Source organism: Klebsiella sp. SWET4 (genome assembly GCF_024296565.1).
Taxonomy (GTDB): domain Bacteria; phylum Pseudomonadota; class Gammaproteobacteria; order Enterobacterales; family Enterobacteriaceae; genus Klebsiella; species Klebsiella variicola.
In genome coordinates, this window is the sequence record NZ_JANCOB010000005.1 from 57,672 (window position 1) to 115,342 (window position 57,671).

Below are 57,671 nucleotides of genomic sequence, written 5' to 3' on the forward strand. Positions count from 1 at the left end.
CCAGACTTTACCGTCAATGCGGCTGCGGATTTTCTGATCGAGGTAGACGCCATAGGCGGCAATCAGCACCGCGAAGACAATCCCCAGCTTGACCAGCAGCCACAGCCAGCGGCGCTTACGACGAGGTTTGCCACCGTTGCCTTTTCCTTTTCTCGGCACCGGTTTCTCATCCTCATAATCATCGTCATCATACTCGTCGTCGTAGTCCTCTTCCCGGACCCGGCGACGGGTAACTTTTTGTTTTGTCGGACGTGAGGGTCTCCCCTTACGTCCGATAGGCTCGCGGTCATCTCCCGCCATGCTTTTTCTCCGCAACGTTCAGGCGCAAGGGCCTGATTCTCAATACTTCCCCTGCACAGAGGAAGAAGAAATCTCTCAAATTAACGTCCAGGCTGCTTATCCTTCGGACGACAACCTGCTGGCAGGCAGGACATGCCGCCAGCCTTTCATGAGGTTGGTTTGCTTCGTTTTACATGATATTAACAATAAAAATTCACCATAAAATCATTATGTTAAACGCATCATCAGCAGAAATGGTCAGAACATAGCACGTAATGTTCAGGGCATACAGGATAGCACTAAAATGCGACATTCTTAACCAGCATTTTACCTCCTGCGCACGTAACAAGATGGGAAAGAGTATGTTTTTTAATAACATAAAAAATGACGCTCGCCCTGATGCCAAATGCGGCGGCATCGCCTCACACCGAAAATATATTTCCCGGACGACAACATTTATTATTGAGAGAAGTAAAGGGAATTAATCGAGTTTCTTCCAATAAAAATGAGAGCCTGTTAACATTTATGCAGAATAATATTTTATGATGACACCAGGAAAATCTTTGTTAAACTAGCGGCCAGTGATTCATTATTTTGATTACTTTACTATGCGCATTCCGCTTATATTTTCGCTTTGCGTGGTCGCCGTGCTCTCTGGCTGCCAACAGAAACCCGCCTCAACGCTCAGCCCGGCCATCAGCAGCCAGGCGCAGCTGGAGCAGCTCTCGTCGGTAGCAGCCGGGACGCGCTATCTCAAGAATAAATGTAATCGTAGCGATCTGCCCGCCGATGAAACGATATATCGGGCAGCGGTGAATGTCGGCAAAGCGCGCGGGTGGGGAAATATTGACGTGGCGACGTTAAGCCAAAATAGCGACCGGCTTTATCAACAACTTTTGCAGGACAGCACTCCGGAAGCCACACAGTGTAGTCAATTTAATCGCCAGCTCGCTCCCTTTATTGCCAGCTTGCGCAGCGACTAAACAAAATATTCTCAACGCGCATTTTATTGCGCGTAGCCCTTATTCCCCTTTCGGCTCCTCGTCAATTTTCCCGCCGGGCCAGTCATCCAGCGCCGCCAGGGTAAATGTTGTGCCGTTGAAGCTAAAGATCGTCACATCCTGCTGGATCTGCTCCACCACCAGATTGGGCAGCGGGGAATCACCCTCCGACCACGCTTTGCCGTTTAACACAATGCTGCGCTTTTCCGGTAGCGAGGCGTAGACATGGGCGCTGTAGCGCAGGGGCGGCAGCGTATCGCTGTCCACTACCGGCGCCGCTGGCGCGCTGGGTTTTACCGCCGACGGCGGGTTTTTTGGCGCGGTCTCCCCGGCGGCGGTTAACGGCAAAAGCGCCGCATGAGCCACCGGCAGAGGCAGCGTTTGCGGCGGTGACGGATGGCGCCACTGCTCGCCGCCAAACCAGCCGAGCGCGATAAATAATCCGGCGTACAGCGGGATAATCCAGCCGGGGATCTGCACCATCCGGCCGCGACTTACCGGCGCGTCTGCCTGCGCGGACGGCGGCTGATGCGCCACCAGAGGCGGGATGCCTCTTTCACTATCATCACGAACAATCACAACCGTCTCCTGTTCCCTCACGGTGCAGAGAAGGCGCCCTTACGGGCGCCCCAGACTGCTGACAAAGTGCATTCTTCAGAGATTGCCCGGCGGCGCTACGCTAGTGCGGGCCGACAGATAACCGCATAACTGTTTGATATTGCAGTCTTTCGTAGGCCGGGTAAGGCGTAAGCCGCCACCCGGCAGAAAGGCGAGCACAATAACGAAACAGGTTTGTCATCAGCCAGAGGCGCCCTTACGGGCGCCCCACGTTATGTTATTTACTGCTCACCGGCAGGCCAGCGCCCTGCGATTCCCCCTGTGGCAGCTCGAGAACCGCTACCGACCAGGCCGGCAGCGTGACCGAGCCGTCAGCGGCAACCTGCACGCCGCTCGCCAGCGAACGGTCGCCTGCCGCCTGCTGGATGGCGCTCAGCTGCAGCGATGTGCCGGCGAAGTCCTGCAGCGTCCGGCTTTCCGGTGCGGCGTTGATCGCCACCACGATGCCGTCGACACGGCTGTCCAGACTGGCGCCAGCCTGCATCCCATCATCGATGGTCATCACCAGCAGACCCGTCTGCTGATCGGCGCCGGTGTTGCGGAAGTCCACGCGCTTCATCACCGTCGCGCCGTCACCGAGGGTAAACAGCGGAGACGATTTACGCAGCGCGGTCAGCTCCTGATAAAACGCGGTCATCTGCTTGAGCTCCGTTTCACCCGGAGTAGCCACCGCGTCTTTCACCCGGGCGATGATGTCATAGTTGCTGCCATCATCGCTGCTGCGCGGCATACCCACGTTGTAGTTGTTGTCCTGCAGGGAGTAATCCACGCGGTTAAACCAGTCACCGGAATCATACGAATCGCGGGTAAAAGATTTAGAGCGCAGCAGCTCTGAGCCCTGCTGGTCAAAGGCGATCCCCTGGCCGAGCATCACCGTCGCCAGCGACACCGCCTGCATCCGGACGCGGGTATCGAGATCCGCCTCCTGAGCAGCTTTGTAGCTGATCATGTCCCACAGCGTTTGGTTGTCGTGTTTTGACACATAGTTCACGACTTCCGTCGGGTCAGCCGCATAGCCGCCAGGCGCGCCGTTATAGTCAATCTCGCTGCCTTTCTTCACCGCGCCGTCTTTGTCGATCAGCACAAAGTCCGCAAGGTTACCGGCCATGCCCAGACGGGTCAGATCGGCGAGGTGGCGCGCCTGATCGTCGGTCATGCTGGTCAGCTCATTCGGCAGAACGCCGGCGCCGCTACCCACCCCCTGATTCTGGCGCAATGCATCGCCGGAATCGAACGGCCCGCCGCCGCGCACGGCGTCACGCAGACGATCGGAGAACGTGCCGATCCCGGTGCCTTTCAGATTGATTTGCGAGGCAATTTCAAAGCGATCGCTCTGGTTGGAATCCCAGCCTTCACCAAAGAAATAAATGTCCGGGTTCAGCGCTTTAATGCGCTCCCAGGCCGAGAGGATCTGCGCTTTCGGATGATAGCCCATCAGGTCGAAGCGGAAGCCATCGATCTTATAATCGGTGGTCCATACCGCCAGTGAATCGGCGATAAGCTTGGCGAACATCCGGTGCTCTGGCGCCGAGTCGGAGCAACAGGTGGCCGATTCCACGCTGCCGGTGGTTTCATTCAGGCGCTGATAGTACCAGGGGACGATCTTATCCAGCACCGAGGTGCGGTCGGTCGGGCCGGCGGCGTTGGTGTGGTTGTACACCACGTCCATAATGACGTTCATTCCCAGATCCTGCTTGATCGCCTGAATCATGGTGCGGAACTCTTTAATGCGCGCCGTGCCTTCCGGATCGGTGGCGTAGGATCCTTCCGGCACCGTGTAGTGGAACGGATCGTAGCCCCAGTTATAGGAGTCGGTCTGCGCCACCAGCGTATTCAACGCCTGCACCTGCGGGTTATCCTTGCTGTCGTTCTGCTTCAGCTGGGTCAGCACCTCTTCGACCGTCGAACCGCTGTCGCAATAGCCCGCGAACTCGCTGCTCTTCACCGCGCTGTTGATCTCGCACAGGCGACTGAACGGCTGCTGAATATCGGCGACTTTGTCGCTGAACTCATTGACCGTCGCCAGATCGAAGACCGGCAGCAGCTCAATATGGGTCACTCCCGAGGCCGACAGCTGTTTCAGATGCTGGACCATATTGCTCTCCTGGGCGGTGAGCGCCAGATACTTACCGCGCAGTTCGGCGGGAACGGTTTGATCCCAGGCAGAGAGATCGCGAATATGCGACTCGTGGATCGTCATTTTCGCCAGGTCGGCTTTGGTTTTCTGCGCGTGCGGCATCGTCAGCCCGTCCCAGCCTTCCGGCTTCAGCGCGCTGTCGTTGAGATCGACCACCTGGCTGTACTCCGAGTTGGTCGACAAACTATGGGCGTAGGGATCGGTCACTTCGTACTGCTCGACTTTACGCGACTGCGGGTGGTAGACGGTCATCGCGTAGCGGTAGAACGCGCCCTTCAGGTCGCTCCCGCCCTGCCAGGACCAGGCGCCGGAGGCGCTGTCGCGGGTCATCGGATGGCTGGCCACCACCTTCTTGTCGGCGCTGTAGACCACCAGCTCAACCTGCTGCGCCGTGGGTGCCCAGACGCGGAAGGTCACGCCGCTATCGGTTAGCTGGGCGCCGTAGCTCAGCGCCTCGGCGGCGGCGGCATAGGTATCGTCCAGCACGCCGGCGGTCTGTACCTGGGTGGCGGAGCTCAGGATCCCGTCGCTTTCGGCGGATATCGCCACCGTCTCGCCCTGCAGCAATTCATCGACGTTGACATCATCCGGCAGCTTAAAGGCAGGATAGCTGGCGAGATGCGGGAAGCGCATGCTCACCTGCTGACTGACGGTGGTGGGAGTCAGCTTGACATACTTATCGGTAAATTCGCCGTTACTGTCGGCGGCCACCTTACTGCTGTGGCTGTAATAGAGGCGCACAATGGGTTTATTTTCGCCGCCCGGCCACAGCAGGGTGGTTTTATCGACCCAGTGCGCATCGGCCAGCGCCACGCCAAAGGCGGCGCGGAAGGCGTCGGCGCGGGAGTCATAGACCGCGCTGTTGCCAGCGATGACCGATACCGTGCGATCGGTGAAATCGCCAAAAGAGACGCGCAGGTCGCTGTCGATAAGCTTATTGGTGCCATCGCGGACGATAACGTTGATACATCCGCTCTCTTTAGTCAGCGGGATCACCCAGTAAGGGCCATATTTGTCGCTGCCGGTCGGCGTAGTGCTGACATCATTCCAGTCCGCCACCGGCGCGCTCAGCGCATCACAGGTTTCGTTATTCCATAGATAGAGGTTTTTAGTCGCATAGTCGGCCGGCGTGCTGCTGGTGATGCCGGCGATATCGACAAGGTGAATGACAGCCTGGTTGGCGGAAGCCTGCGCCGCTTCGCCAGGGACGGCAACGTCCGGTAAGCGGACGACCACATCCTGCGGGTCGGGCGTACCGGGCGTGCCTGGGTTGCCAGGATTGCCTGGTGAACCCGGTGAGCCAGAGGGTGAAGAGGAAGAGCTGTTATCACAGCCACTCAATAATACTAACGATCCAAGAAATAGGGCATGACAGGTATATCTGAGCATTCGATAGTCCCTAATATGCTTATTAAATTATAAAAGGTAAGAAAGGATGAATATCTTTACAGCGCGCTAATTAGATATTTTTGCTTTCCGGGGCGCAATCATCCCCCACAAATGAGAGGGGGGCGTAGGAAACCGGGGGAGTAAATCAATAAAGGGAATGACGACCCGAAACCGCAAACTGATTATGATTCGCCAAGCTTATCGCCACTCTCCGGCAATAAATAATTCAAAAGCCAATAATCACCTACCTGTTTCGGTAGGGTATTACGCCAACGTGCAGAAAAATAAATTAGTAAAGGAATTAAAATGCCAGTTTCTGTGATGGGGTTAACAAATATAAATAAAGGGATAATTAAATTATTACCACAAATTGTGACGCTCATCATATTAATAACCGCTATCCCCCAGCTGGCGAAATTAACCTGGCGCGTGGTATTCCCTGTGAGTCCTGAGGATATTTCCGCCCTGCCATTAACCGCTTCTCCAATGGCGGAGTCGGAATTAAAAACCGAACGGCCTGTATTTACCCTGTTTGGTCTGGTGGCAAAAAACAACCCCGCGCCAACGGATGCAACCCACCTCAATCAGGTGCCGGTTTCCAGCCTGAAACTACGCCTTACGGGTCTGCTCGCCAGCAGTAACCCGGCACGATCCATCGCCATTATAGAAAAAGGAAATCAGCAGGTTAGCCTTAGCGCCGGCGATACTATCCCGGGGTATGATGCGCGGATCGTCGCCATTCTTCCCGACCGGATCATCGTTAACTATCAGGGACGCAAAGAGGCCATTTTGTTATTTAACGATACCCGCGCGCCGTCGTCATCGCCCGCTACAGCGGCCACTCCGCCTCTTGTGAAGCAACTCCGCGAACAGCCGCAAAATATCCTCACTTATTTATCTATTTCGCCGGTGCTCAGTGGCGACAAACTGCAGGGCTATCGCCTTAATCCAGGCAAAGACGCCTCGCTATTTCGTCAGTCCGGCCTGCAGGAAAATGATTTAGCCATTGCCCTAAATGGCATTGATTTACGCGATCAGGCGCAAGCACAGCAGGCGCTGCAACACCTGAATGAACAGACCGAAATAACGCTGACCGTTGAGCGAGAAGGTCAACGACACGATATCGCTTTCGCGCTGGGGGATGAATAATTGCCAACCATAAAACGACTGCGGAAAATGCTGACTGTGCTGCTGATATTAACGCCGCTGCTATTTCGTCCGGCCATCGCAGAAGAATTTTCCGCCAGCTTTAAAGGCACCGATATCCAGGAATTTATCAATACCGTCAGCAAAAACCTGAATAAAACGGTGATTATCGATCCCAGCGTGCGCGGCACCATTACCGTACGCAGTTACGATATGCTCAATGAAGAGCAGTATTATCAATTCTTTCTTAGCGTGCTGGATGTGTATGGCTTCGCCGTGATCAATATGAATAACGGCGTACTGAAGGTGGTGCGGGCTAAAGATGCAAAAACCTCGGCCGTCCCGGTCGCCAGCGAGGCTGCACCGGGCGAAGGCGATGAAGTGGTCACCCGGGTGGTGCCCCTGACCAACGTCGCCGCCCGCGATCTCGCCCCGCTGCTTCGCCAGCTGAACGATAACGCCGGCGCCGGCAGCGTGGTCCATTATGAGCCCTCCAACGTATTGCTGATGACCGGCCGCGCAGCGGTCATCAAACGCCTGCTGACCATTGTCGAGCGCGTCGACAACGCCGGGGATCGCAGCGTGGTGACCGTTCCCCTCTCCTGGGCCTCCGCCGCGGAGGTGGTCAAACTGGTTACCGAGCTCAATAAAGACAGCAGCAAGTCGGCGCTGCCGGGCTCGATGGTGGCGAACGTGGTGGCCGATGAGCGCACCAACGCGGTACTGGTCAGCGGCGAGCCGAACTCGCGCCAGCGCATTATCGCCATGATCAAACAGCTCGACCGCCAGCAGGCGGTGCAGGGCAACACCAAAGTGATCTACCTGAAGTACGCCAAAGCCGCCGATCTGGTGGAGGTCCTCACCGGGATCAGCAGCTCACTACAGAACGATAAGCAAAGCGCCAAACCGGTGGCCGCGATCGACAAAAATATCATTATCAAAGCCCACGGCCAGACCAACGCCCTGATCGTCACCGCGGCGCCGGACGTGATGAACGATCTTGAGCGAGTGATCGCCCAGCTCGATATCCGCCGCCCGCAGGTGCTGGTGGAGGCGATTATCGCCGAAGTGCAGGATGCCGACGGCCTCAACCTCGGTATCCAGTGGGCCAATAAAAATGCCGGCATGACCCAGTTCACCAACAGCGGGCTGCCGATCTCCACGGTTATCGCTGGCGCCAACCAATACAACAAAGACGGTACCGTCAGCAGCTCGCTGGCCAGCGCTCTGGGCTCGTTTAACGGTATCGCCGCCGGCTTCTATCAGGGGAACTGGGCGATGCTGCTCACCGCCCTCTCCAGCAGTACCAAGAACGATATTCTGGCCACCCCCAGCATCGTCACCCTCGACAACATGCAAGCCACCTTTAACGTCGGCCAGGAAGTTCCGGTATTAACCGGCTCGCAAACCACCTCCGGCGACAACATCTTTAATACCGTCGAGCGCAAAACCGTCGGCATTAAGCTGAAGGTGAAACCGCAGATTAACGAAGGCGATGCCGTGCTGCTGGAGATTGAGCAGGAGGTATCGAGCGTCGCCGACTCGGCCTCCAGCACCAGTAGCGATCTCGGCGCGACCTTCAATACCAGGACGGTGAATAACGCCGTGCTGGTCGGCAGCGGTGAAACGGTGGTGGTTGGCGGGCTGCTGGATAAAAGCGTCACCGATACCGCCGACAAAGTGCCGCTGCTCGGCGACATCCCGGTGATCGGCGCCCTGTTCCGCTCCGAGAGCAAGAAAGTGTCGAAACGCAACCTGATGCTGTTTATCCGTCCGACCATCATTCGCGATCGTGATGAGTACCGTCAGGCCTCTTCCGGCCAGTACACCGCATTCGACAATGCGCAAACCAAACAGCGGGGCAAAGACAGCAGCGAAGCGACACTCAGTAATGACCTGCTGCACATCTATCCAAAGCAGGAGACCCAGGCCTTCCGCCAGGTCAGCGCCGCCATTGACGCCTTTAACCTCGGAGGCCGCCCATGACGCCAGCCGCCGAACGCCGTCCGCTGCTGCCCTTTGCCTGGGCCCGCGCGCATCATCTTGTGCTGCTCAGCGACGGCGAACGCTGCGAAGCGCTGTGCCGCTCCGATACCGCCGCCCGGGCGCTGCTGGAAGCGCGTCGCCTGGCGGACGGACCGATGAGCGTCAGCCGTCTGGCGCCGGACGCGTTCGAGAAAGTGCTGGTGCTCAGCTATCAGCGCGACTCGGCGGAAGCGCACCGCATGATGGCCGATATCGGCAATGAGCTCGACCTCTATACCCTCGCCGAAGAGCTACCGGACAGCGACGATCTGCTCGACAGCGAGGACGACGCGCCGATCATCCGCCTGATCAACGCCATGCTCACCGAGGCCATCAAAGAGAAAGCCTCGGATATTCATATCGAAACCTATGAGCGCCATCTGCAGATCCGCTTTCGCGTCGACGGCGTGCTGCGCGAAATTCTGCGCCCGCAGCGGCGGCTGGCCGCGCTGTTAATTTCGCGTATCAAGGTGATGGCCAGCCTGGATATTGCTGAAAAACGGATCCCTCAGGATGGGCGGATGGCGCTGCGCATCGGCGGGCGGGCGATCGACGTGCGCGTCTCCACCCTGCCCTCCAGCCACGGCGAACGCGTCGTCCTGCGCCTGCTGGACAAAAACAGCGTCAACCTGGATCTGCTGACGCTGGGCATGCCCCCCGCTCTGCTCGATCGGGTCGACGCGCTGATCGCCCGGCCACACGGCATTATTCTGGTCACCGGGCCGACCGGGTCGGGGAAAAGCACTACCCTGTATGCCGCCCTCAGCCGCCTCGACGCCCACGAACGCAATATCATGACCATTGAAGATCCGGTGGAGTATGAGCTGGAGGGCATCGGCCAGACTCAGGTCAACGCCAAAGTCGATATGACTTTCGCCCGCGGCCTGCGCGCCATACTGCGCCAGGATCCGGATGTGGTACTGGTGGGGGAAATCCGCGATGGCGAAACCGCCCAGATCGCCGTCCAGGCCTCGCTGACCGGACACCTGGTGCTGTCGACCCTGCACACCAACAGCGCGCTGGGCGCCATTTCCCGTCTGCAGGATATGGGCGTGGAGCCTTTTTTACTCTCCACGTCGCTGCTGGCGGTGATGTCGCAGCGGCTGGTGCGCCAACTGTGCCCGCACTGCCGTCAGCCCACGCAGGCGGATGCCGACACCGCCCGGCAGATGGCGGTCCCGGTCGGCGCGCGGCTGTGGCAGCCCAAAGGCTGTCCGGAGTGTAATTTCATCGGCTATCGCGGACGCACCGGTATTCATGAACTGCTGCTGGTTGACGACCGCGTCCGCGCCGCCATCCACCGCGGCGAGAATGAGATCACCCTGATCCAGCAGCTGGGGCCAGCCTGGCAAACCCTGCGTCATGCCGGACGCGACAAAGCGCTGGCGGGGATCACCAGCTGGGAAGAGGTGATGCGGGTCACCGAACAGCAAACGACGGAAAGCGTCTGAGATGGCCCTGTTTCGCTATCAGGCACTGGACCCGCAGGGCAAAACCCGCCGCGGCGTTCAGCAGGCCGACTCCGCCCGCCACGCCCGCCAGCTGCTGCGGGACAACGGCTGGCTGGCGCTGGAAGTGACCGCCGCCGACCCGGCGCGCCGGTTGTGGCGCGGCGGATCCCTCACCCGGCGCACCAGCGCCGGTGATTTAGCCCTGCTCACCCGCCAGCTGGCCACCCTGGTTGCCGCCGGGATCCCGCTGGAAAAAGCGCTCGATGCCGTCGCCCAGCAGTGCGAAAAGGCGCCGCTAAGAACGTTAATGGCCGGGGTGCGCAGCAAAGTACTCGAAGGCCATTCGCTGGCGGAGGCGATGCGCGGCTATCCCGCCTGCTTCGATGGACTGTTCTGCGCCATGGTGGCGGCTGGCGAAACCTCCGGCCATCTCGACGGCGTGCTGAACCGGCTGGCGGACTATACCGAGCAGCGCCAGCAGCTTCGCGCCCGCCTGCAGCAGGCAATGATCTATCCCATCGTGCTAACGCTGGTCGCCATCAGCGTGATCGCCATTCTGCTCTCCACTGTGGTCCCAAAAGTCGTTGAGCAGTTTGTTCATCTGAAACAGGCCCTGCCGTTCTCCACCCGGCTGCTGATGAGCCTGAGCGATATCGTGCGCAGCGCGGGGCCCTGGCTGGTGCTGCTGTCGCTACTGGCGCTGCTGACGCTGCGTTATCTGCTGCGCCAGCCCGGCCGGCGGCTCGCCTGGGACCGGATGCTGCTGCGCCTGCCGGTCATCGGCCGCGTGGCGCGCAGCGTGAACAGCGCACGCTACGCCCGCACCTTAAGCATTCTCAATGCCAGCGCGGTGCCGCTGCTGCTGTCGATGCGCATCAGCGCCGGCGTCCTCAGCAACGCCTGGGCGCGCAGCCAGCTGGCGGCGGCCAGCGAATCGGTACGCGAAGGCGTCAGTCTGCATCGGGCGCTGGAATCCACCGCCCTGTTCCCGCCGATGATGCGCTACATGATCGCCAGCGGCGAGCAGAGCGGCGAGTTGACCGCGATGCTGGAGCGCGCGGCGGAGAACCAGGACCGGGAGCTGAGCGCGCAGATCCAGATGGCCCTCAGTCTGTTTGAACCCCTGCTGGTGGTCACCATGGCCGGCATGGTGCTGTTTATCGTGCTGGCCATCCTGCAGCCGATCCTGCAACTGAACACCCTTATGAGTATGTAACTGTATTAATGGAGAAAACTATGCAACGGCAACGCGGTTTCACGTTACTGGAAATTATGGTGGTGATCGTCATTCTCGGCATTCTCGCCAGCCTGGTGGTGCCCAACCTGATGGGCAACAAGGAGAAAGCGGACCGCCAGAAAGTCGTCAGCGATCTGGTGGCGCTCGAGGGGGCGCTGGATATGTATAAACTGGACAACAGCCGCTACCCCAACACCGAGCAGGGACTGCAGGCGCTGGTGACCGCCCCGGCCGCCGAGCCGCACGCCCGCAACTACCCGGAAGGCGGCTATATCCGCCGCCTGCCGCAGGACCCGTGGGGAAATGAGTATCAGCTGTTAAGCCCGGGTCAGCATGGCGCCATCGACGTCTTCAGCGTCGGCCCGGACGGGATGCCCGACACCAATGACGACATCGGCAACTGGACCCTCGGGAAGAAATAGTGTCTCAGCGCGGTTTCACGCTCCTTGAGATGATGCTGGTCCTGCTGCTGATTGGCGTCAGCGCCAGCATGGTGCTGCTGGCGTTTCCCTCCGCCCGCACCCAGGAGGCCACACAGATCCTGGCGCGCTTTCAGGCGCAGCTGGATTTTGTCCGCGAGCGCGGGCAGCAAACCGGTCAGCTCTTCGGGATCGTCATCCACCCTGACCGCTGGCAGTTTATGCGCCTGCAGCCTGCCGACGAAGACGCTCCGGCGGCGGCTGATGACCGCTGGGGCAACGCGCAGTGGCTGCCGCTGCAGGCCGGACGCGTCACCACGGCGGAAACCCTCCCCCGGACCAGGCTGACGCTGCGCTTTCCCGACGGCCAGGCGTGGACGCCAGGCGAGCAGCCCGACGTGCTGATCTTCCCAGGCGGCGAAGTCACACCGTTTCAGCTGCGGATTGACGCCGCGACGGGCATCACCATCGACGCCCAGGGTGACAGCCAGCCGCTGGCGGCGCGGGAGCAGCCATGAAACGCCAGGCCGGGATGACGCTTATCGAAGTGATGGTCGCGCTGGTGATTTTCGCCCTCGCCGGTCTGGCGGTGATGCAGTCCACCCTGCAGCAGACGCGCCAGCTTGGGCGTATGGAAGAGAAAATCCTCGCCAGCTGGCTGGCGGATAATCAGCTGGTGCAGCTGCGGCTGGAGAAACGCTGGCCCGCCCTCAGCTGGTCCGAAACCACCGTGGAAGCCGCCGGAACGCGCTGGTTTGTCCGCTGGCAGGGAGTGGAAACCGCGCTGCCGCAGCTGCGGGCGCTGGACGTGGAGGTCCGGCGGCAAAAAAGCGATCCCGCGCCGCTGGCGACCCTGCGCACCTGGGTGACGCCGCCATGATAACGAAAATGCGCGGTTTCACCCTGATTGAAACGCTGCTGGCGCTGGCTATCCTCGCCGTCCTTAGCGCCGCCGCCGTGATGGTACTGCAGAACGTCATCCGCGCCGATGGCCTGACCCGCGAGAAGAGCCAGCAGATCGCCGCCCTCCAGCGCGCCTTTCGCCAGATCGCCGACGATGTCACGCACATCATTCCCCGTCGCGCCAGAAACAGCGACACGCTTTTCTTCGCCGGACGTTTCCAGTTGCAGAGCGACGACTGGGGGCTGGCCTTCAGCCGCAGCGGCTGGCCGAACCCGCTGGGGATCCTCCCGCGTTCGGAGATCCAGAACGTCAGCTACCGTCTGCGCCAGCAACAGCTTGAGCGACTGAGCTTCGATCTGCAGGATCCGCTGACCGGCAGCCAGCCGACGGTTCGGGTGGTATTGCGCGAGGTGACGGCGTTTCGCCTGCGGTTCTACGCCGACGGACGCTGGCAGGAGACCTGGGATCGCTCGCAGACGCTGCCGCAGGGGCTGGAGATCACCCTGACGCTGGCGAACAGCGGGGAGATCACCCGCCTGTTTTTACTCACCCCGGGAGGCAGCCAGTGAAAAATCGGCAACGCGGCGTCGCGCTCCTGATGGTGCTGTTCATCCTCGCCCTGATGATGATCCTCGCCAGCGCCATGACCGAACGCACCGCGGTCATGTATCAGCATACCGCCGTGACCCTCGATAATCTGCAGGCCAGATGGTACGCCCTGGCGGCGGAAAACATGGCCGCCGCGCTCCTGCAACGCGACGCGCTGGACTCACCCAGTCAAACGAACCTGGCGCAAAGCTGGGCGCAGGAGGGGCGCCGCTTTACCCTCGACGATGGCGAAATCCTCGCCACGATCCGCGACGGGCACGCCTGCTTTAACCTCAATGCCATCAACCATCGCGCGGATGAAACCAGCGGCGGAACGCCCTACCCGACCGACGTCTTCGTCCGGCTGTTGGCGCTGCTCGGCGAATCGCCGCTGCGCGCCAGCCAGATCGCCGCCGCCCTTGGCGACTGGACGGACAGCGACGGCCAGCCGCGGCTGAACGGAGCAGAGGATGAGGTCTATATGGCGCAAACCCTGGGCTATCTCGCCGCCAACCAGCCGATGCAGGATGTCAGCGAGCTGCGCCTGCTGGCGGGTATGGACGCCGCCCTCTATCAGCGCCTGCTCCCCTTCGTCTGCGCCCAGCCGGATGACGCGCTGCAGGTCAATGTCAACACCCTGCGGCCCTCCCAGGCCCCCCTGCTGGTGGCCCTATTTCCCGGCGAGCTGACGCTGCAGGAGGCGCAACAACTGCTGCACAACCGCCCGCGAACCGGGTGGAGCAGCGTCGCTGCGTTTCTCGCGCAGCCGACGCTGCAGAAAACCGATACCACGCTTGCCCGCCCCTGGCTGACGGTGCACAGCACGCGCTTTATCGCCGCCTTTACCGTGGCGACCGGCAATCTTCGCTTTCAGCTGCACAGCGTCCTGCAACAGGAGGGGCGCACGTTTACCGTCGTCCAGCGGCGATATGGACTTTCTATGGTGGTCGATGAATAAGTTTAACGCTTCTCCCCAGGCCATGCTGATCGTGCGCTTCGCCCCCGGGCTGGCGCCGCTGCACTGGCAACTCTTCGCCCCCGGCGAGCCGCACCACGAGGCCAGCGGCCGGTGGCCGGCTGACGACGCCAGCCCTTTCCCGGCGCTGGCGGCGCACTACCCCGCCTGGGTGCTGATCCCGGCCAGCGACTGCGCGTTTCACTCGCTCACCCTGCCGGCGGGCTTGCGTAAACCGCCGCTGCAGGTCGCCCCATTCCTGCTGGAAGAGCAGCTGGCCGACGATGTCGAAGCCACCCATTTTGCCCTGCTCCACCGCCAGCAGGCGCAGTGCGAGATCGTCGCCGTACAGCGGCAGAAAATGCGCGACTGGCTGGCCCGCTGCGAGTCGCTCTCCCTTCGGCCCCTGGCGTTGACGCCCGACGTGCTGGCCCTGCCCTGGCATCCGCCAGCGTGGAGCGCGGTGCAGGTGGACGAGCAGTGGCTGATCCGCCACCAGCCGTGGGGCGGCATGGCGGCGGAAAACGTCTGGCTGACGGAGCTGCTGCAGAGCGAGGCGGAAGAACCAGTCATCGACAGCTATTCACCGCCGCCCGCGGCGCCGGGCGTCTGGCGGGCGCAACCTGCGCAGACATTGCTGACCCTTGCCGCACGCTATCCGGCAACGCAGCAGCTCAGTCTGCTGCAGGGGGAGTTTGCCGTCCGTCGGCGGCGGCCTGCACAGGCGACCTGGCGTTCGGCGCAATATGCCGCACTGGCTCTGGCGTTACTGGTGGGGACAAACAGCGTGCTGGACCATCTCGATCTGGCGCGTCAGGCCGAGGCGGCGCAGCAGGCCAGCCGGGCTTTCTATCACCGCTGGTTTCCGACGGAGAAAAAGGTGATTAATCCGCGACTGCAGATGCAGCAACACCTGCAAACCCTCGCCCGTCAGGCGCAGCATGCCCCCCTCGTCGATCGCCTCAGCGCGCTGCAAAACATCCTCAGCGACACGCCGGGGATCCGCCTGCGGACGCTGAGCTGGGATGCCGCGGGCAACCGTCTGCAGCTGGATATCGCCGCGGTCTCTTCCCGGGCGCTGGAGCAGTTCACCCAGCGGGCGCAGCCGCGGTTTCGCGTCCGGCCAGGTGACATGACCACGAAACCGGATGGCATTGAGGGACAACTGACGCTGGAGGAAAACAATGGCTAATCTGCTTATCTGGTGGCGGCAGCGCACGCCGTCCGAGCAACGCCTGCTGCTCGGACTCGCGGGGCTGCTGGTGGTATGCGCCCTCTGGTACGGATTGTGGCAGCCCTGGCGAGCCCGTGAGGCGCAGTGGCGACAAACCCTGATGAAAGAGCAGGCCAGCCTGCGCTGGATGACGCAGCAGACTCCGCGCCTGCAGCAGCTCAGCCAGCAGCCCACGCCGACGGCAAAAGAGGCGCTCACCGCCCTGGTGATGCGCGAGGCGGCGAGCCACGGGCTGGCCGTCGCCCGCCTGCAGCCGCAGGGAAAACGTCTGCAGGTCACCCTCCAGCCCTGCACCTTCCAGGCGCTGATGGCGTGGCTCGACGCCCCGGCGATGCGTGGCGTCAACGCGGTCTCCCTGTCCGTGACCGGGCAGCCGTCGCGGCCCGGCTGGGTTATGGTCAACCATCTGCTGCTGGAGCGCGACGATGAAAGCTAAAGGGATCGCGGGCGGACTGCTGCTGGTCCTCTATCTGTTGTGGCTCACCGCTACCGCCCCGGCGCGCCTGCTGGTCCCGATGCTGCCGCCCGGCGTACAGGTGGGCAGCCTCAGCGGCAGCGTCTGGCGCGGCGCGGCGCAACCGGTCTACTGGCATGGCGAACGGCTTGAACGACTGGCGTGGTCGCTGACCCTGGCTGGCTGGCAGGTCTCTCTCAGCGATCCCCGCGGTGTGGAGGGTCAGGCCCGGCTGTGGGGCCTGCGCGATCTGCGCCTGCAGGAGGGGCGGCTCACCGCCCCCGCCAGCCTGCTCAGCCGCTGGCTGATGTCGACCATGCCCGTCAGCGCCGAGGGAGAGGTCACTTTCAGCCTGGCCGAAGCACACTTCAGCGAGGGGCGCTGCCGACAAATCACCGCCGGAGGCGCGCAGTGGCGTCAGGCCCGACTGCACTCCCCGGTCGGCAGCCTGGAGCTGGCCCAGGTTAATGGCACCTTCCGCTGTACGGCGGACGGCGCCGTGGCGCTGACCCTCCGCCAGGATTCTCATCAGCTGAGCCTCAGCGGCCAGGGGACCCTGTCGCCCGATGGCCGCTATCTGTTTCGCGGTACGCTACAGCCCCGGCAGGGAATGCCGCCGCTGTTGGCGCTGCTGGTGACGCGCCCCGCCGCTAAAAACGAGCCGGGTCGCACACCGTGGCAGATTCAGGGAAAATGGTTACCCCAGGAGCAAAAATGACGACATTAACGGCATTATCGCTGCACTTTCCCCTTGTCTGGTATGGCTTCCTGCTGCTGTTCGGCCTGGCGCTGGGCAGCTTTTACAACGTGGTGATCTATCGTCTGCCGCGCATGTTGACCCAGACCGCGGACGACGAGCGGATAACCCTCAGCACCCCGGGCTCCTCCTGCCCGCAGTGCCGCCAGCCGATCGCCTGGCGGGACAATATCCCGCTGCTCAGTTTCCTCTGGCTGGGCCGTCGCGCCCGCTGCTGTCAGGCGCCCATCGAGTGGAGCTATCCGCTGACCGAGCTGGCCACCGGCCTGCTGTTTATCCTCGCCGGGGCGCTGCTCGCGCCGGGCCTGCCGCTGGCGGGCGGCCTGCTGCTGCTCTCGTTCCTGCTGATGCTGGCGCGGATTGACGCCCGGACCCAGCTGTTGCCCGACCGTCTGACGCTGCCCCTGCTGTGGGCCGGGCTGCTGTTCAATCTTAACGAGGTGTACATTGCCCTGCCGGACGCGGTCGCCGGGGCGATGGCCGGTTATCTGGCGCTGTGGTCGGTCTACTGGCTGTTCCGCCTGCTGACCGGGAAAGAGGCGCTGGGCTATGGCGATTTTAAGCTGCTGGCGGCGCTGGGCGCCTGGTGCGGCTGGCAGGTTCTGCCGCAGGTGCTGTTGCTCGCCTCGGCCTGCGGGCTGGTGTGGACCCTGCTGCAGCGCCTGTGGACCCGGCAGTCGCTGCAGCAGCCGCTGGCCTTCGGCCCCTGGCTGGCGCTGGCCGGAGGGGGCATTTTTCTCTGGCAGCAGATGGTCTAGCGGTTACTGCCCGGCCAGACGACTACGAATATTTTTTGCTGCGCCGGGTCGGGGCGGTGTTGGCCGGATCGTCCGGCCAGACGTGTTTCGGGTAGCGTCCCTTCATCTCTTTTTGCACCTCGCGGTAGCTTCCCTGCCAGAAGGCGCTCAGATCGCGGGTGATCTGCAGCGGACGCTGGGCGGGCGACAGCAGCTCCAGCACCAGCGGCACCCGCCCCTCGGCGATAACCGGCGTCGTGGCCTCGCCGAACATCTCCTGCATACGTACCGCCAGCGCTGGCGGGTTCTCCGCATGGTAACGGATCGCCAGACGGCTGCCGGTCGGCACGGTATAGTGCGTCGGCAGCTCGCGATCCAGCTTCTGGCGCAGCGGCCACGGCAGCCAATCCTGTAGCGCCTGACGCAGATCCAGTGCCTTCAGCGCCCGCAGCGAGTGAACGCCGTTCATCTGCGGCAGCAGCCATGCCTCCAGCGAGGCCAATAGCGAAGCGTCATCCACCGCGGGCCACGCCTCTTCCGGCAACCACTGCGCCGCACACTGCAGCCGCAGTCGCAGCTGCTCAGCCTCTGGCGTCCAGTTGAGCACACCGAGGCCTTTCTCACGAATACCGTTGAGCATCGCCTGATGCAGCTCCGCCTCAGAGGGCTTCGCCAGCGGCTGGGTCTTGATCACCAACTGGCCTATCACCGTCCGCCGCCAGGCTTTCAGCGTCCCCTGCGCTTCATCCCACTCCACCGTGTCGGAACGCTGCGCCAGCTCGGGACGGGCGGCGATCAGCTCGCCGATATCCACTGGCAGAGCCAACAGCATGCGGGCATCCGGCGAGGCGCTGCCCTGCAGCAGCAGCGGAGCGATCAGCCACTCATGGCGGCCCAGCGCGTCGTCGGCGTCCAGCATCGCGCCCATGCCGTTCGCCAGCTGGTAGCGCCCCTCCTGACCGCGGCGGCGGACGATGCGATCGGCGAAGGCCGACGCCAGCAACCCCGCCATTCCTTCGGCATCGGGCTGGCCGCCGCGGCGGGCCAGACGCTTCATCAGCTGCTGCGCCCGCTGCTGCCAGTTGGTCTGCTGACGGGAAAAGACGGCGCCCAAATCCACCAGCCCGCCGCGCGGAGGCTCCTCAAGGATCGCCGCCAGCCTGGCCGCCGTCGCCGCCTCGTCATCGGTCTGCGCGGCGGCCAGCATCGCCGCCAGCCGGGGCTCGTTGCCGAGGGTCGCCATTTTGCGGCCAAACGCCGACAGCCGCTCGCCGTCCAGCGCCGAGAGCGCCTCCAGCAGGCGGCGCGCGGCGGCCAGGTTCACCGCGGGCGGCTGATCCAGCCAGGCCAGCGCGGCCGGATCGTGGCAGCCCCACTGCAGCAGCTCCAGCAGCAGCGCCGACAGATCGCTGTGCAGGATCTCCGGTTCGCTCTGCGCCGCCGCCCGTTCCGCCTGTTCTTTGCCGAGCAAATGCAGGCAGATCCCCGGAGAGAGACGGCCGGCGCGTCCGGCACGCTGCGTCATCGATGCCTGGCTGACGCGCTGCGTCACCAGCCGGGTCAGGCCGGTGCGCGGGTCAAAGCGGGCGACCCGCTCCTGGGCACTGTCGACCACCAGGCGGATCCCCTCGATGGTCAGACTGGTCTCGGCAATATTGGTGGCCAGCACCACTTTGCGCTTCCCGGCCGGCGCCGGGAGGATCGCTTTGCGCTGCTCGCTTAGGGGCAGCGCGCCGTACAGCGGGCAGAGGATGACATCCTCCGCCACGCGCTCCGTCAGTTGTTCCTGAACGCGCTGGATCTCACCGACGCCGGGCAGAAACAGCAGCATCGATCCCTGTTCATGTCGCAACAGCTCCGCTGCCGCCACCGCCACCGCCTCATCAAAGCGCTGGTGCGTGGGAAGCGGGTTGAAACGGCGCTCCACCGGATAAGCGCGCCCCTCCGAGACCACCACTGGCGCCTCAGGCAGCAGACGCTGCAGGCGATCGTTATCGAGGGTCGCCGACATGATCAGCAGCTTGAGATCGTCACGCAATCCCTGCTGGACGTCGAGCAGCAAGGCCAGCGCCAGATCCGCCTGCAGGCTACGCTCGTGAAACTCATCGAGGATCACCAGCCCCACGCCCGCCAGCTCCGGATCGCGCTGGATCATGCGCGTCAGGATCCCCTCCGTGACCACCTCCAGGCGGGTCTGCGGCCCGACGCAGGTTTCGGCGCGCATGCGGTAACCCACGGTCTCCCCCGGCTTTTCGCCAAGCAGTTCAGCCAGCCGCTGCGCGACATTACGCGCCGCCAGGCGCCTCGGCTCCAGCAGGATAATGCGTCCCGCGATGTTGCCCTCGGCGAGGATCTGCAGCGGCAGCCAGGTCGATTTCCCGGCGCCGGTCGGCGCGTTGAGCAAAACCTGCGGCGCGTGCTGCAGGGCGGATAACAGTTCTGGGAGGACGGCGGCAACCGGCAATGAGGACACAAAAGGCTCCGGGGGTTAACATTCAGGGGCTCGCATTGTAGCATCCCCCTAATTCATTACCGAGTCTCTATCATGTCTGAGCCGAAAAGGCTGTTTTTTGCGCTTGAACTGCCGTCTGCCGTCCAGAAACAGATCGTCCAGTGGCGGGCAAGCCACTTCCCCGAGGATGCCGGCAGGCCCGTCGCGGCGGATAACCTCCATCTGACGCTGGCGTTTCTCGGCGAGGTGAGCGCGGAAAAACAGCGGGCGCTGGCCGCCCTCGCTGGCCGGCTGCGCCAGCCGGGCTTTACCCTGACACTGGACGATGCCGGACAGTGGCTGCGCTCGCGGGTGGTCTGGCTCGGGACCCGTCAGCCGCCGCGCGGCCTGCTGCAGCTCGCCAGTATGCTGCGCGCTCAGGCGGCGCGCAGCGGCTGCTATCAGAGCCCGCAGCCGTTTCATCCGCATATTACCCTGTGGCGCGATGCCCGCCAGGCGGTGCCGATCCCGGCTCCCGGCTTTCACTGGTCGTTTCCGGTGAACGAGTTCGTGCTTTATGAGTCCAGCTTCGGCCGGGGGCGCACGCGCTACACGGCGCTGGAACGTTATCCGTTTCATAAGGAAAGTTGATGCAGTTTGATCCGCCGTTACAGCCCGCTATTTTGCTTAAACGTTACAAACGATTTCTTGCTGACGTGGTTACCCCCGATGGCCGTGAGCTGACGCTTCACTGCCCCAATACCGGCGCAATGACCGGTTGCGCCGCCCCGGGCGACACCGTCTGGTATTCCACTTCTGACAATGCGAAGCGCAAATATGCCCACACCTGGGAATTAACTGAAACGCAACAGGGCGCGGTTATTTGCGTCAATACGCTGCGCGCGAATTCGCTGGCAAAAGAGGCGATTTCCGCCGGAATAATCCCTGAGCTTTCCGGCTATAACCAGCTGAAAAGCGAAGTGAAATATGGCGAAGAGAATAGCCGTATCGATATTATGTTACAGGCAGATGACCGACAAAACTGCTATATTGAAGTGAAATCGGTTACGTTGGCGGAGAAAGAATACGGTTATTTTCCCGATGCGGTGACCACGCGCGGTCAGAAGCACCTGCGGGAGCTGATGGCCGTCGCGGCAAATGGCGACCGTGCGGTGATTTTATTTGCCGTTTTGCATTCGGCAATTGACCGTTTCTCTCCCGCGCATCATATTGATGCCAGATACGCACAGCTGTTAACAGAAGCCCGCGACAAGGGGGTGGAAATTCTCGCCTGGAAGGCGGAACTTTCTACGACGAAGATGACTCTGAATAAGCCGATTGCCGTGGTGTTAAACCCCGGGAAATAAGTGGCTAAATAGTGTTCGGGTCGCAAGCGCGAATACGCTTTTCTTCACAGGGTTGTCAAGTGTAACGTTTAGATAATTGCTATCCGGAAAAGCATCTGCTATTTATAGCGGCCTGATTTTCCCCCACATGGGGATCGATAGTGCGTGTTAAGGAGAAGCAACATGCAAGAAGGGCAAAACCGTAAAACATCGTCCCTGAGTATTCTCGCCATCGCTGGGGTGGAGCCGTACCAAGAGAAACCGGGCGAAGAGTATATGAACGAAGCCCAGCTGGCGCACTTCAAGCGTATTCTTGAAGCATGGCGTAATCAACTCAGGGATGAAGTGGATCGCACCGTAACGCACATGCAGGATGAAGCTGCCAACTTCCCGGATCCGGTAGACCGTGCCGCCCAGGAAGAAGAGTTCAGCCTGGAACTGCGTAACCGCGACCGCGAACGTAAACTGATCAAAAAGATCGAGAAAACGCTGAAAAAAGTTGAAGATGAAGACTTCGGCTACTGCGAATCCTGCGGCGTGGAGATCGGCATTCGCCGTCTGGAAGCGCGTCCGACTGCGGATCTGTGCATTGACTGCAAAACCCTGGCGGAAATTCGCGAAAAACAGATGGCGGGCTAATCCCCTGCTGCCTCACTCTCTGGCGGGAGTCTCTCCCGCCTGGTTCTGTTGTCCGTAACATGACTGACTCACGCTATATTGGGCGCTTTGCTCCCTCCCCCTCCGGTGAACTCCACTTCGGCTCTTTGATTGCCGCGCTCGGCAGCTACCTGCAAGCCCGCGCGAACCAGGGTATCTGGCGCGTTCGTATTGAAGATATCGACCCGCCGCGCGAAGTCCCCGGGGCCGCCGACACCATTCTGCGCCAGCTTGACCACTACGGTCTGCACTGGGACGGCGACGTGCTCTGGCAGTCGCAACGACATGAAGCTTACCGCGAGGCGCTGGCCTGGCTGGGTGAACAAGGGCTGAGCTATTACTGCACCTGCACCCGCGCGCGGATCCATGCCGTAGGCGGGATCTACGATGGTCACTGCCGCGACCTCGGGCTGGGGGCGGAAAACGCCGCGCTGCGCCTGCGCCAGACCCGTCCGGTGCTGCAGTTCACCGATCGCCTGCGCGGCACGCTGGTCGCCAACGAGCCGCTGGCGCGCGAGGATTTTATTATCCACCGTCGCGACGGCCTGTTTGCCTACAATCTGGCGGTGGTGGTTGATGACCACTTTCAGGGGATCACCGAGATCGTCCGCGGCGCTGACCTGATTGAGCCGACGGTCCGGCAGATTTCACTGTATCAGCATTTTGGCTGGCAGGCGCCGGACTACCTCCATCTGCCGCTGGCCCTCAATGCTGACGGGAATAAACTCTCTAAACAAAACCACGCACCGGCGCTGCCGGAAGGCGATCCGCGCCCCGAAATTGTCCGGGCGCTCCGGTTTCTTAATCAGGACATCGCCCAGGACTGGCAAGCCCTGAGCATGGACGATTTACTCAGTCAGGCCGTCGCCAACTGGCAGCCCGCAAAAATCGAGCATTCTCAAATGGCTCCCGCTGAGCTATGATTAGCCGCTATTTTTATACTGTACAGTTGATCTGAAGTCCGTCTGACACTACGAGGTGCACCATTTTTACCCGAGTCGCTAATTTTTGCCGTAAGGTGCTAAGCCGTGAGGAGCGCGAGGCAGAAGCCGCCGTCGAACCCATGCCTATGACGGTGATCCCGCGTGAGCAGCATGCTATTTCCCGCAAAGATATCAGTGAAAACGCCCTCAAGGTCATGTACCGCCTCAACAAGGCAGGCTACGAATCCTGGCTGGTCGGCGGCGGTGTCCGCGACCTGCTGCTTGGCAAAAAGCCGAAAGATTTTGACGTCACCACCAACGCCACGCCGGATCAGGTGCGCAAGCTGTTCCGCAACTGCCGTCTGGTCGGGCGACGTTTCCGCCTGGCGCACGTCATGTTCGGGCCGGAAATCATTGAAGTGGCCACCTTCCGCGGCCACCACGAAGGGCACACCACCGATCGCGTGACCTCCCAGCAGGGCCAGAATGGCATGCTGCTGCGGGATAACATCTTCGGTTCGATCGAAGAGGATGCCCAGCGTCGCGACTTCACCATCAATAGCCTTTATTACAGCGTGGCTGACTTTACCGTTCGCGACTACGTCGGCGGCATGAAGGATCTGCAGGACGGCGTGATCCGCCTGATCGGCAATCCGGAAACCCGCTATCGCGAAGATCCGGTACGCATGCTGCGCGCGGTGCGCTTTGCCGCCAAGCTGGATATGCGTATCAGCCCGGAAACGGCTGAACCACTGCCGCGCCTGGCCACCCTGCTCCACGACGTGCCGCCGGCACGCCTGTTCGAAGAGGTGCTTAAGCTGCTGCAGGCCGGGTATGGCTACCAGACCTACATGCTGCTGCGCGAATACAACCTGTTCCAGCCGCTGTTCCCGACCATCACCCGCTACTTTACCGAGCGCGGCGACAGCCCGATGGAGCGGATCATCAGCCAGGTGCTGAAGAACACCGATAACCGCATTCATAACGACATGCGCGTCAATCCGGCCTTCCTCTTCGCGGTGATGTTCTGGTATCCGCTGCTGGAGACGGCGCAAAAAATCGCCCAGGAGAGCGGCCTGGCGTACTACGACGCCTTCGCTCTGGCGATGAACGATGTCCTGGACGAAGCCTGCCGTACGCTGGCGATCCCTAAACGCATCACTACCCTTATTCGTGATATCTGGCAGCTGCAGCTGCGCATGTCCCGTCGCCAGGGCAAACGCGCCTGGAAACTGATGGAGCATCCGAAATTCCGTGCCGCCTACGATCTGCTGGAGCTGCGCGCCGGGGCGGAAAACAACAGCGAACTGCAGCGTCTGACCAAATGGTGGGGCGAATTCCAGGTCGCCGCGCCGCCGGAACAAAAAGACATGCTCAACGACCTCGGGGACGATCCGGCGCCACGCCGTCGCCACCGTCGTCCGCGCAAACGCGCGCCGCGTCAGGGTAACGCATGACCCTGGTCTATATCGCGCTTGGCAGTAACCTTGCTTCTCCGCTGGAGCAGGTGCAGGCAGCCATCCGCGCGCTGGGCGATATTCCGCACAGCCGCGTGGTGAACGTCTCTTCGTTCTACCGCACGCCGCCGCTGGGCCCGCAGGATCAGCCGGACTATCTCAACGCCGCCGTCGCGCTGGAAACCACCCTGGCGCCCGATGCGCTGCTCGATCACACTCAGCGCATCGAGCTGCAGCAGGGTCGGGTGCGCAAAGCTGAACGCTGGGGACCGCGCACGCTCGACCTCGACATCATGCTGTTTGGCGATGAGGTCATCAATAGCCCGCGCCTGACCGTTCCGCACTATGATATGAAAAACCGCGGCTTTATGCTCTGGCCGCTGTTCGAGATCGCTCCGGATCTCCATTTTCCTGACGGCCCTGCGCTGCGCGCCGTGCTGGATGATCTGGGCGCGGAAAAACCCGCGAGCTGGTAATCCCCTCTCCTTTTTTAGCATTTGCGGCGATCGTCGTAATCGGTTGCCCAAAATCATTGCCCCTCTGAATGCTGCTGTTAGAATGCCGGTTAATATGACTTTCATCATCAGGAAATGTTATGAAACCGACCACCATTGCCCTGCTGCAGAAATGCAAACAGGAAAAGAAGCGCTTTGCCACCATTACCGCCTACGACCATAGCTTCGCGAAGCTGTTCGCCGATGAAGGCATTAATGTGCTGCTGGTGGGCGATTCCCTGGGAATGACGGTACAGGGTCACGACTCCACCCTGCCGGTCACCGTGGAAGATATCGCCTATCACACCCGCGCCGTCCGCCGCGGTGCGCCGAACAGCCTGCTGCTTGCCGACCTGCCGTTCATGGCCTACGCCACCCCCGAACAGACCTTCGAAAATGCGGCCATCGTGATGCGCGCTGGCGCCAATATGGTCAAACTCGAAGGCGGCGCCTGGCTGGCCGATACCGTGAAGATGCTGGCGGAACGCGCGGTGCCGGTTTGCGGCCACCTCGGCCTCACGCCGCAGTCGGTAAACGTATTCGGCGGGTATAAAGTGCAGGGGCGCGGCGATGCAGCGCAGACCCTGTTTGACGACGCATTAGCGCTGGAAGCGGCTGGCGCGCAGCTGCTGGTGCTGGAGTGCGTCCCGGTAGAACTGGCGAAACGCATTACCGACGCCCTGACCATTCCAGTGATCGGCATCGGCGCGGGCAACGTCACCGACGGGCAGATCCTGGTGATGCATGACGCATTCGGGATCACCGGCGGCCACATCCCTAAATTCGCCAAGAATTTCCTTGCCGAAGCGGGCGACATCCGCGCCGCGGTACGGCAGTATATTGCCGAAGTTGAATCCGGGGTCTATCCGGGCGAAGAACACAGTTTCCATTAAGGAGTCTTGTTGTGCTGATTATTGAATCCGTGCTGCTGCTGCGTCAGCATATCCGCCGTCTGCGTCAGGAAGGTAAGCGTATCGCGCTGGTTCCGACGATGGGCAACCTGCATGATGGTCATATGAAGCTGGTTGATGAGGCTAAAGCCAGCGCGGACGTGGTGGTGGTCAGTATTTTCGTCAATCCGATGCAGTTTGACCGCGCCGACGACCTGGCGCGCTATCCACGCACCCTGCAGGATGATTGCGAAAAGCTGAACAAGCGCCATGTCGACTTTGTCTTCGCGCCGACGCCGGCGGAAGTTTATCCCCAGGGCACCGAAGGCCAGACCTACGTCGACGTCCCCGGCCTGTCCACTATGCTGGAAGGCGCCAGCCGCCCGGGCCACTTCCGCGGCGTGTCGACCATCGTCAGTAAGCTGTTCAATCTGGTTCAGCCGGACGTCGCCTGCTTCGGCGAGAAAGACTTTCAGCAGCTGGCGCTGATCCGCAAGATGGTCGCCGACATGGGCTACGATATCGAGATTATCGGCGTGCCGATCGTCCGCGCGAAAGATGGCCTGGCGCTGAGCTCGCGTAATGGCTACCTGACCGCCGACCAGCGCAAAATCGCTCCCGGCCTCTACAAGGTGCTGAGCGCGGTGGCGGAAAAACTGGCCGCCGGCGATCGCCAGCTCGATGAGATCATCGCTATCGCTGAACAGGAGCTGAATGAAAAAGGCTTCCGCGCCGACGACATTCAGATCCGCGATGCCGACACCCTGCTTGAGCTGACGGATGCCAGCCAGCGCGCGGTGATCCTGATGGCCGCCTGGCTGGGTCAGGCCCGCCTGATCGACAACCAGATCGTCACGCTCGGTCAGTAGACAGCGGGTAAAAATCGGGCAATACTTGCCCGGGCTTTTCTCAGGGCGGACGACCTGTCCGCTCTGCTACATTAAGGTTGAAGGGTAGAAGTTATGATGCGTAATATGCTGCAGGGCAAGCTCCACCGCGTAAAAGTCACGCAGGCTGACCTGCACTATGAAGGTTCATGCGCCATTGACCAGGATTTCCTGGATGCGGCCGGTATTCTGGAGAATGAAACCATTCACCTCTGGAACGTCACCAACGGCAACCGTTTCTCCACCTACGCCATTGCCGCCGAGCGGGGCTCCAGAATCATCTCCGTCAACGGCGCCGCCGCGCACTGCGCCAGCGTCGGCGATATCCTGATCATCGCCAGCTTCGTCACCATGTCTGACGAAGAGGCGCGCCGCTGGCAGCCCAACATTGCCTACTTCGAAGGCGACAATGAAATGAAGCGCCAGGCGAAAGCCATTCCGGTGCAGGTCGCCTGATGACCGCGGCGCCGCGCTCAGGCGCAGCGCCGAAGTTTACCCCTGCGGCTGGTTACTGATCAGCCGCGACATCGTCTCCAGCGAATCCGTGCGTAAGATATATAACCGCTTTAGCAGAAACGGATTGTCCCCCGGCTTCACCTTCCCACGCACCGTCGTCACCGCCATATGAAACCCGGCGTCATTCGCCGCCTGCACCGCCGTGGCGTTATAGCCGCCGAAGGGATAGGAAAGGTAGAGAACATGCGGATTAAACTGGCTGAGCGCCCGGCGCGAGCGGGCGAAATCAAACAGAATATTATGGTAATTGCGGCTGAATAAAATCGGCCGGCGGCCGGCGTCAACCCGATGCAGGAAGTGGGTATGCGACTGAATATCAAAAACATCCTGGATCTGCCGGAGCTCAGAAATACTCATGAACTGCAGCGATTTCGGATCCCATTTCTGCGGATGGCGCTTAATACGCGAGGAGATAATAAACGCGGTGGCATGAAAACCGTACTGCTTTAGTACCGGATAGGCGTAACGGTTTACCGATTTCAGGCCGTCATCGAATGTGATGACCACTGCCCGCGCCGGAAGGTTGATTTTATTACGCACATAGCCTTCCAGCTGATACAGGGTCAGCGTGGTATAGCCCTGATCGCGCAGCCAGGTCATCTGGTTGTTGAAGGCGCGTACCGAGGTGGTGGTCGAGGTATGGCGGAAACGGGTGTTCTCTTCGTCGCGCAGAATGTGATGATAGGTCAGCACGGGAATACCATTATCTTCCTGCGCATCCAGACTGCTGACCCACGCCAGCCGGTCGCCAATGCGGATCTGAAACCAGGTCTGATTGAGCCGGTCTTTTAGCTTGCTGAGGATCGGATAGCGCAGGTTAGTGGCCAGCGTACCAAACGGCACGCTGCTCACGGCGGGTGTGTTGTAGAGCGGCGTATCTTTCCAGGTGAGCAAATTCTGGTTACTCAACGGTTTATTGAGATCCCCCAGTCGGTCCTCCACGCGCTGCTTACCCTGTACCGGCTCGAGGTGGCCTTTATCAATAAACCCGGTGCCGAAGCCGAAGCGAAATTCATAATAGTCAGCCGCCGTCGGGACGACCGCGAGGATCTGCCCGGCACGCACATTGCCGACGCTGACCACATGATTCCCCACCTGCGCCCAGATGACCGCGTCTTCGGTGGTCTGCATATAGCGCACAGGCTTGCCCTGCTGGCTAAGCAGACTGGCGGAAGCGCTGAGCGAGGTCAGTAAAAGAAGCAGCGTAAAAAATCGGGCAAGCATGCGCATCGAACCGGTAAACCATCAACGGCAGCTATTGTAACAAAAGCGGCATCTGTCACGCTGCTTAATTTCCGAAGGTATCATGACGCAAGCGGAACGGGGGGTTCTTCTGCTGCTGATGCCACAAGCTGCTCACCATTGGCCCGCCCGCGCTGACGATAGCCTGGCGAAACGCCTCGCTGCTTAACGTGTTCCGCAGCAGATACATTCGCTCAAGTAATGAATAGCTGACGCCGGAGATCACTTCGCAGTGGGTATGTTTGTGGCTCATCAGCGCCGCGGCCCGATAAGGCGCCGCGCCGGTTCTGTCGGTCAGGAAAATGACTCCGTCCCCGGAGTCGGTGGCATGCAGCGCATCGCACATCATCCGGCTCAACATATTACTGCTGAGATTGCGCCAGTAATTGACCGCCCGGCACTGGGCCAGCGGACCAAATTTTCGTTCAAGACGATCCAGCATCTCCTGCGCCAGCTCATCGTGGCAGGTAATGACCCAACCAAGCATGCTTCCCTCCTTAGCCAGCCAACAATGTAGCAAGGGGAGGATGGCGTATCGGTGATGGCGGTCAAAGATAAGCGGTTAGCGCTTCGCGTATTGGCATCAGGAAGCGCTAACCGTGATGAACATCAGCTGCGCAGGCCGCGGCCGCGCTGGATTAACGACCAGCAAAGCAGATAGAAGGCGACGATGAAGACCACCAGCACCGCAAAGGTGGTCACCAGCGGCACATCGTTGATACCCAGGAAGCCGAAGCGGAAACCGCTGATCATGTAGACGATGGGATTCAGATGCGACAGCCCCTGCCAGAACGGCGGCAGCAGGGTCAGCGAGTAGAACACCCCGCCGAGGTAGGTCAGCGGCGTCAGCACAAAGGTCGGGATCAGGCTAATGTCGTCAAAGGTCTTGGCAAACACCGCGTTCAACAGGCCCGCCAGCGAGAACAGCACCGCGGTGAGGATCAGCGTCAGGGCGACAAACAGCCAGGAGTGAACCTGGAACGGCACAAAGAACAGTGATACCGCCGTCACCAGGATCCCCACGCACAGTCCGCGCGCCACGCCGCCGCCAACGTAGCCAGCGATGATCACATGCGTCGGCACCGGCGCCACCAGCAGCTCTTCAATATTGCGCTGAAACTTGGCGCTGAAGAACGACGAGGCGACATTGGCATAAGCGTTGGTGATCACCGCCATCATGATCAGGCCCGGCACGATAAACTGCATATAGGTAAAGCCGTGCATCTCGCCGATGCGCGACCCGATCAGGTTGCCGAAAATCACGAAGTACAGGGTCATGGTGATCACCGGCGGCACCAGCGTCTGGATCCAGATGCGCATAAAACGGTGGATCTCTTTGGTCCAGATGCTTTTCAGCGCGACCCAATAAAGCTGCATCATGCTGACTCTCCTTTTCGCTCATGCACCAGCGTGACAAACAGCTCTTCCAGACGGTTAGCTTTGTTACGCATACTCAGTACCTGCACCCCCTGGGCGCTCAGTTGGGCAAAGACGCTGTTAATCCCCTGCTCGCGCAGAACCTCGACTTCCAGCGTCGAGGTATCGACCAGTTGATACTGGTAGCCTTCGAGCTTCGGTACCGGGCTTTTTGGCGCGAGGTCGAGAATAAAGGTCTCTGACTTCAGCTTCGACAGCAGCGCTTTCATCGAGGTGTTTTCCACCAGCGCGCCGTGCTGGATGATGCCGATGTTGCGGCATAGCATTTCGGCCTCTTCGAGATAGTGGGTGGTCAGGATAATGGTGGTTCCGCGATCGTTCAGATCCTTAAGAAAGCCCCACATTGAGCGACGCAGTTCAATATCGACGCCAGCGGTCGGTTCGTCGAGGATCAGCAGCTTCGGCTCATGCATTAGCGCGCGGGCGATCATCAGGCGACGCTTCATCCCGCCGGAGAGCATCCGCGCGCGTTCGTTGCGTTTTTCCCACAGATCGAGCTGTTTTAGGTATTTTTCGCTGCGGGCGACAGCTTCTTTGCGTTCCACGCCGTAGTAGCCCGCCTGGTTAACGACAATCTGCTGCACGGTCTCGAACGGATTGAAGTTAAACTCCTGCGGCACCAGGCCAAGCTGGCGCTTGGCGTTGACGACGTCTTTTTCCAGATCGTAGCCAAAGACATTGACCTGACCGGAGGTTTTATTCACCAGCGAACTGATGATGCCGATAGTCGTGGATTTTCCGGCCCCGTTCGGCCCCAGCAGGGCATAGAAATCGCCTGCTTCAACCTGCAGGTCGATTCCCCGCAGCGCCTGAACCCCGCCGGGGTAGGTTTTTTTGAGCTGTTTTAATTCCAGAGCAATGGTCATTAAATATCTCTTCTCGTGTCGTGACACGTCATTAACCCGCCTGACTCACGTTTGCGTTCTACTGGCGCTGGCGCCGCCAACGCATCGGTAGCCTGACGTATCACGGGTTAAGATGGTTTTAAAAAAGGTGAGCTTACCCTATATTAGCGCAACGCACTTACTTGGTTACAGGCCGATAACGTCCATGAATGATATAGATACACTCATCAGCAATAATGCACTATGGTCAAAAATGCTGGTGGAAGAGGACCCCGGCTTTTTTGAGAAACTGTCGCAGACGCAGAAACCGCGCTTCCTTTGGATTGGCTGCTCTGACAGCCGCGTTCCCGCTGAGCGACTTACCGGCCTGGAACCTGGCGAACTGTTTGTCCATCGTAACGTCGCTAACCTGGTGATCCACACCGACCTGAACTGCCTGTCGGTGGTGCAGTATGCCGTCGATGTCCTCGAAGTCGAGCACATTATTATTTGCGGCCACTACGGCTGCGGCGGCGTGCAGGCGGCGGTGGAAAACCCGGAGCTGGGGCTTATCGACAACTGGCTCCTGCATATCCGCGATATCTGGTTCAAGCACAGCTCACTGCTGGGTGAAATGCCGGAGGAGCGCCGTCTGGATACCCTTTGCGAACTCAACGTGATGGAGCAGGTGTACAACCTGGGACATTCGACGATTATGCAATCGGCGTGGAAGCGCGGACAGAAGGTCACCATCCACGGCTGGGCATATGGCATTCACGACGGGCTGCTGCGCGATCTGGATGTCACCGCCGTGAGCCGGGAAACCCTCGAACAGCGCTATCGCCACGGGATCTCCAACCTCAAGATCAAGCATATCAACCACAAATAGCCTTCAGGCTTAGCCACCCTGGAGAGCGCGGCGCGCGCTGTCCAGAGTGGGATATCTCTTACTCGTCCAGCAGGGTGACTTTGCCAATATACGGCAGATGACGGTAGCGCTGGGCGTAGTCAATACCGTAGCCCACCACGAACTCGTCCGGAATGGCGAAACCGACAAACTCAACCGGGACGTTGACTTCACGACGGCTTGGTTTATCCAGCAGCGTACAAATGGCCAGCGATTTCGGCTCGCGCAGGCTGAGGATCTCACGCACTTTAGACAGGGTATTGCCGGAGTCGATGATGTCTTCCACGATCAGTACGTCTTTACCACGGATGTCTTCATCCAGATCTTTGAGGATTTTCACATCACGGGTGGTGGACATGCCGCTGCCGTAGCTGGAGGCGGTCATAAAATCGACTTCATGCGGCACCTGCACTTCACGGCACAGGTCGGCCATGAACATAAATGAGCCACGAAGCAGCCCCACCAGCACCATTTCGCTGCCGCTGTCCTGGTAGTGTTCGTTGATTTGACGACCCAGTTCCGCGATGCGCGCTTTGATCTCGGTTTCCGGGATCATCACTTCTACAGTATGTTTCATAAGACTAACCATTTGATTCTAAATATAAATCATCAAAGCCGCTGCTTTCGCCCCGACGATGACCGGCAAGCCATCCAGTATACCAGCAAAAAGAAATCTTCGGTGCAGGGATTAATAAAGCCATATTTGTGATTCCGATCACACTTGTTAAAACCTATAATTAATTGCAGTTAAAAAATTAACAAACACATGAGTAACTTTCTATGGCTGAAACAAAGTCTCAACAATCAAGGCTCCTGGTGACGCTGACTGCGCTATTTGCAGCGTTCTGCGGCCTCTATCTTTTAATCGGCGGAGCATGGCTGGTCGTGCTTGGCGGCTCCTGGTACTACCCTATCGCCGGTCTGGTGATGCTGGGCGTGACCGTGATGCTGCTGCGCGGCAAACGCGCTGCGCTGTGGCTGTACGCTGCGCTGCTGCTGGCGACCATGATCTGGGGCGTCTGGGAAGTCGGCTTCGACTTCTGGGCGCTGACGCCGCGTAGCGATATCCTCGTCTTCTTTGGCATCTGGCTGATCCTGCCCTTTGTCTGGCGTCGTCTGCCGGTGCCTTCCGCTGGCGCCGTTGGCGCGCTGGTCGTCGCCCTACTGATCAGCGGCGGCATGCTGACCTGGGCTGGTTTTAACGACCCGCAGGAAGTCAACGGCACCCTGAGCGCCGACGCCACCCCGGCCGCGCCGATCTCCAACGTTGCCGACGGCGACTGGCCGGCCTATGGCCGCAACCAGGAAGGCCAGCGCTTCTCTCCGCTGAAGCAGATTAACGCCGACAACGTGAAGAACCTGAAGGAAGCCTGGGTATTCCGCACCGGCGACCTGAAGCAACCGAACGACCCGGGTGAAATCACCAACGAAGTGACGCCGATTAAAGTCGGCGACACGCTCTTCCTGTGTACCGCCCACCAGCGTCTGTTCGCGCTGGACGCGGCCACCGGTAAAGAGAAGTGGCATTTTGACCCGCAGCTGAACGCCGATCCGTCGTTCCAGCACGTCACCTGCCGCGGCGTCTCTTATCACGAAGCCAAAGCGGATAACGCGCCTGCCGACGTCGTCGCCGACTGTCCGCGCCGTATTATCCTGCCGGTGAACGATGGCCGCCTGTTCGCGGTGAACGCCGACAACGGTAAGCTGTGCGAAACCTTTGCCAATAAAGGTATTCTCAACCTGCAGACCAACATGCCGGTCACCACGCCGGGTATGTATGAACCCACTTCTCCGCCGATTATCACCGATAAAACCATCGTGATTGCCGGCGCGGTCACCGATAACTTCTCAACCCGCGAGCCGTCTGGCGTCATCCGCGGCTTTGATGTGAATACCGGTAAACTCTTGTGGGCCTTCGATCCGGGTGCGAAAGATCCGAACGCCATCCCGAGCGATGAACATCACTTCACGCTCAACTCACCGAACTCCTGGGCGCCTGCCGCCTACGACGCTAAGCTGGATCTGGTCTATCTGCCGATGGGCGTGACCACCCCGGATATCTGGGGCGGCAACCGCACGCCGGAGCAAGAGCGTTACGCCAGCTCGATTGTGGCGCTGAACGCCACCACCGGTAAGCTGGCCTGGAGCTACCAGACTGTCCACCACGATCTGTGGGATATGGATATGCCCTCCCAGCCGACGCTGGCTGACATTGAGGTTAATGGTAAAACCGTACCGGTCGTCTATGCCCCGGCGAAAACCGGCAACATCTTCGTACTGGATCGCCGTAATGGCGAGCTGGTGGTCCCGGCCCCGGAAAAACCGGTTCCGCAGGGCGCTGCCAAAGGGGATTACGTCGCCAAAACCCAGCCGTTCTCCGATCTGAGCTTCCGTCCGAAGAAAGATCTGACCGGGGCGGACATGTGGGGCGCGACTATGTTCGACCAGCTGGTGTGTCGCGTGATCTTCCACCAGATGCGCTATGAAGGTATCTTCACCCCGCCATCTGAGCAGGGCACTCTCGTCTTCCCGGGTAACCTGGGGATGTTTGAATGGGGCGGTATCTCCGTCGATCCGAACCGTCAGGTGGCTATTGCCAACCCGATGGCGCTGCCGTTCGTCTCTAAACTGATCCCACGCGGCCCGGGCAACCCGATGGAGCCGCCGAAAGATGCGAAAGGCTCTGGCACCGAGTCCGGCGTGCAGCCACAGTACGGTGTCCCGTACGGCGTCACCCTGAATCCGTTCCTGTCGCCGTTCGGTCTGCCGTGCAAACAACCGGCCTGGGGCTATATCTCCGCGCTGGATCTGAAAACCAACGAAGTGGTATGGAAAAAACGTATCGGTACGCCGCAGGACAGCCTGCCGTTCCCGATGCCGGTTAAGCTGCCGTTCACCATGGGGATGCCGATGCTTGGCGGTCCGATCTCCACGGCCGGTAACGTCCTGTTCATCGGCGCGACCGCAGATAACTACCTGCGCGCGTACAATATGAGCAACGGCGAGAAGCTGTGGGAAGCCCGTCTGCCAGCCGGCGGTCAGGCCACCCCAATGACCTACGAAGTGAATGGCAAACAGTATGTTGTCATCTCTGCCGGCGGTCACGGCTCGTTCGGTACCAAAATGGGCGATTACATCGTCGCCTATGCGCTCCCGGATGACGCCAAATAAAACGCAAAACGGCAACGAAAGTTGCCGTTTTTTTTGTGTTTATCCCTTCTCCCCATGGAAGATGGCAGCAGGCCGCCGAGCCCTAAACCGTGAATCCCAACATCATCCCGGTGTCTTCATGCTCCAGCAGGTGGCAGTGGGCCATATAGGCAAACTCCTTCGGCGCCGGATGATCAAACTTCACCAACACTTCACTGACGTCACCTTCCACGCGGACGGTATCTTTCCAGCCGCTGCGGTGCGCGGCTGGCGGCTTGCCGTTCTCGCTGAGGATACGGAACTGGGTGCCGTGGATATGGAACGGATGCAGCATCATGTCGCCCTTACCCGATATCACCCAGCGCTCATACTGGCCTCTGGCCGCGGCAAACATCGGCACATTCATGTCGAAGGCTTTGCCGTTGATGCGGTTGGCGTTATGGAAATCAAACCCCTTGCCTGACGACATGCCATGATCCCGACCAGCCTCGTGGTTCATATTGCTCATATTGCTCATATTGCTCATATTGCTCATGTCGCCATGGTGCATATTGCTCATGTCGCCCATGCCGCCATGCCCCATCATGCCGTGGTCCATTCCCGCCATCGCCTGGTCGCCATACTTCTCCATCAGCGCCTGCATGCCCATCCTGTCGAGCATCGGATCCATCGACAGCTGGAGCTGACGCTGCGTCAGCCCCGTCAGGGACGGTAGCGCCGGCAGCGTGGCCAGCGTATCCAGCAGTTTGCCGGAGGCGGGAATGACCAGCGGCTGAACGCGCAGCACCGGCTGTGGTTTATCAAAAGGCGCAATGGCCATGCCCATCTGGCTCACCGGCAGGGTCACCAGATCGAAAGGTTTACCGTCGCTGGTGTCCACCAGCACCTCAAAGCGTTCCCCCATCAACACCGGCAATTCATCGACCTTCACCGGCTCGGCCAACAGACCGCCGTCACTGGCCACCACGTACAGCGGACGCTTATCGCTGGTGGCAAAATTGAGGGAACGGGCATTACAGCCGTTTAGCAAGCGCAGACGGAGCCAGCCGCGCGGGGCGGCATGTTCGGGATAGAGAGCGCCATTGGTCAGCAGCGTATCGCCAAACCAGCCGACAGCGGCGCTCATCACATCCAGCTGGTAGTCGATCTCGCCGGCGGCGGTGAACTTCTTGTCCTGGACAATCACCGGCACATCATCGATTCCCCATTGCTTAGGCAGCAGCAGGCGTCCGCTCTCTTCATCCTCGATCAGCACCAGGCCGGCCAGCCCCATCGCCACCTGCCGGCCGGTGGTCCCATGTTGATGCGGATGAAACCAGCAGGTGGCCGCCCGCTGCGTCGGCGTGAAGCTCACCGTACGGGTGGCGCCCGGGGCGATAACCCCCTGCGGTCCGCCGTCGACCTCGCCCGGGACCTCCAGGCCATGCCAGTGCAGCGTGGTCTCTTCCGCCAGCTGGTTGGTAATGTCAACCGTAATGGTCTTCCCCTGCGTCAACTGTAGCGCAGGACCCAGCAGTGAACCGTTATAGCCCCAGGTGGTGGCGTGCAGAGCGCCAAACTGTGTTTTGCCCGCCTGGATCGTCAGGGCGATACGGTTGCGCGCATCGGCCGTTAACAGCGTCGGTATCGGCAGAGCCGGGCGACTGGCCGCAAAAACCGCACGGCTCCACAGCGGTAATGCGCTGGCCACGCTAACCGCGGCGGTCAGTTTGAGGAAGTCTCGACGTTGCATATTCACATCCTTTTTATTCTGCGGGCGAATATTTGAGCTTAAACCCTACCGTAACGGGAAGGTCAAGCAGAAGAGTAAGAATAAAGATCGGCGCTGTGTAAAGAAGTATGCTAATTTGAAGCGTCGGTGATCTAATGGTAGAAAAAATGAAGACGCTTTTCAGAACAATGGTACTCGGCAGCCTGCTTGCTCTCTCCGCCAACAGCTACGCGCTCAGCGAATCAGAAGCAGAAGATATGGCTGATTTAACCGCGGTTTTTGTGTTTCTGAAAAACGACTGTGGCTACCAGAACCTGCCCAATACACAGATCCGACGCGCGCTGGTTTTCTTTGCCCAACAGAACCAGTGGGACCTGAGCAACTACGACAGCTACAACATGAAAGCGCTTGGCGAGGATAGCTACCGCGATCTCAGCGGTATTAACATCCCGACGGCGAAAAAATGCAAAGCGCTGGCCCGCGATTCGCTCAGCCTGTTGGCTTACGTCAAATAATGACCGGCGCGGACGGTCACGCTCCGCGCCTTTGCCGTTTCATTTGTCACATTTAAATATTTATATCTATATTTATTATTGTATATAAACAAACATTATTTAATTGCAAACCTATCAATTCGCCAAATAAATTAAACCCCTAATAATGATGAATGACTAAAAAACTAATAAAATATCATTAGTCATATATTGCAAAATAAAAAGCACCCTTCTAGAATCCGGTGAAAATATCCCTACTTCATGGACTGAAATTGTGAATATCTCGCCGACTCTCCGTATTATCCCGCTCGCCGCACTTTTATTAGTGGGCTGTAGCAATACCTCTTCTCGCCAGCAGGTAAAACCGATCACCACGCCGCTCACATCACAGCAGCAGGCTGAGCAGGAGCGAGCGGCCAGCGAACAGGAGCGTATTGAGTCCTGCCGAAAGGCGCTGGATTCACTTAAAGAGGTGAACCCACAGCAGGCAACTAAACTCAGCAATGAGTTCAATGCCCTGGTGCGTTCGGCATCGCAATACAACAATGTGCGCGATAAAGTGGCCGATCCCACCCGACTGGGCATTGACTCCATGTATCAGTTTAAATCCATCAAACTGTGTTCCGATATCCAGAAAACGCTGATCGATACCCTGGTACAGCGTGGTGAAAACAAACTGCCATGAACAAACCCGCCACGCTGACCCCTAAAGCACCACTGCTGATGCTCGTCGCGGCGCTGGCGCTTTCAACCTCATTCTACGCCGGTGCTACGCCGGCTTTTCTCGATTACGCCCAGCAGCAAACTCAGCAAGCTCAGGCGCAAGAAGAGAAAAGCTCTGCGGCCACAGCAAAGCAAGCGTCAGACGCTCGCCAGAACGCGGACAATAAAAAAACGACGGCCAATAACGCACAGTTGCAAAAAAGAATCGCCAGCCAACAGGCAACGATTGCGCAAAAAGATAAAATTATCCAACAATTAAAAAAACAGCTTACCGCCACACCAGCCACGGATACATCCATTGCGAATGAGCAAGCGGCGTTAAATAATAAAATAAAGCAATTACAGCTCGCCTTAACCGCCGCCACGGCGGAAAATGAGACGTTAATTAAAAAGGAAGTCGTTGCCCGGAATAATACTCTGCAACAGAGCCAGGCTGCCGCACTTAAGCAGATCCAACAATTAACGTCGCAGCTTCAGAGCGTCGAAGCGGAAAATAAACGGCTCAGCACCAGCCTCACCACGCTGAATACAGATAAACAAACGCTGACCTCCCGGCTGGCCGCCGCGGAAAAAGCACAGCAGACCGCACTCGGCCAGCTCACCGCCCTCGACACAGACAAGCAGACACTCACCGCCCGGCTGATGGCTGCGGAAAAAGAGAAACAGGCCGCCCTCGACCAGGCCAAAGCCCTTAACGCCGACAAACAGCCGCTGGCCACCCGACTGGCCGTGGTGGAAAAAGAGAAGCTGGCTGCCCTCGAGCAGGTTAAAGCGCTGACCACCGATAAGCAGTCGCTGACTATCCGGCTCGCCGCTGCGGAGAAGGCGCAGCAGGCCGCCCTCGACCAGGCCAAAACACTGAACGCTGATAAACAGCCGCTGGCCAGCCGACTGGCCGCGGCGGAAAAAGAGAAGCTGTCCGCCCTCGACCAGGTCAAAGCGCTGACCACCGATAAGCAGTCGCTGACTATCCGGCTCGACGCCGCGGAGAAAACGCAGCAGGCCGCTCTCGACCAGGTCAAGGCGCTAAACGCCGACAAGCAGTCGTTAACCTCCCGGCTGGCCGCCGCGGAAAAAGCGCCAACAACCCGCCCTGACACCGCTGCAGCGCCAAAAAATGAGCCGCCGGAAATGGCGGCGGTTGTTGCAGCCTACCGCCTGCAGGCGGATAAAGACAACGCCCAGCTACGGATGAAAGAAGATGAAATCCAACTGCTGAGAACACAGCTTTCTGTACAGTCTAAAACGCGCAGCGGCGAGAGCGCCAACATCAAACTCAGCGCATCCGGAGAACAGCAGGCTTATGCGATCGGCGCCTCGATGGGAACAGAAGCCCTTAACGTTCTCACCACCCGTCGCACTCAGGGAATTACCGTCGACGCCGGGCTGGTGCTGCGGGGTATCGAAGATGCTTTTAGCGGCCAGCTTCGTCTCGGAGAACAGGAGCGTAACAAGGCGCTGTTTGACGTCTCGCAGCAGGTTTTCCAGAACCTGAATAAAATCGAGCAGAAAAACATCAGTGCCGGTAAGAAATATCAGCAGGCGTTTGCGCGCAAAAAAGATGTGGTCTTCAAAGATGGCGTCTACAGTCGCGTCGATTATCCGGGCAAAGGAAAAATAAGCGGTAACGATCTGGTCACCGTAGTAATCAAAGAGATGCTGACGGACGGGACAGTGATCAACGATATGGAAGCGAAAGATCAGGCGCTCACCCAGAAGCTGGATGCCTATCCCCCGGTGTTTCGCGGCCCGCTGCAACGCCTGCAGAACCATGGCTCCTTGACGCTGGTCGTCCCGCCCGAAAAAGCCTATGGCAGTAAAGGATTACCGCCGAAAATCCCGCCAGGCGCCACCATGGTTTATTCCGTGCGGATAGTAGATAGCCAACCCGCACCGGCGAAATAACCCTCCCCCCACCGCTCTCCCCGGGCGGTGGCGGTTATTCCTGCCGCATTGCTGCAATAACCGCCGTGCATCCTCATCTATAGTTGTCTATGATGTTGCACTCGTTTTACGGGTGTAACAGATGTTAACGAAGGAGGAGCCTCACCGTGGCCGATAATCCACTGTGGCATGAAACGCTGCATGACCATTTTGGTCAGTACTTTAGCGTTGATAACGTGCTGTACCACGAAAAAACCGATCATCAGGATTTGATCATCTTCGACAACCGCGCCTTTGGCCGGGTGATGGCGCTGGATGGCGTCGTGCAAACCACCGAACGCGATGAGTTTATCTATCACGAAATGATGACCCACGTGCCGCTGCTGGCCCACGGCAACGCGAAGCATGTCCTGATCATCGGCGGCGGCGACGGCGCGATGCTGCGCGAAGTCTCTCGTCACCGTAGCATCGAAACCATCACCATGGTGGAAATCGATGCCGGGGTGGTCTCATTCTGCCGTCAGTACCTGCCCAACCATAGCGCCGGGGCCTACGACGATCCGCGCTTCACGCTGGTGATTGATGATGGCGTCAATTTTGTTAACCAGACGACGCAAACGTTTGACGTGATCATTTCGGACTGTACCGACCCTATCGGTCCGGGCGAAAGCCTGTTCACCTCGGCTTTTTATGAAGGCTGCAAACGCTGCCTGAACCCGGGGGGCGTGTTCGTTGCCCAAAACGGCGTTTGTTTCCTGCAGCAGGACGAAGCGGTCGGTAGCCATCGCAAACTGAGCCACTATTTTCGCGACGTCAGCTTCTACCAGGCGGCCATCCCAACCTATTACGGCGGGATCATGACTTTTGCCTGGGCGAGCGACAACGAGGCGTTGCGCCATCTCTCCAGCGAAATCATTCAGGCGCGCTTTCACAAAGCCAACCTGACCTGCCGTTACTACAATCCGGCAATCCATACGGCGGCCTTCGCCTTACCACAATATCTGCATGATGCTCTGTCCGCACCGTGACGCGAAGTAAGGGGGTGAACTAAATTGAAAAAATTGAAGCTGCATGGCTTTAACAACCTGACCAAAAGCCTGAGTTTTTGTATCTACGATATCTGTTACGCCAAAACGGCAGAGGAGCGTGATGGCTACATCGCTTATATCGACGAACTCTATAATGCCAATCGCCTGACGGAGATCCTGACAGAAACCTGTTCTATTATTGGCGCCAATATCCTGAATATCGCCCGCCAGGATTATGAACCCCAGGGCGCCAGCGTGACCATTCTGGTCAGCGAAGAGCCTGTCGATCCCAAGCTTATCGACCAGACCGAACATCCAGGTCCGTTACCGGAAACCGTGGTCGCTCATCTCGATAAGAGCCATATCTGCGTGCATACCTACCCGGAGAGCCATCCGGAAGGTGGACTGTGCACCTTCCGCGCCGATATCGAAGTCTCTACCTGCGGGGTCATTTCTCCGCTTAAAGCGCTGAACTATCTGATCCACCAGCTGGAATCGGACATTGTGACCATTGACTACCGCGTGCGCGGCTTTACCCGCGATATCAATGGGATGAAGCATTTTATCGATCATGAAATCAATTCGATTCAGAACTTTATGTCCGATGACATTAAGTCGTTGTATGACATGGTCGATGTGAACGTCTATCAGGAAAATATCTTCCATACCAAAATGTTGCTCAAGGAGTTCGACCTTAAGCACTACATGTTCCATACCCGACCGGAAGAATTGACCGCCGAAGAGCGCAAGGTCATTACCGACCTGCTGTGGAAAGAGATGCGCGAGATTTACTACGGCCGCAATATTCCTGCCGTGTAATATTGGAAATGCCCGGCGGCGCTTGCGCTTGCCGGGCCTGGGATTCTGCGCCGCCTGGTCGCCCGGGTAAGGCACCAGCCGCTACCCGGGGATTTCCCCTGCTCACGCTACGCTTAGCAGGGCTACGCTCTTGCGCCACCCGACATAAAAGGCGTCATTAACGCTGCTGCATAAATTCACGATAAGCGGCAACAACCTGCAGGAAATCCTCCACGCCGCAGAGAGAGAGACTTTCTTCGTCGTAGTAGCTCATCCCCTCCTCGATTTCGTCGCCGGAAAACTCCAGCTGATTGGCACGGATCATCACCTCTTCGCCATCCAGCCACAACGTATATTCATGGCCAGCCCGCTGCCAGGAACGTTCACTGCCCTTCACGGTGCGTGCAGCCTGCTCTACTTCATCAAGCAGGGCAAGATTGTCTTTCACCTCTTCGTTGAACCAGTGGCCAATCGCCTCGTGATCCATCGACATTCGCACCTTTACCACTCCGGTAATATCGCGCAGAAATTCGTAGTCCATAGTCTTTTCCTCTGCAAGGGCAATGCGTCACCGCTGCACTGTACCCATGCAGTAATTATCGCAGCAGACAGAAAGAAAAAAAGCGTAACGGGCAGGAGGTTTGGAAATAAAAATGCCCGGTGATGCAATGTTCACCGGGCATTGGGGAGTTTATCGCCAAACGGTCAGCCGGGCTGACCGAATGGTTTTACACCGCGGTCTGGAAGATCACGCCGTCAGCTTTTTCAGTGTACTGATCCAGCTGGTTAAAGTTCAGATAACGGTAGGTATCTTCCGCTGTCTTATCCACCTGCGCCACGAAGGTCTGGTACTCTTCCGGCGTCGGCAATTTGCCGAGCAGAGAAGCCACCGCTGCCAGCTCGGCAGAGGCCAGATAGACGTTAGCGCCGGTACCTAAACGGTTCGGGAAGTTACGGGTGGAGGTGGAGACCACCGTCGCACCGTCGGCCACGCGAGCCTGGTTACCCATACACAGGGAACAGCCAGGGATTTCGATACGCGCCCCGCTCTTACCAAACACGCTGTAGTAGCCTTCTTCGGTCAGCTGCGCGGCGTCCATACGGGTTGGCGGCGCCACCCACAGGCGAGTCGGCAGCTGGCCTTTGTGGCTGTCCAGCAGCTTACCGGCGGCACGGAAGTGGCCGATGTTGGTCATGCAGGAACCGATGAACACTTCGTCGATCTTCTCGCCCTGCACGTCAGACAGCAGACGGGCATCGTCCGGATCGTTCGGCGCGCACAGGATTGGCTCTTTGATATCCGCCAGATCGATGTCGATCACTGCCGCGTATTCCGCGTCAGCGTCGGCTTCCAGCAGCTGCGGATCCGCCAGCCATTTTTCCATGCCCTGGATACGGCGTTCCAGCGTACGGCGGTCGCCGTAGCCTTCGGCGATCATCCACTTCAGCAGGACGATGTTGGAGTTCAGGTACTCAACGATCGGCTCTTTGTTCAGCTTGATGGTACAGCCGGCAGCAGAACGCTCAGCGGACGCATCGGTCAGTTCAAATGCCTGCTCGACTTTCAGATCCGGCAGACCTTCGATCTCGAGGATGCGACCAGAGAAGATGTTTTTCTTACCTTTCTTCTCAACGGTCAGCAGGCCCTGCTTGATGGCATACAGTGGGATGGCATGAACCAGGTCGCGCAGGGTGATACCCGGCTGCATTTTCCCTTTGAAGCGCACCAGCACCGATTCCGGCATATCCAACGGCATCACGCCGGTCGCAGCGGCGAAGGCCACCAGACCAGAGCCCGCCGGGAAGGAGATACCGATTGGGAAACGGGTATGGGAGTCGCCGCCGGTACCCACGGTATCCGGCAGCAGCATGCGGTTCAGCCAGGAGTGGATAACGCCATCGCCCGGACGTAGAGAAACACCACCGCGGTTCATGATGAAGTCCGGCAGGGTATGGTGCGTGGTCACGTCAACCGGCTTCGGATAGGCCGCGGTGTGGCAGAAGGACTGCATCACCAGGTCCGCGGAGAAGCCCAGGCACGCCAGGTCTTTCAGTTCATCACGGGTCATTGGACCGGTGGTGTCCTGAGAACCGACGGAGGTCATTTTCGGCTCGCAGTAGGCGCCCGGACGGATACCGGCAACGCCGCAGGCGCGGCCAACCATTTTCTGCGCCAGAGAGAAGCCGCGGGTGCTTTCCGCCACGTCTTTCGCCTGACGGAAGACGTCGCTGTGCGGCAGCCCCAGCGCTTCGCGCGCTTTGGTGGTCAAGCCGCGGCCGATGATCAGCGGAATACGGCCACCGGCGCGCACTTCGTCGATCAGCACATCGGTCTTCAGCTCGAAGCTGGCCAGCAGTTCGTTGGTTTCGTGGTTACGCACTTCGCCTTTGAACGGGTAAACGTCAATCACGTCGCCCATGTTCAGGTTGCTTACATCCACTTCGATAGGCAGCGCCCCCGCATCTTCCATGGTGTTGAAGAAGATTGGCGCGATTTTGCCGCCCAGGCACAGACCGCCGCCGCGCTTGTTCGGCACATTCGGGATATCGTCGCCCATAAACCACAGCACCGAGTTGGTCGCGGATTTACGCGAGGAACCCGTCCCGACCACGTCGCCGACGTAGGCCAGCGGATAGCCTTTCTGCTGCAGGGCTTCGATTTGTTTAATCGGGCCGACGACGCCCGGCTGGTCCGGATCAATACCTTCGCGGGCGTTTTTCAGCATCGCCAGCGCATGCAGTGGGATATCCGGGCGAGACCAAGCATCCGGCGCCGGAGACAGGTCATCGGTATTGGTTTCGCCGGTGACCTTGAAGACGGTAACGGTGATTTTCTCTGCCAGCTGCGGGCGGTTCAGGAACCACTCAGCATCAGCCCAGGATTGCATGACCTGTTTTGCGTGCTCGTTACCCGCTTTCGCTTTCTCTTCTACGTCGTAGAAGTTATCGAACATCAGCAGAGTATGAGACAGCGCTTTCGCGGCAATCGGCGCCAGTTTCGCGTCGTCCAGCGCATCAATCAGCGGGTGAATGTTGTAACCGCCCTGCATGGTGCCCAGCAGTTCAACGGCTTTTTCAGGGGTTACCAGAGGGGAGGTCGCTTCGCCTTTGGCGATCGCGGCAAGGAATCCAGCTTTAACATAGGCGGCTTCGTCGACGCCCGGCGGTACACGGTTAATCAGCAGGTCTAACAGGAATTCTTCTTCGCCCGCAGGCGGGTTTTTCAGCAGTTCTACCAGCGCGGCCATTTGGGTTGCATCTAAGGGTTTGGCAACAATCCCCATGGCGGCACGCTCAGCTACGTGCTTACGGTATTCTTCTAGCACGACGGTTCTCCTCGCTTCTCATTGTCATAATGCGGCCTACACGTCTTCAATCAATCTGCTTCGGGATTGGCAGTTTGCCGCCTTGACGCATCTTGAAGGATTTAGTGGCTGGGCGATTTTCTTCACGCTCCTGTGAGACAGCAGTTTGTAGGGTAAATGCCCGATACCGCGTCGGCAGCATAGCAGGATTTTTGAAAGGTGTTAATCTGTTTACAAAAAAGCAACATTAAAATTTAGCTGAATCGTTAAGGGCAGGATATTGCAGGCTTTCTGTTCAAATCCCGCGACAAAAATTCCTTTCCGCGTACAACTCCCCAGGCCGATCCCAACAATAATCAATAAAAAGCCATACCGCTTACTTATACTCAGCAAACGCGCCGTTTTCGCCGATACTTTAGCGAGATGGGTTACTTTTTGGGTCAGGAGCTTCTATGTCACTGCCGTTCAAACCCCATATCATCGCCCTGCTCTGTAGCGCTGGCTTACTCGCGGCGGCGGGAACACTCTATGTACAAAGCCGAACCCCGACGACGATCGCTGAACCGCCAGCCCAGCCAGCGCCCGCAGCGTCTACGACACAGCCGGTGACCACCACCTACACCCAGGCGCAAATTGATCAGTGGGTCGCGCCCATCGCGCTCTACCCGGACAGTCTGCTGTCGCAGGTGTTGATGGCCTCCACTTATCCCGACAACGTCATGCAGGCGGTACAGTGGTCCCAGGATAACCCCGCGATGAAAGGGGATGCGGCGGTTCAGGCGGTTGCCAGTCAGCCGTGGGATCCCAGCGTCAAATCCCTTGTCGCTTTCCCTGCCCTGCTGGCGATGATGGGCGAAAATCCGCCCTGGGTGGAGAACCTCGGCAATGCGTTTTTGGCCCAGCCGCATGATGTGATGGATTCAGTGCAGCGCCTGCGCACTATTGCCCAGCAGACCGGGACCCTGAAATCCACGCCACAGCAGAAAGTGATTGTCACCCCTGCCGCACCGGTTTCCGCCAGCAGCACGGCAGCAACGTCCACCACCCACTCGGCGGCGCCTGCACCCACGCAGGTCATTAAAATAGAACCGACCAATCCGCAGGTGGTCTATGTTCCCAGCTATAACCCCTCTACCGTCTATGGTACCTGGCCAAACAGCGCCTATCCGCCGGTCTACCTGCCGCCGCCTCCCGGGGAGCAGTTTACCGATAGCTTCGTCAAAGGCTTCGGTTACAGCCTGGGCGTGGCCACTACCTGGGCGCTGTTTAGCAGTATCGACTGGGATGATGATGATGACCACCACCATCACGATGACGACTATCACCACGGCGATTACTCGCATAATGGCGATAACATCAATATTAATATAAATAATTTCAATCATATAACGGGAGAAAACCTGCCGGGCAACCACGTTAACTGGCAGCATAATCCTGCCTATCGCGGTCACACACCGTATCCCGATAATACGGTTGCTCAACGCTTCCATCAGACCAACGTTGCTGGCGGGCTGAGCGCTACCCAACATGCGCCAGTCGATCGCGAAGCGCAGCGCCAGGCAGCGATGACCCAGCTGCAGCATAACGTACCGGCGGCGACAGCGGGCAACCTGGCGGCAAACAACGCCTCACGCGATGCCCAGCGTCAGGCAGCTTCGGCGCAATTGAAACAAGCCACCCAGCGCAGCAACTATCGCGGTTACGACAGCACACCAACCTCGACCCAGCAGCAGCGTCGCGAGGCGGCGAAAACGCAGTTGAAAAATCCCACGCCGCAACAACAGCAGCGTCGGGAAACCGTTAAGAGCCGCGAGCAGAACCTGACACCTCAGCAGCAACAGCATCGGCAGCAGATCCAGTCCGCCACGCCCGCGCAGCGTCAGCAGCAGGTTAGTCATTTACGCGCCAGCGCTCTTAGCGGCAACGAAAGCCGCGCCCCCTCCTGGCAAGCGCAGCAGGAACGGGGACTGCAAAGTCGGCAGTTTTCCGCTGTAAACCGCGAGGAGCGTGGCGGCGCCAGAGAACGTCTTTCCGAACACCATGAACTGCGCCGCCGCTGAGGATGAGCAGAATGAGAAACCTATTACCTATTGCCCTGTTCACATTGATACTGTCACCGTTAGCCGCCTTCGCCCAGCAGCAGTTTTCTACCCCGGAACAGGCCGCGAGCGCGCTGGCTGAGGCGCTCAGCCAGCAAAATGAAGCGGCGCTGAGCAAGGTGCTCGGCGATAACTGGCAGCAATTTTTACCTACCGATGGGATCGACCCCAGCGCCGTCGACCGTTTTCAGCGCGACTGGCAGGTAAAACATGTCATCGTGCAGCAGGGTGATAACGCCTGGCTCGACGTCGGCAGCGAAGCATGGCGGTTGCCGGTGCCTATCGTAAAAACGTCTCAGGGCTGGCGCTTTGATATGGCCGCAGGCGAAGAGGAGATCCTCACCCGCGCCATCGGTCGCAATGAACTGTCAGCGATAGCCGCCATGCACGCTTACGTTGACGCCCAGCAGGATTACTACCAGCTTAATCACCGCTGGGCGCAGAAAATCATCAGCAGTGAAGGCAAAAAAGATGGGTTGTACTGGCCGACGTCGCCGGGTGAGACGCCCAGCCCGCTGGGGCCGGCATTCAGCCCGACGGAGCCCGGCGCCGGTTATCATGGCTATCGTTTCCGCATTATCGCAGGCCGCGATGACCAGGATGCGGCCTTGCTTGCCTGGCCTGTGGAATGGGGTGAAACCGGAGTGATGAGCTTTATGATCGATCTGCACGATACCGTTTATCAGGCTAATCTCGGCGAAGAGAGCGCCGCAAAAGCGCAGGCCATCACGCGCTTTGCCCCCGATGCTGACGCCGGCTGGCAGGTTGTCAAACCATAAAAAAACGCCAGGTTGCCCTCAAGCAACCTGGCGTTTCTATTCGCTTAGCCCTGATGGGGCATCAGAGACGGATCGCCAGCAAAAGTCGGCTTTGTGCTGGATAATGCCGCTTCATCAGCGCTGATGCTTCCGGAGTTCGCCGCCCATACCCCCTCATTCGTCTTCGTCACCTGCTGATGCTGGGCATTCAGATCCTGCCCCATCGCCGCGATATGGGTCGTTTCCGTGCCACCGCTGTTGTCCGCCCAGGGGATGGTGGCGTCAGCCGCGCAGGCCACACCGGATAGGCACGTTGCAGCGACCAGCGCTGCGGTTAAAAAGCGTTTCATCTCACACCTCAACTATATCGTTAACTGCCTATAAGTTTATGGCGTGATTATTTTCAAAGTATGTATGAGGTGTAGCGGTTTATGAACGGAGACATAGTTCTAAACATCAGGCATAAAAAAAGCGGCTCCGGGAGCCGCTTATGCTTTTAGCCTGAAAGAAAAAGTTACTTTTTCTTCGCTTTGGCGTTTGGCAGATCGGTGATGCTGCCTTCGAAAACTTCTGCCGCCAGGCCAACAGACTCGTGCAGAGTCGGGTGAGCATGGATGGTCAGCGCGATGTCTTCAGCGTCGCAGCCCATTTCGATAGCCAGGCCGATCTCACCCAGCAGCTCGCCGCCGTTGGTGCCGACAATCGCGCCGCCGATAACACGGTGGGTCTCTTTGTCGAAGATCAGTTTGGTCATACCGTCTGCGCAGTCGGAAGCGATAGCACGGCCGGAAGCCGCCCACGGGAAGGTGGCGGTTTCGTAGCTGATGCCTTTCTCTTTCGCTTCTTTCTCAGTCAGACCAACCCATGCCACTTCTGGCTCAGTGTAGGCGATGGACGGGATCACTTTCGGATCGAAGTAGTGTTTCAGGCCGGAGATAACTTCTGCGGCAACGTGACCTTCGTGTACGCCTTTGTGCGCCAGCATCGGCTGACCGACGATATCGCCGATAGCAAAGATGTGCGGCACGTTGGTGCGCATTTGTTTGTCAACGCGGATAAAGCCGCGATCGTCCACTTCCACGCCGGCTTTGCCTGCATCGAGGTTTTTGCCGTTCGGCACGCGGCCGATAGCGACCAGCACGGCGTCGTAACGCTGCGCTTCAGCCGGCGCTTTTTTGCCTTCCATGGAAACGTAAATACCGTCTTCTTTCGCTTCAACGGCAGTCACTTTGGTTTCCAGCATCAGGTTGAATTTCTTGCTGATGCGTTTAGTGAAGACTTTCACCACGTCTTTATCGGCAGCCGGGATAACCTGGTCGAACATTTCAACCACGTCAATCTCTGAACCCAGCGCATGGTATACGGTACCCATTTCCAGACCGATGATACCGCCACCCATGACCAGCATGCGTTTCGGTACAGATTTCAGCTCCAGGGCGTCGGTGGAGTCCCATACGCGCGGATCTTCATGCGGGATAAACGGCAGCTGAATCGGACGGGAGCCCGCCGCGATGATGGCGTTGTCGAAGTTGATCACGGTTTTACCGTTTTCGCCTTCCACTTCCAGGGTGTTGGCGCCGGTAAATTTACCCAGACCGTTAACCACTTTCACTTTACGGCCTTTAGCCATGCCAGCCAGGCCGCCGGTCAGCTGAGTGATAACTTTTTCTTTCCAGGTGCGGATCTTGTCAATGTCGGTTTTCGGTTCGCCGAAAACGATGCCGTGTTCGGCCAGCGCTTTCGCTTCTTCGATAACTTTTGCCACGTGCAGCAGCGCTTTAGACGGGATACAACCCACGTTCAGGCAAACGCCACCGAGGGTGCTGTAACGTTCTACGATGACGGTTTCCAGACCTAAATCAGCGCAACGGAAGGCTGCAGAGTAACCTGCGGGGCCTGCCCCAAGTACCACGACCTGAGTTTTGATTTCAGTACTCATCATGACCTCTGTAATTTATATCCGGCGGGTCTGACGCTATTATTCTTACGCCCAAGTCCACCGGGACGTTCTATCCGCGTGTATTTTACAAAATTGTTAACAATTTTTAAACAACAAACGGCAAACGATTTTGTCCTTTGTTGCTGATAATCCCCAACAGCCTGAGGTTATCAGAAAAAAGCCGGCCGTCAGGCCGGCTTTTTCGATTACATCACCAGACGGCGAATGTCGCTCAAGGTGTTGTTAATGATGGTAATGAAGCGGGCACCATCAGCACCGTCGATGACGCGGTGGTCGAAGGACAGAGAGATCGGCATCATCAGACGCGGAACGAACTCTTTACCATTCCATACCGGCTCCATCGCGGACTTAGACACGCCCAGGATGGCCACTTCCGGCGCGTTAACAATCGGCGCGAAGTGGGTAGTGCCCAGGCCGCCGATGCTGGAGATGGTGAAGCAACCGCCCTGCATTTCGCCAGCCGTCAGCTTGCCATCGCGCGCTTTCTTCGAGATGGTGGTCAGTTCACGAGACAGCTCGGTGATGCTCTTCTTATTCACGTCTTTGAAGACCGGAACCACCAGACCGTTCGGGGTATCAACCGCCACACCGATGTTGATGTATTTCTTCAGCGTCAGGCGCTGACCATCTTCGGACAGCGAGCTGTTGAAGCGCGGCATCTGCTCAAGCGCAGCGGCAACGGCTTTCATGATGAAGACCACTGGGGTGAATTTCACGTCCAGTTTACGCTTCTCAGCTTCGGCGTTCTGCTGCTTACGGAACGCTTCCAGATCGGTGATATCGGTTTTGTCGAAGTGGGTAACGTGCGGGATCATCACCCAGTTACGGCTCAGGTTAGCCCCAGAGATTTTCTGGATACGACCCAGTTCCACTTCTTCGATTTCACCAAACTTGCTGAAGTCAACCTTCGGCCATGGCAGCATGCCCGGGATACCGCCGCCAGCGGCAGCCGCCGGTGCGGATTCAGCGCGTTTAACCGCGTCTTTCACATAAGCCTGAACGTCTTCGCGCAGGATACGACCTTTACGGCCGGTGCCTTTCACTTTTGCCAGGTTAACGCCGAACTCGCGCGCCAGGCGGCGAATCAGCGGCGTCGCGTGAACGTAAGCATCGTTTTCAGCGAATTCAGTTTTGCCTTCTGCTTTCGCAGCCGGTGCAGCGGCAGGCTTAGCGGCCTGAGCCGGTGCAGCAGCCGGTGCCGGAGCAGCAGCCTGAGCCGGCGCGGCGGCAGGCGCAGCGCCTTCCACTTCGAAGACCATGATCAGGGAACCAGTTTTGACTTTATCGCCGGTGCTGATTTTGATCTCTTTGACGGTACCTGCGAATGGCGCCGGCACTTCCATAGACGCTTTGTCGCCTTCGACGGTGATCAGGGACTGCTCAGCAGCCACTTTATCGCCGACTTTGACCATCACTTCGGTGACTTCAACTTCGTCGCCGCCGATGTCCGGTACGTTAACGTCTTTCGCACCGCCAGCCGCAGCTGGAGCAGCCGCAGCCGGAGCAGCAGCCTGAGCAGGTGCGGCGGCAGGCGCAGCGCCCGCCACTTCGAAGATCATGATCAGGGAGCCGGTGGACACTTTGTCACCGGTGTTGATTTTGATCTCTTTCACGGTACCCGCGAACGGCGCCGGCACTTCCATAGAGGCTTTATCGCCTTCTACGGTGATCAGGGATTGCTCAGCGGCGATGGTGTCGCCCACTTTAACCATGATCTCGGTGACTTCAACTTCATCGCCGCCGATATCCGGGACGTGAACTTCTTTCGCTGCCGCGGCAGCTGCTGGCGCAGCCGCAGCCGGCGCGGCTTCTTTCTTCTCTTCCTGCGCAGGTGCAGCGGCTGCTGCACCCTCGGCGGAATCGAAAATCATAATCAGTTTGCCAGTCTCGGTTTTGTCGCCGACGGAGACTTTAATCTCTTTCACGACGCCAGCCTGCGGAGACGGGACTTCCATAGAGGCTTTATCGCCTTCTACGGTGATCAGCGACTGTTCAGCTTCTACTTTGTCGCCCACTTTGACCAGGATCTCGGTGATTTCAACTTCATCAGCCCCGATGTCCGGTACTTTGATTTCGATAGCCATTATTCTTTTACCTCTTACGCCAGACGCGGGTTAACTTTTTCTGCATCGATGTCGAATTTCGCGATAGCGTCAGCCACCACTTTCTTATCGATTTCACCACGTTTAGCCAGTTCGCCCAGCGCTGCAACGACCACATAGGAAGCATCGACTTCGAAGTGGTGACGCAGGTTTTCACGGCTGTCGGAACGACCGAAGCCATCGGTACCCAGTACGCGGTAATCATCAGCCGGTACGTAAGTACGAACCTGCTCAGCGAACAGTTTCATATAGTCAGTGGATGCCACGGCCGGAGCGTCGTTCATTACCTGAGCGATATACGGCACGCGCGGGGTTTCCAGCGGGTGCAGCATGTTCCAGCGTTCGCAATCCTGGCCATCACGCGCCAGTTCGGTGAAGGAGGTGACGCTATACACGTCAGAGCCCACGCCGTAGTCTTTCGCCAGGATCTGCGCTGCTTCACGAACGTGACGCAGGATAGAACCGGAGCCCAGCAGCTGAACTTTACCTTTGCTACCTTCGATGGTTTCGAGTTTGTAGATACCTTTACGGATACCTTCCTCGGCGCCTTCCGGCATGGCCGGCATGTGGTAGTTTTCGTTCAGCGTAGTGATGTAGTAGTAAACGTTCTCCTGTTTCTCACCGTACATACGCTCCAGGCCATCATGCATGATGACAGCCACTTCGTATGCATAGGACGGATCGTAAGAGATACAGTTCGGGATAGTCAGCGACTGAATATGGCTGTGGCCATCTTCGTGCTGCAGACCTTCGCCGTTCAGCGTTGTACGACCGGAAGTACCACCGATCAGGAAGCCGCGAGCCTGCTGGTCGCCTGCCTGCCAGCACAGGTCGCCGATACGCTGGAACCCGAACATCGAGTAGTAGATGTAGAACGGGATCATCGGCAGGTTGTTGGTGCTGTAAGAAGTCGCCGCAGCCAGCCAGGATGCGCCTGCGCCCAGCTCGTTGATCCCTTCCTGCAGGATCTGGCCTTTCTCGTCTTCTTTGTAGTAAGCAACCTGCTCACGGTCCTGCGGGGTGTACTGCTGGCCGTTCGGGCTGTAAATACCGATCTGACGGAACAGACCTTCCATACCGAAAGTACGCGCTTCGTCGGCGATAATCGGCACGAGGCGGTCTTTGATGGATTTGTTCTTCAGCATCACGTTCAGGGCACGAACAAATGCGATAGTGGTAGAGATCTCTTTATTCTGCTCTTCCAGCAGCGGAGCGAAATCTTCCAGCGTCGGCAGCTCCAGCTTCTCAGAGAAGTTCGGCTGACGGCTCGGCAGATAGCCGTGCAGTTTCTGGCGCTGAGCGTGCAGATAGGTGTGCTCTTCGGAACCTTCCGGGAAGGTGACGTACGGCAGTTTTTCGAGATCGGCATCGGCAACCGGCACGTTGAAACGATCGCGGACGTAACGAACGCCGTCCATGTTCATTTTCTTAACCTGGTGGGCGATGTTCTTACCTTCAGCGGTGTCACCCATGCCGTAACCTTTAATGGTATGGGCGAGGATTACGGTCGCTTTGCCTTTGGTTTCCTGCGCTTTTTTCAGTGCAGCGTAAACTTTCTTCGGATCGTGGCCGCCGCGGTTCAGGGCCCAAATCTGCTCGTCAGTCCAGTCGGCAACCAGCGCCGCGGTCTCCGGATATTTACCGAAGAAGTGCTCGCGCACATATGCGCCGTCTTTGGATTTGAAGGTCTGGTAATCGCCGTCAACGGTTTCTTCCATCAGCTGGATCAGCTTACCGCTGGTGTCTTTACGCAGCAGCTCATCCCAACGACCGCCCCAGATAACCTTGATAACGTTCCAGCCAGCGCCCGCGAAGATGCCTTCCAGTTCGTTGATGATTTTGCCGTTACCCGTTACCGGGCCATCAAGACGCTGCAGGTTACAGTTGATAACGAAGACCAGGTTGTCCAGCTTCTCGCGGGTGGCGATGGTGATCGCACCTTTAGATTCCGGCTCGTCCATCTCACCGTCGCCCAGGAAAGCATAAACGGTTTGTTTGGAGGTGTCTTTCAGACCACGGTGTTCCAGATATTTCAGGAATTTAGCCTGATAAATTGCCCCGATTGGGCCCAGCCCCATAGAAACGGTCGGGAACTGCCAGAATTCCGGCATCAGTTTCGGGTGCGGATAAGAGGACAGACCTTTACCGTGAACTTCCTGACGGAAATTGTTCATCTGCTCTTCAGTCAGACGACCTTCCAGGAAAGCACGCGCATACACGCCCGGAGAGATGTGGCCCTGGAAGTACACCAGATCGCCGCCATCCTGCTCGTTGCGTGCGCGGAAGAAGTGGTTGAAGCACACTTCGTAGAAGGTTGCGGAAGACTGGAAGGAAGCCATGTGGCCGCCCAGTTCGAGATCTTTTTTCGATGCGCGCAGAACGGTCATGATCGCGTTCCAGCGGATCGCAGAACGGATACGACGTTCCAGATCCAGATTACCCGGGTATTCCGGTTCATCTTCAACGGCAATAGTGTTGACGTAACCGCCGGTCGATGCGCCAGCAGCCACTTTCACCCCGCCTTTGCGGGCTTCAGAAAGGAGTTGGTCAATAAGATACTGAGCACGCTCAACACCTTCTTCACGGATGACCGATTCGATCGCCTGTAGCCAGTCGCGAGTTTCGATCGGATCCACGTCATTTGGTAAACGTTCTGACATGGGGGGTATTCCTTATCTATCTAATCGTTGATTAATCTGGAACCTGTCCCATTGAACTCTTCGTTCTTCACCTTTGAACAACCAAAAATTCAATAAGACAGGTTCTGCGTTTAGTTGCCGCGCTCTAAAAATGGCGCTTAAGAACCGGAGTTCTCGTCCTTTCGTTGCTGTAAACGACGCAGTGAGCGCTCTCTACGACTCTGCTCACGGCTACGGTCCAGCAAAATTTCCTCAATGAACGCCAGGTGACGGTGCGACGCCTCACGCGCCTGCTCCGGCTCCCCGGCCATTATCGCCTCGAAAATGCGAGTACGATGGTTGCTGACCAACGGGAGCATTTCCCGGCGGGCATACAGCAATTCAAAGTTCTGACGAACGTTTTGTGCCAGCATCGGCTCCATACACCTTAGCAGATGGAGCAAAACCACATTGTGTGCCGCCTCGGTGACGGCGATTTGATACTGGACGACGGCGCCGGACTCAGCGTCCAGATCGCCCGACTGCTGCGCCCGTTCAATGGCCTGATGCAGCTCGCGGATACGATCGCGATCTTCATCATTGCTGCGCAGCGCCGCGTAATAAGCCGCGATGCCTTCCAGCGCGTGACGGGTCTCAAGCAGATCGAATTGGGATTCAGGGTGATCGGACAGCAGCTCGACCAGCGGATCGCTGAAGCTCTGCCACAGGCGGCTCTGAACAAACGTTCCACCTCCCTGACGACGAAGCAACAAGCCCTTAGCTTCGAGGCGTTGAATCGCCTCACGCAGCGAGGGGCGGGAAACGTCGAACTGCTTAGCCAGTTCGCGTTCGGGCGGAAGTTTTTCACCGGGGCGCAAGGTCCCCTCAAGGATCAGAAACTCCAGCTGCTGCTCTATCACATCGGATAATTTTGGTTGGCGGATTTTGCTGTAGGCCATATTCCCTGTCTCTGCCATTAGCCCGGAGTCAATTGGTCTTACCAATTTAAAGTTCGTAGCGCTAAAGTAACAAAGTATTCACCTTCTGTCCATACAGGTTTTGATTGAAATCAGTAAACCGCGGACATTTTAACAACCTTACAGAAATAACATTTCAGAAATGTAACCTTGCACAAATGTTACGTTTACTCACAAAGGGGTAGCGTTAACTTTATGGAAACGAAAAATTACGCTATCTGAACCGATTCAACTGCGCCATAGATGAATAAAAAATCAAATTAACAGAATAAATAACCACTCATGGGTAATGCGATGGAATAATACTGAATGTGTCTATTGATGTCTTTTTAGACACATCGTCATCATCCCTTCATAAAGCAGGTGCATTCGGTCGCGCTTAACACTATTCTCCCTCAGACGAAAGGCCTTTTTTTGAATTACCACACCGCCTTCCGTAAACAAAACAATACAGAAACGGAAGTCGCTAAATACACAAACACAACAATATGTGCGCGGCATCACTCAGGTAAAAAGTGGGCCACTTCGCCCAAATTTTCGCTGGCTATGCTTTCTGGCAGGGACAGCAGAGCAGCAGCAACCTGACGGATGACGTACACAAAAAATAACCACACACGAGGTTTCATATGGAAGGTCAACAGCACGGCGATCGGCTGAAGCGCGGCCTGAAAAACCGCCACATTCAGCTTATCGCGCTGGGCGGGGCTATCGGCACCGGCCTGTTTCTGGGAAGCGCGTCCGTCATTCAGTCCGCCGGCCCGGGTATCATTCTTGGTTACGCTATCGCCGGCTTTATCGCCTTTCTGATCATGCGTCAGTTGGGTGAGATGGTGGTGGAAGAGCCGGTAGCAGGTTCGTTTAGCCACTTCGCATATAAATACTGGGGCGGCTTTGCCGGCTTCGCTTCCGGCTGGAACTACTGGGTGCTGTATGTCCTGGTGGCCATGGCGGAACTCACCGCCGTCGGCAAATATATCCAGTTCTGGTGGCCGGAAATCCCGACCTGGGCCTCTGCGGCGGTCTTCTTCATCGCTATCAACGCCATTAACCTGACCAACGTGAAAGTGTTCGGGGAAATGGAGTTCTGGTTCGCGATTATCAAAGTGGTCGCCGTGGTGGCGATGATTCTGTTCGGCGGCTGGCTGCTGTTCAGCGGCAACGGCGGCCCGCAGGCGACGGTACGTAACCTGTGGGATCAGGGTGGCTTCCTGCCGCACGGCTTTACCGGACTGGTAATGATGATGGCGATCATCATGTTCTCCTTCGGCGGTCTGGAGCTGGTGGGGATCACCGCGGCGGAAGCGGATAATCCGGAGCAAAGCATTCCGAAAGCCACCAACCAGGTTATCTACCGTATCCTGATCTTCTATGTTGGCTCGCTGGCGGTGCTGCTCTCCCTGCTGCCGTGGACCCGCGTGACCGCGGACACCAGCCCATTCGTCCTGATTTTCCATGAGCTTGGCGATACGCTGGTGGCAAATGCCCTTAACGTCGTGGTGCTGACGGCGGCTCTGTCGGTTTATAACAGCTGCGTCTACTGCAACAGCCGTATGCTGTTCGGCCTTGCCCAGCAGGGTAACGCGCCGAAAGCGCTGCTCAGCGTCGACAAACGCGGCGTGCCGGTGAATACCATCCTCGTCTCGGCCCTGGTGACCGCGCTGTGCGTACTGATAAACTACCTGGCGCCGGAATCCGCCTTCGGCCTGTTGATGGCGCTGGTGGTCTCGGCCCTGGTTATCAACTGGGCGATGATCAGCCTGGCGCATATGAAATTCCGTCGCGCCAAACAGCAGCAGGGGGTCACCACTCGCTTCCCTGCCCTCTTCTACCCGCTGGGTAACTGGGTGTGCCTGCTGTTTATGGCGGCAGTGCTGGTGATTATGCTGATGACCCCGGGGATGGCGATTTCCGTTTGGCTGATCCCGGTATGGATTGCGGTGCTGGGCGTGGGCTATCTGTTTAAACAGAAAGCCGCCGCCACCATAAAAGCACAATAATACATCTCATAAATATTTCTCTTTGCTCTGCGCCCCTCCCTGAATAACGGGCGCAGAGCATTGTTATCTGCTTCACACTTTCCCCTCCATAGCTGATATATCCATATCGTTAACGAGTTCCTGCAACGTATTTCCCTCGATAGCAGCCAATAATTCTCTCCATACTGCAACGGAGAGACCGCACATGGCAGACAATAGACTATCAATAAAGGAAAAGATTGGTTACGGGATGGGTGATGCCGGATGCAATATCATATTTGGCGCCATCATGCTGTTTGTTAACTATTTTTATACCGATATCTTCGGCCTGGCGCCGGCGCTGGTCGGCGTACTGCTGTTGTCGGTGCGCGTCATCGATGCGGTGACCGATCCGATTATGGGCGCCCTTGCCGACCGTACCCGCAGTAAATATGGCCGCTTTCGTCCATGGCTACTGTGGATTGCCTTCCCCTACGCCCTGTTCAGCGTGCTGATGTTCACTACTCCTGAGTGGACCTATAACAGCAAAGTTATCTATGCGTTCGTGACCTACTTTCTGCTGTCGGTGACCTATACCGCGATTAACATCCCCTACTGCTCGCTGGGAACGGTGATGACCGCTGATCCGAAAGAACGCGTTGCCTGCCAGTCCTATCGTTTTGTGATGGTGGGTATCGCCACGCTGCTGCTGTCATTGACGCTGCTGCCAATGGCCGACTGGTTCGGCGGCGCCGATAAAGCGAAGG

Annotated in this window: 53 protein-coding genes (2 of these 53 cut by a window edge); 35 read left to right on the forward strand and 18 right to left on the reverse strand. The window is 58.5% G+C overall.

The features are described 5' to 3' along the window. Positions 1–300: the start of a bifunctional glycosyl transferase/transpeptidase gene (gene mrcB / locus NKJ21_RS13475; protein ID WP_254732941.1), read on the reverse strand. 2,250 nt of this gene lie to the left of the window's left edge; 300 of the gene's 2,550 nt are visible here — the first part of the coding sequence; its start codon is at positions 298–300; the stop codon falls past the left edge of the window. A 587-nt stretch (positions 301–887) separates the two neighbouring features. On the opposite strand from mrcB, the gene gspS reads away from it, so the two are divergent. Beyond that, a complete protein-coding gene (gene gspS / locus NKJ21_RS13480) occupies positions 888–1,262 on the forward strand; it encodes a type II secretion system pilot lipoprotein GspS (RefSeq protein WP_012968915.1) in 375 nt (124 codons plus the stop codon). 39 nt (positions 1,263–1,301) lie between these two features. On the opposite strand, the gene gspB is transcribed toward gspS, so the two are convergent. Together gspB and pulA are read right to left on the reverse strand one after the other, a co-directional pair. After that, a complete protein-coding gene (gspB, locus tag NKJ21_RS13485; RefSeq protein WP_012968916.1) occupies positions 1,302–1,859 on the reverse strand; it encodes a type II secretion system assembly factor GspB in 558 nt (185 codons plus the stop codon). A gap of 256 nt (positions 1,860–2,115) precedes the next feature. Then, a complete protein-coding gene (gene pulA / locus NKJ21_RS13490; protein WP_032731631.1) occupies positions 2,116–5,424 on the reverse strand; it encodes a pullulanase-type alpha-1,6-glucosidase in 3,309 nt (1,102 codons plus the stop codon). 184 nt (positions 5,425–5,608) lie between these two features. Here pulA and NKJ21_RS13495 point away from each other — a divergent pair, with 184 nt between their 5' ends. The 14 genes from NKJ21_RS13495 to NKJ21_RS13560 are packed head-to-tail and all read left to right on the forward strand — an operon-like array spanning position 5,609 to position 17,352. Next, a complete protein-coding gene (locus NKJ21_RS13495; RefSeq protein ID WP_162542770.1) occupies positions 5,609–5,746 on the forward strand; it encodes a hypothetical protein in 138 nt (45 codons plus the stop codon). Then, on the forward strand, positions 5,731–6,573 hold the full coding sequence (gene gspC / locus NKJ21_RS13500; RefSeq protein WP_022065530.1) for a type II secretion system protein GspC: 843 nt from the start codon (positions 5,731–5,733) through the stop codon (positions 6,571–6,573). The genes NKJ21_RS13495 and gspC overlap by 16 nt, the downstream gene beginning before the upstream one ends. Positions 6,574–6,582: 9 nt before the next feature. Then, positions 6,583–8,556, forward strand: a complete 1,974-nt coding sequence (pulD, locus tag NKJ21_RS13505; protein WP_162493344.1) for a GspD family T2SS secretin variant PulD — start codon at positions 6,583–6,585, stop codon at positions 8,554–8,556. Next, positions 8,553–10,046, forward strand: coding sequence for a type II secretion system ATPase GspE (gene gspE, locus NKJ21_RS13510; protein WP_012542822.1), 1,494 nt, complete (start codon positions 8,553–8,555; stop codon positions 10,044–10,046). The genes pulD and gspE overlap by 4 nt, the downstream gene beginning before the upstream one ends. Before the next feature lies 1 nt (position 10,047). Then, positions 10,048–11,262: a type II secretion system inner membrane protein GspF gene (gene gspF, locus NKJ21_RS13515; RefSeq protein WP_012542823.1), complete on the forward strand. Its 1,215-nt coding sequence runs from the start codon at positions 10,048–10,050 to the stop codon at positions 11,260–11,262. Positions 11,263–11,282: 20 nt separating this feature from the next. Next, positions 11,283–11,705 carry a type II secretion system major pseudopilin GspG gene (gene gspG / locus NKJ21_RS13520; protein WP_002889054.1) on the forward strand — a complete coding sequence of 141 codons (423 nt, stop codon included), beginning with the start codon at positions 11,283–11,285 and terminating at the stop codon, positions 11,703–11,705. After that, positions 11,705–12,220: a type II secretion system minor pseudopilin GspH gene (gene gspH, locus NKJ21_RS13525; protein WP_008807378.1), complete on the forward strand. Its 516-nt coding sequence runs from the start codon at positions 11,705–11,707 to the stop codon at positions 12,218–12,220. Before gspG ends, gspH begins: the two co-directional genes overlap by 1 nt. Next, a complete protein-coding gene (gene gspI / locus NKJ21_RS13530; protein ID WP_004894160.1) occupies positions 12,217–12,582 on the forward strand; it encodes a type II secretion system minor pseudopilin GspI in 366 nt (121 codons plus the stop codon). Before gspH ends, gspI begins: the two co-directional genes overlap by 4 nt. Next, positions 12,579–13,175 (forward strand): type II secretion system minor pseudopilin GspJ, encoded by a 597-nt coding sequence (gspJ, locus tag NKJ21_RS13535; RefSeq protein WP_032731630.1) that lies wholly within the window; start codon positions 12,579–12,581, stop codon positions 13,173–13,175. Before gspI ends, gspJ begins: the two co-directional genes overlap by 4 nt. Then, positions 13,172–14,152 (forward strand): type II secretion system minor pseudopilin GspK, encoded by a 981-nt coding sequence (gene gspK, locus NKJ21_RS13540; protein WP_077264701.1) that lies wholly within the window; start codon positions 13,172–13,174, stop codon positions 14,150–14,152. Before gspJ ends, gspK begins: the two co-directional genes overlap by 4 nt. Further along, on the forward strand, positions 14,145–15,341 hold the full coding sequence (gspL, locus tag NKJ21_RS13545) for a type II secretion system protein GspL (protein ID WP_039102856.1): 1,197 nt from the start codon (positions 14,145–14,147) through the stop codon (positions 15,339–15,341). The genes gspK and gspL overlap by 8 nt, the downstream gene beginning before the upstream one ends. Continuing rightward, positions 15,334–15,819 (forward strand): type II secretion system protein M, encoded by a 486-nt coding sequence (locus tag NKJ21_RS13550; protein WP_008807382.1) that lies wholly within the window; start codon positions 15,334–15,336, stop codon positions 15,817–15,819. The genes gspL and NKJ21_RS13550 overlap by 8 nt, the downstream gene beginning before the upstream one ends. After that, positions 15,809–16,555 (forward strand): type II secretion system protein N, encoded by a 747-nt coding sequence (locus NKJ21_RS13555; RefSeq protein ID WP_064142873.1) that lies wholly within the window; start codon positions 15,809–15,811, stop codon positions 16,553–16,555. The genes NKJ21_RS13550 and NKJ21_RS13555 overlap by 11 nt, the downstream gene beginning before the upstream one ends. Continuing rightward, positions 16,552–17,352 carry an A24 family peptidase gene (locus tag NKJ21_RS13560; protein WP_023297075.1) on the forward strand — a complete coding sequence of 267 codons (801 nt, stop codon included), beginning with the start codon at positions 16,552–16,554 and terminating at the stop codon, positions 17,350–17,352. Before NKJ21_RS13555 ends, NKJ21_RS13560 begins: the two co-directional genes overlap by 4 nt. 22 nt (positions 17,353–17,374) lie before the next feature. On the opposite strand, the gene hrpB is transcribed toward NKJ21_RS13560, so the two are convergent. Continuing rightward, positions 17,375–19,804, reverse strand: coding sequence for an ATP-dependent helicase HrpB (hrpB, locus tag NKJ21_RS13565; protein ID WP_254732943.1), 2,430 nt, complete (start codon positions 19,802–19,804; stop codon positions 17,375–17,377). Between the two features lie 72 nt (positions 19,805–19,876). On the opposite strand from hrpB, the gene thpR reads away from it, so the two are divergent. The 9 genes from thpR to panD all read left to right on the forward strand — a co-directional run bounded on the left by thpR (position 19,877) and on the right by panD (position 26,872). Beyond that, positions 19,877–20,413, forward strand: a complete 537-nt coding sequence (thpR, locus tag NKJ21_RS13570; protein ID WP_008807387.1) for an RNA 2',3'-cyclic phosphodiesterase — start codon at positions 19,877–19,879, stop codon at positions 20,411–20,413. Beyond that, complete coding sequence (gene sfsA, locus NKJ21_RS13575) at positions 20,413–21,129, forward strand: DNA/RNA nuclease SfsA (RefSeq protein ID WP_008807388.1); 717 nt, start codon at positions 20,413–20,415, stop codon at positions 21,127–21,129. The genes thpR and sfsA overlap by 1 nt, the downstream gene beginning before the upstream one ends. A gap of 162 nt (positions 21,130–21,291) precedes the next feature. Beyond that, complete coding sequence (gene dksA / locus NKJ21_RS13580) at positions 21,292–21,747, forward strand: RNA polymerase-binding protein DksA (RefSeq protein WP_007749299.1); 456 nt, start codon at positions 21,292–21,294, stop codon at positions 21,745–21,747. A gap of 59 nt (positions 21,748–21,806) precedes the next feature. Then, positions 21,807–22,688 (forward strand): tRNA glutamyl-Q(34) synthetase GluQRS, encoded by an 882-nt coding sequence (gene gluQRS / locus NKJ21_RS13585; protein ID WP_008807390.1) that lies wholly within the window; start codon positions 21,807–21,809, stop codon positions 22,686–22,688. A 62-nt stretch (positions 22,689–22,750) separates the two neighbouring features. Continuing rightward, complete coding sequence (gene pcnB, locus NKJ21_RS13590) at positions 22,751–24,145, forward strand: polynucleotide adenylyltransferase PcnB (protein WP_071582539.1); 1,395 nt, start codon at positions 22,751–22,753, stop codon at positions 24,143–24,145. Next, positions 24,142–24,621: a 2-amino-4-hydroxy-6-hydroxymethyldihydropteridine diphosphokinase gene (gene folK, locus NKJ21_RS13595; protein WP_012542831.1), complete on the forward strand. Its 480-nt coding sequence runs from the start codon at positions 24,142–24,144 to the stop codon at positions 24,619–24,621. Before pcnB ends, folK begins: the two co-directional genes overlap by 4 nt. Positions 24,622–24,740: 119 nt before the next feature. Continuing rightward, positions 24,741–25,532, forward strand: a complete 792-nt coding sequence (gene panB, locus NKJ21_RS13600; protein WP_012542832.1) for a 3-methyl-2-oxobutanoate hydroxymethyltransferase — start codon at positions 24,741–24,743, stop codon at positions 25,530–25,532. Between the two features lie 11 nt (positions 25,533–25,543). Then, positions 25,544–26,398 carry a pantoate--beta-alanine ligase gene (panC, locus tag NKJ21_RS13605; protein WP_008807394.1) on the forward strand — a complete coding sequence of 285 codons (855 nt, stop codon included), beginning with the start codon at positions 25,544–25,546 and terminating at the stop codon, positions 26,396–26,398. Positions 26,399–26,491: 93 nt separating this feature from the next. Further along, positions 26,492–26,872 carry an aspartate 1-decarboxylase gene (panD, locus tag NKJ21_RS13610; protein ID WP_004204397.1) on the forward strand — a complete coding sequence of 127 codons (381 nt, stop codon included), beginning with the start codon at positions 26,492–26,494 and terminating at the stop codon, positions 26,870–26,872. Between the two features lie 36 nt (positions 26,873–26,908). Here panD and NKJ21_RS13615 read toward each other — a convergent pair whose 3' ends face one another. The 4 genes from NKJ21_RS13615 to NKJ21_RS13630 form a co-directional block, all read right to left on the reverse strand. After that, a complete protein-coding gene (locus NKJ21_RS13615; RefSeq protein ID WP_023297072.1) occupies positions 26,909–28,162 on the reverse strand; it encodes a polysaccharide deacetylase family protein in 1,254 nt (417 codons plus the stop codon). Positions 28,163–28,220: 58 nt separating this feature from the next. Then, complete coding sequence (locus tag NKJ21_RS13620; RefSeq protein WP_008807397.1) at positions 28,221–28,661, reverse strand: PTS sugar transporter subunit IIA; 441 nt, start codon at positions 28,659–28,661, stop codon at positions 28,221–28,223. Between the two features lie 122 nt (positions 28,662–28,783). Next, a complete protein-coding gene (locus NKJ21_RS13625; protein ID WP_008807398.1) occupies positions 28,784–29,554 on the reverse strand; it encodes an ABC transporter permease in 771 nt (256 codons plus the stop codon). Further along, positions 29,551–30,477, reverse strand: a complete 927-nt coding sequence (locus NKJ21_RS13630; protein ID WP_008807399.1) for an ABC transporter ATP-binding protein — start codon at positions 30,475–30,477, stop codon at positions 29,551–29,553. Before NKJ21_RS13630 ends, NKJ21_RS13625 begins: the two co-directional genes overlap by 4 nt. Before the next feature lie 184 nt (positions 30,478–30,661). Here NKJ21_RS13630 and can point away from each other — a divergent pair, with 184 nt between their 5' ends. Beyond that, complete coding sequence (gene can / locus NKJ21_RS13635; protein ID WP_004204385.1) at positions 30,662–31,324, forward strand: carbonate dehydratase; 663 nt, start codon at positions 30,662–30,664, stop codon at positions 31,322–31,324. A gap of 58 nt (positions 31,325–31,382) precedes the next feature. On the opposite strand, the gene hpt is transcribed toward can, so the two are convergent. Continuing rightward, entirely contained in the window at positions 31,383–31,919 is a 537-nt protein-coding gene (gene hpt / locus NKJ21_RS13640) for a hypoxanthine phosphoribosyltransferase (RefSeq protein ID WP_023322073.1), read from the reverse strand. 4 nt (positions 31,920–31,923) lie between these two features. Further along, a complete protein-coding gene (locus NKJ21_RS13645) occupies positions 31,924–32,043 on the reverse strand; it encodes a hypothetical protein (RefSeq protein WP_012542835.1) in 120 nt (39 codons plus the stop codon). A 79-nt stretch (positions 32,044–32,122) separates the two neighbouring features. On the opposite strand from NKJ21_RS13645, the gene NKJ21_RS13650 reads away from it, so the two are divergent. Further along, the gene (locus NKJ21_RS13650; protein ID WP_008807401.1) at positions 32,123–34,513 is read left to right on the forward strand and encodes a glucose/quinate/shikimate family membrane-bound PQQ-dependent dehydrogenase; all 2,391 of its coding nucleotides are present in this window, start codon (positions 32,123–32,125) and stop codon (positions 34,511–34,513) included. Between the two features lie 82 nt (positions 34,514–34,595). Here NKJ21_RS13650 and cueO read toward each other — a convergent pair whose 3' ends face one another. Beyond that, positions 34,596–36,224 (reverse strand): multicopper oxidase CueO, encoded by a 1,629-nt coding sequence (cueO, locus tag NKJ21_RS13655; protein ID WP_032732522.1) that lies wholly within the window; start codon positions 36,222–36,224, stop codon positions 34,596–34,598. A gap of 146 nt (positions 36,225–36,370) precedes the next feature. On the opposite strand from cueO, the gene NKJ21_RS13660 reads away from it, so the two are divergent. The 5 genes from NKJ21_RS13660 to speD all read left to right on the forward strand — a co-directional run bounded on the left by NKJ21_RS13660 (position 36,371) and on the right by speD (position 41,151). Continuing rightward, entirely contained in the window at positions 36,371–36,718 is a 348-nt protein-coding gene (locus NKJ21_RS13660) for a YacC family pilotin-like protein (RefSeq protein ID WP_002888808.1), read from the forward strand. Between the two features lie 253 nt (positions 36,719–36,971). Then, positions 36,972–37,382 carry a hypothetical protein gene (locus NKJ21_RS13665; RefSeq protein ID WP_008807403.1) on the forward strand — a complete coding sequence of 137 codons (411 nt, stop codon included), beginning with the start codon at positions 36,972–36,974 and terminating at the stop codon, positions 37,380–37,382. Positions 37,383–38,062: 680 nt separating this feature from the next. After that, complete coding sequence (locus tag NKJ21_RS13670; protein WP_109956542.1) at positions 38,063–39,325, forward strand: FKBP-type peptidyl-prolyl cis-trans isomerase; 1,263 nt, start codon at positions 38,063–38,065, stop codon at positions 39,323–39,325. Between the two features lie 146 nt (positions 39,326–39,471). Beyond that, positions 39,472–40,332: a polyamine aminopropyltransferase gene (gene speE / locus NKJ21_RS13675; RefSeq protein WP_008807405.1), complete on the forward strand. Its 861-nt coding sequence runs from the start codon at positions 39,472–39,474 to the stop codon at positions 40,330–40,332. A gap of 24 nt (positions 40,333–40,356) precedes the next feature. Further along, positions 40,357–41,151 (forward strand): adenosylmethionine decarboxylase, encoded by a 795-nt coding sequence (speD, locus tag NKJ21_RS13680; protein ID WP_008807406.1) that lies wholly within the window; start codon positions 40,357–40,359, stop codon positions 41,149–41,151. Between the two features lie 157 nt (positions 41,152–41,308). On the opposite strand, the gene yacL is transcribed toward speD, so the two are convergent. Together yacL and acnB are read right to left on the reverse strand one after the other, a co-directional pair. Then, positions 41,309–41,671 (reverse strand): protein YacL, encoded by a 363-nt coding sequence (gene yacL / locus NKJ21_RS13685; protein WP_004204373.1) that lies wholly within the window; start codon positions 41,669–41,671, stop codon positions 41,309–41,311. 187 nt (positions 41,672–41,858) lie between these two features. Further along, positions 41,859–44,456 carry a bifunctional aconitate hydratase 2/2-methylisocitrate dehydratase gene (gene acnB, locus NKJ21_RS13690; protein WP_016160302.1) on the reverse strand — a complete coding sequence of 866 codons (2,598 nt, stop codon included), beginning with the start codon at positions 44,454–44,456 and terminating at the stop codon, positions 41,859–41,861. 431 nt (positions 44,457–44,887) lie between these two features. Between acnB and NKJ21_RS13695 the strand changes: the two genes are divergently transcribed. Next, positions 44,888–46,495 carry a DUF3300 domain-containing protein gene (locus NKJ21_RS13695; RefSeq protein ID WP_039102849.1) on the forward strand — a complete coding sequence of 536 codons (1,608 nt, stop codon included), beginning with the start codon at positions 44,888–44,890 and terminating at the stop codon, positions 46,493–46,495. Positions 46,496–46,506: 11 nt separating this feature from the next. After that, complete coding sequence (locus tag NKJ21_RS13700; protein ID WP_012542842.1) at positions 46,507–47,313, forward strand: DUF2950 family protein; 807 nt, start codon at positions 46,507–46,509, stop codon at positions 47,311–47,313. Between the two features lie 44 nt (positions 47,314–47,357). On the opposite strand, the gene NKJ21_RS13705 is transcribed toward NKJ21_RS13700, so the two are convergent. The 5 genes from NKJ21_RS13705 to pdhR form a co-directional block, all read right to left on the reverse strand. After that, a complete protein-coding gene (locus tag NKJ21_RS13705; protein WP_008807410.1) occupies positions 47,358–47,642 on the reverse strand; it encodes a hypothetical protein in 285 nt (94 codons plus the stop codon). Between the two features lie 164 nt (positions 47,643–47,806). After that, positions 47,807–49,231 (reverse strand): dihydrolipoyl dehydrogenase, encoded by a 1,425-nt coding sequence (gene lpdA, locus NKJ21_RS13710; protein WP_002888731.1) that lies wholly within the window; start codon positions 49,229–49,231, stop codon positions 47,807–47,809. Between the two features lie 206 nt (positions 49,232–49,437). Beyond that, on the reverse strand, positions 49,438–51,336 hold the full coding sequence (gene aceF, locus NKJ21_RS13715) for a pyruvate dehydrogenase complex dihydrolipoyllysine-residue acetyltransferase (RefSeq protein WP_032731619.1): 1,899 nt from the start codon (positions 51,334–51,336) through the stop codon (positions 49,438–49,440). A gap of 14 nt (positions 51,337–51,350) precedes the next feature. Continuing rightward, complete coding sequence (gene aceE, locus NKJ21_RS13720) at positions 51,351–54,014, reverse strand: pyruvate dehydrogenase (acetyl-transferring), homodimeric type (RefSeq protein WP_008807412.1); 2,664 nt, start codon at positions 54,012–54,014, stop codon at positions 51,351–51,353. Positions 54,015–54,151: 137 nt separating this feature from the next. After that, on the reverse strand, positions 54,152–54,931 hold the full coding sequence (gene pdhR / locus NKJ21_RS13725) for a pyruvate dehydrogenase complex transcriptional repressor PdhR (protein ID WP_002888699.1): 780 nt from the start codon (positions 54,929–54,931) through the stop codon (positions 54,152–54,154). A 644-nt stretch (positions 54,932–55,575) separates the two neighbouring features. On the opposite strand from pdhR, the gene aroP reads away from it, so the two are divergent. Beyond that, positions 55,576–56,946 carry an aromatic amino acid transporter AroP gene (aroP, locus tag NKJ21_RS13730; RefSeq protein WP_008807413.1) on the forward strand — a complete coding sequence of 457 codons (1,371 nt, stop codon included), beginning with the start codon at positions 55,576–55,578 and terminating at the stop codon, positions 56,944–56,946. A gap of 184 nt (positions 56,947–57,130) precedes the next feature. Continuing rightward, a protein-coding gene (locus NKJ21_RS13735; protein WP_008807414.1) for a glycoside-pentoside-hexuronide (GPH):cation symporter crosses the window boundary here: on the forward strand, positions 57,131–57,671 show its beginning. The gene runs 866 nt beyond the window's last position; 541 of the gene's 1,407 nt are visible here — the first part of the coding sequence; its start codon is at positions 57,131–57,133; its stop codon lies beyond the right edge, outside the window.

Bases quoted from the DNA above. Each gene is read 5' to 3' on its own strand.
- NKJ21_RS13700 (WP_012542842.1), top strand. From the start codon at position 46,507: ATGAGAAACCTATTACCTATTGCCCTGTTCACATTGATACTGTCACCG.
- pdhR (WP_002888699.1), bottom strand. From the start codon at position 54,931: ATGGCCTACAGCAAAATCCGCCAACCAAAATTATCCGATGTGATAGAG.
- yacL (WP_004204373.1), bottom strand. From the start codon at position 41,671: ATGGACTACGAATTTCTGCGCGATATTACCGGAGTGGTAAAGGTGCGA.
- aceE (WP_008807412.1), bottom strand. From the start codon at position 54,014: ATGTCAGAACGTTTACCAAATGACGTGGATCCGATCGAAACTCGCGAC.
- panD (WP_004204397.1), top strand. From the start codon at position 26,492: ATGATGCGTAATATGCTGCAGGGCAAGCTCCACCGCGTAAAAGTCACG.
- dksA (WP_007749299.1), top strand. From the start codon at position 21,292: ATGCAAGAAGGGCAAAACCGTAAAACATCGTCCCTGAGTATTCTCGCC.
- NKJ21_RS13645 (WP_012542835.1), bottom strand. From the start codon at position 32,043: ATGGCTTTATTAATCCCTGCACCGAAGATTTCTTTTTGCTGGTATACT.
- pulA (WP_032731631.1), bottom strand. From the start codon at position 5,424: ATGCTCAGATATACCTGTCATGCCCTATTTCTTGGATCGTTAGTATTA.
- gspJ (WP_032731630.1), top strand. From the start codon at position 12,579: ATGATAACGAAAATGCGCGGTTTCACCCTGATTGAAACGCTGCTGGCG.
- NKJ21_RS13650 (WP_008807401.1), top strand. From the start codon at position 32,123: ATGGCTGAAACAAAGTCTCAACAATCAAGGCTCCTGGTGACGCTGACT.
- aceF (WP_032731619.1), bottom strand. From the start codon at position 51,336: ATGGCTATCGAAATCAAAGTACCGGACATCGGGGCTGATGAAGTTGAA.
- NKJ21_RS13615 (WP_023297072.1), bottom strand. From the start codon at position 28,162: ATGCGCATGCTTGCCCGATTTTTTACGCTGCTTCTTTTACTGACCTCG.
- gspF (WP_012542823.1), top strand. From the start codon at position 10,048: ATGGCCCTGTTTCGCTATCAGGCACTGGACCCGCAGGGCAAAACCCGC.
- folK (WP_012542831.1), top strand. From the start codon at position 24,142: ATGACCCTGGTCTATATCGCGCTTGGCAGTAACCTTGCTTCTCCGCTG.
- NKJ21_RS13625 (WP_008807398.1), bottom strand. From the start codon at position 29,554: ATGATGCAGCTTTATTGGGTCGCGCTGAAAAGCATCTGGACCAAAGAG.
- NKJ21_RS13550 (WP_008807382.1), top strand. From the start codon at position 15,334: ATGGCTAATCTGCTTATCTGGTGGCGGCAGCGCACGCCGTCCGAGCAA.
- thpR (WP_008807387.1), top strand. From the start codon at position 19,877: ATGTCTGAGCCGAAAAGGCTGTTTTTTGCGCTTGAACTGCCGTCTGCC.
- NKJ21_RS13560 (WP_023297075.1), top strand. From the start codon at position 16,552: ATGACGACATTAACGGCATTATCGCTGCACTTTCCCCTTGTCTGGTAT.
- NKJ21_RS13620 (WP_008807397.1), bottom strand. From the start codon at position 28,661: ATGCTTGGTTGGGTCATTACCTGCCACGATGAGCTGGCGCAGGAGATG.
- gspI (WP_004894160.1), top strand. From the start codon at position 12,217: ATGAAACGCCAGGCCGGGATGACGCTTATCGAAGTGATGGTCGCGCTG.
- cueO (WP_032732522.1), bottom strand. From the start codon at position 36,224: ATGCAACGTCGAGACTTCCTCAAACTGACCGCCGCGGTTAGCGTGGCC.
- NKJ21_RS13660 (WP_002888808.1), top strand. From the start codon at position 36,371: ATGAAGACGCTTTTCAGAACAATGGTACTCGGCAGCCTGCTTGCTCTC.
- NKJ21_RS13630 (WP_008807399.1), bottom strand. From the start codon at position 30,477: ATGACCATTGCTCTGGAATTAAAACAGCTCAAAAAAACCTACCCCGGC.
- can (WP_004204385.1), top strand. From the start codon at position 30,662: ATGAATGATATAGATACACTCATCAGCAATAATGCACTATGGTCAAAA.
- NKJ21_RS13670 (WP_109956542.1), top strand. From the start codon at position 38,063: ATGGCTGCGGAAAAAGAGAAACAGGCCGCCCTCGACCAGGCCAAAGCC.
- aroP (WP_008807413.1), top strand. From the start codon at position 55,576: ATGGAAGGTCAACAGCACGGCGATCGGCTGAAGCGCGGCCTGAAAAAC.
- gluQRS (WP_008807390.1), top strand. From the start codon at position 21,807: ATGACTGACTCACGCTATATTGGGCGCTTTGCTCCCTCCCCCTCCGGT.
- hpt (WP_023322073.1), bottom strand. From the start codon at position 31,919: ATGAAACATACTGTAGAAGTGATGATCCCGGAAACCGAGATCAAAGCG.
- NKJ21_RS13695 (WP_039102849.1), top strand. From the start codon at position 44,888: ATGTCACTGCCGTTCAAACCCCATATCATCGCCCTGCTCTGTAGCGCT.
- gspG (WP_002889054.1), top strand. From the start codon at position 11,283: ATGCAACGGCAACGCGGTTTCACGTTACTGGAAATTATGGTGGTGATC.
- gspC (WP_022065530.1), top strand. From the start codon at position 5,731: ATGCCAGTTTCTGTGATGGGGTTAACAAATATAAATAAAGGGATAATT.
- NKJ21_RS13495 (WP_162542770.1), top strand. From the start codon at position 5,609: ATGATTCGCCAAGCTTATCGCCACTCTCCGGCAATAAATAATTCAAAA.
- NKJ21_RS13705 (WP_008807410.1), bottom strand. From the start codon at position 47,642: ATGAAACGCTTTTTAACCGCAGCGCTGGTCGCTGCAACGTGCCTATCC.
- gspE (WP_012542822.1), top strand. From the start codon at position 8,553: ATGACGCCAGCCGCCGAACGCCGTCCGCTGCTGCCCTTTGCCTGGGCC.
- gspL (WP_039102856.1), top strand. From the start codon at position 14,145: ATGAATAAGTTTAACGCTTCTCCCCAGGCCATGCTGATCGTGCGCTTC.
- gspS (WP_012968915.1), top strand. From the start codon at position 888: ATGCGCATTCCGCTTATATTTTCGCTTTGCGTGGTCGCCGTGCTCTCT.
- NKJ21_RS13555 (WP_064142873.1), top strand. From the start codon at position 15,809: ATGAAAGCTAAAGGGATCGCGGGCGGACTGCTGCTGGTCCTCTATCTG.
- panB (WP_012542832.1), top strand. From the start codon at position 24,741: ATGAAACCGACCACCATTGCCCTGCTGCAGAAATGCAAACAGGAAAAG.
- lpdA (WP_002888731.1), bottom strand. From the start codon at position 49,231: ATGAGTACTGAAATCAAAACTCAGGTCGTGGTACTTGGGGCAGGCCCC.
- sfsA (WP_008807388.1), top strand. From the start codon at position 20,413: ATGCAGTTTGATCCGCCGTTACAGCCCGCTATTTTGCTTAAACGTTAC.